Annotated in this window: 47 protein-coding genes and 1 pseudogene (1 of these 48 cut by a window edge); 2 read left to right on the top strand and 46 right to left on the bottom strand. The window is 45.4% G+C overall.

Annotated elements, in window-relative coordinates:
- The 19 genes from KAH19_RS08835 to KAH19_RS08745 all read right to left on the bottom strand — a co-directional run.
- Positions 1-999: the 5' portion of an acyltransferase gene (locus KAH19_RS08835; RefSeq protein ID WP_210684283.1), read on the bottom strand. It extends 96 nt beyond the left edge of the window; only the first 999 of its 1,095 coding nucleotides appear in the window; it begins with the start codon at positions 997-999; its stop codon lies off the left edge, out of view.
- Positions 1,000-1,014: 15 nt separating this feature from the next.
- Positions 1,015-2,460: an oligosaccharide flippase family protein gene (locus KAH19_RS08830; protein WP_210684282.1), complete on the bottom strand. Its 1,446-nt coding sequence runs from the start codon at positions 2,458-2,460 to the stop codon at positions 1,015-1,017.
- A 5-nt stretch (positions 2,461-2,465) separates the two neighbouring features.
- The gene (locus KAH19_RS08825) at positions 2,466-3,611 is read right to left on the bottom strand and encodes a CapA family protein (RefSeq protein ID WP_210684281.1); all 1,146 of its coding nucleotides are present in this window, start codon (positions 3,609-3,611) and stop codon (positions 2,466-2,468) included.
- Positions 3,612-3,643: 32 nt separating this feature from the next.
- Positions 3,644-5,167, bottom strand: a complete 1,524-nt coding sequence (locus KAH19_RS08820) for a lipopolysaccharide biosynthesis protein (protein ID WP_210684280.1) — start codon at positions 5,165-5,167, stop codon at positions 3,644-3,646.
- Between the two features lie 18 nt (positions 5,168-5,185).
- The gene (locus KAH19_RS08815; RefSeq protein ID WP_210684279.1) at positions 5,186-6,106 is read right to left on the bottom strand and encodes an ATP-grasp fold amidoligase family protein; all 921 of its coding nucleotides are present in this window, start codon (positions 6,104-6,106) and stop codon (positions 5,186-5,188) included.
- A 3-nt stretch (positions 6,107-6,109) separates the two neighbouring features.
- Positions 6,110-7,330: an O-antigen ligase gene (locus KAH19_RS08810; protein ID WP_210684278.1), complete on the bottom strand. Its 1,221-nt coding sequence runs from the start codon at positions 7,328-7,330 to the stop codon at positions 6,110-6,112.
- Between the two features lie 15 nt (positions 7,331-7,345).
- Positions 7,346-8,422, bottom strand: a complete 1,077-nt coding sequence (locus KAH19_RS08805; RefSeq protein WP_210684277.1) for a glycosyltransferase family 4 protein — start codon at positions 8,420-8,422, stop codon at positions 7,346-7,348.
- 5 nt (positions 8,423-8,427) lie between these two features.
- Positions 8,428-9,498, bottom strand: coding sequence for a glycosyltransferase family 4 protein (locus KAH19_RS08800; RefSeq protein WP_210684276.1), 1,071 nt, complete (start codon positions 9,496-9,498; stop codon positions 8,428-8,430).
- Between the two features lie 110 nt (positions 9,499-9,608).
- Positions 9,609-10,853 (bottom strand): glycosyltransferase family 4 protein, encoded by a 1,245-nt coding sequence (locus KAH19_RS08795; protein WP_210684275.1) that lies wholly within the window; start codon positions 10,851-10,853, stop codon positions 9,609-9,611.
- Entirely contained in the window at positions 10,850-11,467 is a 618-nt protein-coding gene (locus KAH19_RS08790) for a GNAT family N-acetyltransferase (RefSeq protein ID WP_210684274.1), read from the bottom strand. The genes KAH19_RS08795 and KAH19_RS08790 overlap by 4 nt, the downstream gene beginning before the upstream one ends.
- 23 nt (positions 11,468-11,490) lie before the next feature.
- Positions 11,491-12,174: a sugar transferase gene (locus KAH19_RS08785; protein ID WP_246869347.1), complete on the bottom strand. Its 684-nt coding sequence runs from the start codon at positions 12,172-12,174 to the stop codon at positions 11,491-11,493.
- Complete coding sequence (locus KAH19_RS08780; protein WP_371816703.1) at positions 12,174-13,376, bottom strand: DegT/DnrJ/EryC1/StrS family aminotransferase; 1,203 nt, start codon at positions 13,374-13,376, stop codon at positions 12,174-12,176. The genes KAH19_RS08785 and KAH19_RS08780 overlap by 1 nt, the downstream gene beginning before the upstream one ends.
- Before the next feature lie 44 nt (positions 13,377-13,420).
- On the bottom strand, positions 13,421-15,394 hold the full coding sequence (locus KAH19_RS08775; protein WP_210684271.1) for a nucleoside-diphosphate sugar epimerase/dehydratase: 1,974 nt from the start codon (positions 15,392-15,394) through the stop codon (positions 13,421-13,423).
- Between the two features lie 78 nt (positions 15,395-15,472).
- Positions 15,473-16,177: a CpsD/CapB family tyrosine-protein kinase gene (locus KAH19_RS08770; RefSeq protein WP_210684270.1), complete on the bottom strand. Its 705-nt coding sequence runs from the start codon at positions 16,175-16,177 to the stop codon at positions 15,473-15,475.
- Positions 16,165-17,652 (bottom strand): GumC family protein, encoded by a 1,488-nt coding sequence (locus KAH19_RS08765; protein WP_210684269.1) that lies wholly within the window; start codon positions 17,650-17,652, stop codon positions 16,165-16,167. The genes KAH19_RS08770 and KAH19_RS08765 overlap by 13 nt, the downstream gene beginning before the upstream one ends.
- A gap of 11 nt (positions 17,653-17,663) precedes the next feature.
- Positions 17,664-18,320, bottom strand: a complete 657-nt coding sequence (locus KAH19_RS08760) for a polysaccharide biosynthesis/export family protein (protein ID WP_210684268.1) — start codon at positions 18,318-18,320, stop codon at positions 17,664-17,666.
- A 47-nt stretch (positions 18,321-18,367) separates the two neighbouring features.
- On the bottom strand, positions 18,368-19,174 hold the full coding sequence (locus tag KAH19_RS08755; protein WP_210684267.1) for a tyrosine-protein phosphatase: 807 nt from the start codon (positions 19,172-19,174) through the stop codon (positions 18,368-18,370).
- 848 nt (positions 19,175-20,022) lie between these two features.
- Positions 20,023-21,705 (bottom strand): AAA family ATPase, encoded by a 1,683-nt coding sequence (locus KAH19_RS08750; protein ID WP_246869346.1) that lies wholly within the window; start codon positions 21,703-21,705, stop codon positions 20,023-20,025.
- A gap of 230 nt (positions 21,706-21,935) precedes the next feature.
- Positions 21,936-22,295, bottom strand: a complete 360-nt coding sequence (locus KAH19_RS08745) for a hypothetical protein (protein ID WP_210684265.1) — start codon at positions 22,293-22,295, stop codon at positions 21,936-21,938.
- A 383-nt stretch (positions 22,296-22,678) separates the two neighbouring features.
- Between KAH19_RS08745 and KAH19_RS08740 the strand changes: the two genes are divergently transcribed.
- On the top strand, positions 22,679-25,792 hold the full coding sequence (locus KAH19_RS08740; protein ID WP_210684264.1) for an autotransporter outer membrane beta-barrel domain-containing protein: 3,114 nt from the start codon (positions 22,679-22,681) through the stop codon (positions 25,790-25,792).
- A 219-nt stretch (positions 25,793-26,011) separates the two neighbouring features.
- On the opposite strand, the gene KAH19_RS08735 is transcribed toward KAH19_RS08740, so the two are convergent.
- The gene (locus KAH19_RS08735; protein WP_210684263.1) at positions 26,012-28,144 is read right to left on the bottom strand and encodes an autotransporter outer membrane beta-barrel domain-containing protein; all 2,133 of its coding nucleotides are present in this window, start codon (positions 28,142-28,144) and stop codon (positions 26,012-26,014) included.
- Between the two features lie 582 nt (positions 28,145-28,726).
- Here KAH19_RS08735 and KAH19_RS11110 point away from each other — a divergent pair.
- The gene (locus KAH19_RS11110) at positions 28,727-28,804 is read left to right on the top strand and encodes a putative holin-like toxin (protein ID WP_368495307.1); all 78 of its coding nucleotides are present in this window, start codon (positions 28,727-28,729) and stop codon (positions 28,802-28,804) included.
- 321 nt (positions 28,805-29,125) lie between these two features.
- Here KAH19_RS11110 and alaS read toward each other — a convergent pair whose 3' ends face one another.
- The 26 genes and pseudogenes from alaS to KAH19_RS08600 all read right to left on the bottom strand — a co-directional run bounded on the left by alaS (position 29,126) and on the right by KAH19_RS08600 (position 57,638).
- Entirely contained in the window at positions 29,126-31,747 is a 2,622-nt protein-coding gene (gene alaS / locus KAH19_RS08730; protein ID WP_210684262.1) for an alanine--tRNA ligase, read from the bottom strand.
- A gap of 248 nt (positions 31,748-31,995) precedes the next feature.
- Entirely contained in the window at positions 31,996-33,594 is a 1,599-nt protein-coding gene (locus KAH19_RS08725; protein ID WP_210684261.1) for an AAA family ATPase, read from the bottom strand.
- Positions 33,595-33,712: 118 nt separating this feature from the next.
- On the bottom strand, positions 33,713-35,428 hold the full coding sequence (locus KAH19_RS08720) for an ABC transporter ATP-binding protein (RefSeq protein ID WP_210684260.1): 1,716 nt from the start codon (positions 35,426-35,428) through the stop codon (positions 33,713-33,715).
- On the bottom strand, positions 35,429-36,838 hold the full coding sequence (locus KAH19_RS08715) for a PQQ-binding-like beta-propeller repeat protein (protein ID WP_210684259.1): 1,410 nt from the start codon (positions 36,836-36,838) through the stop codon (positions 35,429-35,431). It lies immediately after the preceding gene.
- Complete coding sequence (locus KAH19_RS08710; protein WP_210684258.1) at positions 36,835-37,710, bottom strand: energy-coupling factor transporter transmembrane protein EcfT; 876 nt, start codon at positions 37,708-37,710, stop codon at positions 36,835-36,837. Before KAH19_RS08710 ends, KAH19_RS08715 begins: the two co-directional genes overlap by 4 nt.
- Complete coding sequence (locus KAH19_RS08705) at positions 37,679-39,328, bottom strand: ABC transporter ATP-binding protein (protein ID WP_210684257.1); 1,650 nt, start codon at positions 39,326-39,328, stop codon at positions 37,679-37,681. The genes KAH19_RS08710 and KAH19_RS08705 overlap by 32 nt, the downstream gene beginning before the upstream one ends.
- Positions 39,329-39,330: 2 nt before the next feature.
- Entirely contained in the window at positions 39,331-40,989 is a 1,659-nt protein-coding gene (locus KAH19_RS08700; RefSeq protein WP_210684256.1) for a hypothetical protein, read from the bottom strand.
- A 7-nt stretch (positions 40,990-40,996) separates the two neighbouring features.
- Positions 40,997-41,830 carry an ABC transporter ATP-binding protein gene (locus KAH19_RS08695; RefSeq protein WP_210684255.1) on the bottom strand — a complete coding sequence of 278 codons (834 nt, stop codon included), beginning with the start codon at positions 41,828-41,830 and terminating at the stop codon, positions 40,997-40,999.
- A gap of 205 nt (positions 41,831-42,035) precedes the next feature.
- Positions 42,036-42,845 (bottom strand): nitroreductase family protein, encoded by an 810-nt coding sequence (locus tag KAH19_RS08690; RefSeq protein WP_246869345.1) that lies wholly within the window; start codon positions 42,843-42,845, stop codon positions 42,036-42,038.
- Between the two features lie 9 nt (positions 42,846-42,854).
- Positions 42,855-43,253, bottom strand: a complete 399-nt coding sequence (locus KAH19_RS08685; RefSeq protein WP_210684254.1) for a hypothetical protein — start codon at positions 43,251-43,253, stop codon at positions 42,855-42,857.
- A 112-nt stretch (positions 43,254-43,365) separates the two neighbouring features.
- A complete protein-coding gene (murB, locus tag KAH19_RS08680) occupies positions 43,366-44,268 on the bottom strand; it encodes a UDP-N-acetylmuramate dehydrogenase (RefSeq protein WP_210684253.1) in 903 nt (300 codons plus the stop codon).
- Positions 44,268-44,609, bottom strand: coding sequence for a YlbF family regulator (locus tag KAH19_RS08675; RefSeq protein ID WP_021719563.1), 342 nt, complete (start codon positions 44,607-44,609; stop codon positions 44,268-44,270). Before KAH19_RS08675 ends, murB begins: the two co-directional genes overlap by 1 nt.
- A gap of 393 nt (positions 44,610-45,002) precedes the next feature.
- Positions 45,003-46,058, bottom strand: coding sequence for a M15 family metallopeptidase (locus KAH19_RS08670; RefSeq protein ID WP_210684252.1), 1,056 nt, complete (start codon positions 46,056-46,058; stop codon positions 45,003-45,005).
- On the bottom strand, positions 46,058-46,837 hold the full coding sequence (locus tag KAH19_RS08665; RefSeq protein ID WP_210684251.1) for a carbon-nitrogen family hydrolase: 780 nt from the start codon (positions 46,835-46,837) through the stop codon (positions 46,058-46,060). The genes KAH19_RS08670 and KAH19_RS08665 overlap by 1 nt, the downstream gene beginning before the upstream one ends.
- The gene (locus KAH19_RS08660) at positions 46,834-47,352 is read right to left on the bottom strand and encodes a YqeG family HAD IIIA-type phosphatase (protein ID WP_210684250.1); all 519 of its coding nucleotides are present in this window, start codon (positions 47,350-47,352) and stop codon (positions 46,834-46,836) included. The genes KAH19_RS08665 and KAH19_RS08660 overlap by 4 nt, the downstream gene beginning before the upstream one ends.
- Positions 47,349-48,896 (bottom strand): HAMP domain-containing sensor histidine kinase, encoded by a 1,548-nt coding sequence (locus KAH19_RS08655; RefSeq protein WP_210684249.1) that lies wholly within the window; start codon positions 48,894-48,896, stop codon positions 47,349-47,351. Before KAH19_RS08655 ends, KAH19_RS08660 begins: the two co-directional genes overlap by 4 nt.
- A 3-nt stretch (positions 48,897-48,899) precedes the next feature.
- Positions 48,900-49,604 carry a response regulator transcription factor gene (locus KAH19_RS08650; RefSeq protein ID WP_371816681.1) on the bottom strand — a complete coding sequence of 235 codons (705 nt, stop codon included), beginning with the start codon at positions 49,602-49,604 and terminating at the stop codon, positions 48,900-48,902.
- Between the two features lie 212 nt (positions 49,605-49,816).
- Positions 49,817-50,557: pseudogene (locus KAH19_RS08645) on the bottom strand (M48 family metallopeptidase).
- Positions 50,554-51,480 carry a 3'-5' exoribonuclease YhaM family protein gene (locus tag KAH19_RS08635; RefSeq protein WP_210684246.1) on the bottom strand — a complete coding sequence of 309 codons (927 nt, stop codon included), beginning with the start codon at positions 51,478-51,480 and terminating at the stop codon, positions 50,554-50,556. Before KAH19_RS08635 ends, KAH19_RS08645 begins: the two are co-directional and overlap by 4 nt.
- Positions 51,481-51,498: 18 nt before the next feature.
- On the bottom strand, positions 51,499-52,287 hold the full coding sequence (locus KAH19_RS08630) for a Nif3-like dinuclear metal center hexameric protein (RefSeq protein WP_210684245.1): 789 nt from the start codon (positions 52,285-52,287) through the stop codon (positions 51,499-51,501).
- Positions 52,262-52,966 carry a class I SAM-dependent methyltransferase gene (locus KAH19_RS08625; RefSeq protein ID WP_210684244.1) on the bottom strand — a complete coding sequence of 235 codons (705 nt, stop codon included), beginning with the start codon at positions 52,964-52,966 and terminating at the stop codon, positions 52,262-52,264. The genes KAH19_RS08630 and KAH19_RS08625 overlap by 26 nt, the downstream gene beginning before the upstream one ends.
- A gap of 235 nt (positions 52,967-53,201) precedes the next feature.
- Positions 53,202-53,849, bottom strand: a complete 648-nt coding sequence (phoU, locus tag KAH19_RS08620) for a phosphate signaling complex protein PhoU (protein ID WP_040564648.1) — start codon at positions 53,847-53,849, stop codon at positions 53,202-53,204.
- Positions 53,850-53,872: 23 nt separating this feature from the next.
- Positions 53,873-54,640 (bottom strand): phosphate ABC transporter ATP-binding protein PstB, encoded by a 768-nt coding sequence (pstB, locus tag KAH19_RS08615; protein WP_210684243.1) that lies wholly within the window; start codon positions 54,638-54,640, stop codon positions 53,873-53,875.
- On the bottom strand, positions 54,637-55,521 hold the full coding sequence (gene pstA / locus KAH19_RS08610; protein WP_210684242.1) for a phosphate ABC transporter permease PstA: 885 nt from the start codon (positions 55,519-55,521) through the stop codon (positions 54,637-54,639). Before pstA ends, pstB begins: the two co-directional genes overlap by 4 nt.
- Positions 55,518-56,423: a phosphate ABC transporter permease subunit PstC gene (pstC, locus tag KAH19_RS08605; RefSeq protein WP_210684241.1), complete on the bottom strand. Its 906-nt coding sequence runs from the start codon at positions 56,421-56,423 to the stop codon at positions 55,518-55,520. The genes pstA and pstC overlap by 4 nt, the downstream gene beginning before the upstream one ends.
- 333 nt (positions 56,424-56,756) lie before the next feature.
- Entirely contained in the window at positions 56,757-57,638 is an 882-nt protein-coding gene (locus KAH19_RS08600; protein WP_210684240.1) for a phosphate ABC transporter substrate-binding protein, read from the bottom strand.
- Between the last annotated feature and the right edge of the window lie 33 nt (positions 57,639-57,671).

The following is a 57,671-nucleotide window of genomic DNA, read 5'->3' as shown; positions in this document are numbered from 1 at the left end:
AATGGCGTTAACATATGGATTAACATGTCCATTAAATATAGAAATTGAAAAATAGATAAGCTGCTGATGCAAAAGGAATACTGGCATTGATATTTGTGAAAAGCCCTTGATGAGCTTATTCTGCTTCCAATCAGTATAACCTGCCAGCTTTTGCAAAACAAGAAATGCCATTACAGCACCGATTACTTGCAAAATAACAGTAAGTCCAAAACTGCTTATCTTGAAGAGCAAGCCATTAAAAGACTTCATATGGGTAACCGCAATATATAATCCAGTGTGAGCTACAAACCAAGTCATAACCCCAAATCTGTTTAATCTATCGCTACCATATTGCCTGATTTTGCATCCCAAAATGAAATATGCTATATAACTACAACCAATCCAGATACAAAACACATTCGGAAATAATTTACCACCTACTGCACCAATACCAATGCCTGCCAATGATACAATGATACTAACTACATTGCTTTTATATATTACATCAGAAAGACAATACACTATAACAAAGACGTCAAACAGCATCCATAAAAACCACAATTGGCTAGGCGCTGTTGCTAAAACGTACTTTTTAAAGATATCGCCTGCGGTGTAATTGAAGAAGAAACATGATACAGGTATTACCCAGCAAATACATACAAAGACATATGGAACGATCAGCCTATTTAATTTATTAATTAGAAATTCCTTAAAATGTTGGTATTTACCACTTTCATATCGCAAGTAAAAATACAAGTATCCTGATACAAGCGTAAAAGCATATATATGAAATTTATTCAACCAACCAGAAAGCCACTTCAATGAATCTACAACGTATAATGGCTTTCCGACAAACCAATCAATTCCACTATAAAATAAAATGCTATGGTAGAATACAACTAAAAACATCAAACAGCATTTTACAAAATAACAATTATCTACCTCTGTCTGTCTGTCTGTCTGTCTGTCTGTCTGTCTGTCTGTCTGTCTGTCAAAAGCATATTTGTCTTCATGTAACATTGTCAATCCCTTTCGTTAATATAAGCTTCTCTTTTTAACAATTTCTCCCAGCATTTTGCGTTCTGACCGAATTAAATACAAACATATAAAATACAACATTACGCATAAGGGGATAGAAATGTAATCATAAAAAACATTGCTAATCATACTCCTGGAATAGTATGCAAAGCACCCCATTATTACGCCAGCACCTATATATGGGACTGTAACCTTAATCATTCTAACAGGGCTAACTTTGAAAAAGATATATACTAACAGCAAATGTACAGCAATAAACTGTAATCTAGCAAAGTTTCGTACATAGACCAATTCATCGAAGCTTTTAGAAAAATAGTACATGACAGGTATCAGAAAAGCCATATGTAATACCTGAGCTAAGAAGGAAACCTTAGGTGCTCCTTTTGCACGATACAATTCACTGCAAAAATGACAATAGATAATTGTCAAGCAGCTAGTTATACTCCACAAACCTATCATTATATCTGCTTCATACCATTTAGCGCCAAACAAAATACTCCTAGCTAAATCTTTGTAGACGTATAAACCAATTCCCAATGGCATTACTAACAATGCTGTCCTTTTCAGGATATAGTAGAACATGCCTACAAATTTTTCATTGTCTGTCTGCAACCTGGAAAGTGCGCTATATAAAACTGGTATAATAGCACCGGAAACAACAGCTAATAACCCATTGACAGCAACCATTGACATTCTGTATAAACCCAAATAATGAGCTGTAAAGAATGAAGACACAATAAAGATATCAACCCAGCTTGTTAGCCAAATAGCGATTGACTCAATCAGTGTCCAAATTGAGAAAGAAAGCATATCTAATAATTGCCTAATACTAAAATATAAACGAAGATGGAACTTTGAATATCTAGTTACGGTAATTGCCAATAAAGCTTGCGCTGCAATATGCCCAATAATTAGTGACCAATAGCCATAACCAAAGTATGCCAAAGGCACAGTAATCAATAATGGGACAATGATTACGCATAGCCTAAAAGCAAAGATTGCTTTAAAATTAAAATCCCTTCTTAATAAAGCAAGCTGCACACTGGAAATACTAGTTAAAGGAATTGCCATAGCAGCTATTGCTAACACATTACCTAACCCTGGATTACCTACTAAGATAGCTAGTTTGTCTTGACCTAGCAGAACACCTATCCATAATGCAAAGCCTAATGCTATATTGCTCCAGATTGCAACTAAAGTACACTGCTCTCTTTCAATATCATCTTTAAACTCTTTTTGAATTATATATTTTTGGAATCCAGCATCAGCCAACATATCAGCAAACGATAGTACCATTAACACAGAGGCTAAGACGCCAAAGGCTTCTGGTGCCAATAATCTGGCTAAAATCATATTGCTGATAGGAGTTACAAGTTTAGCCATCACTTCAGTAATGAAAGTCCATTTAGTTGATGCTGCTATCTTTTCATTAATTGTCGCCACGTAACTTAAAGCCTGCCTTTTCTACTATCCTTTAAGAATTGACTAAACAATTCTCTATGTGCTTCGCATTCTAAACAGTTTTCAATCATTGTTTTTTCCTTTGAACCATAAATCCATTTCAAGAACAGATAATTGCTAAGCTTATTAATAATTCTTATTGGCAAAAAACTTGAAAATTTACCGGAAATTCTATAATAATACCCTACACTCATTGACTCAGCAAATTTTGAATAATTCTCTTGGATAAAACCCCTAGATAAGATTTCTTTTGAACGCTCATGAAAATTTGCCATTATTAAGTTGGCTTCTGTTTCATCAGCTAATCTTACACCATTGTTATTTTTGCATAAAGGAATATAAGAAACCTCTAATTTGTTACCTACATTTAGTTCTATTAACAAGCTAGTATTCCAATATTCATTATCACCATCATCAAACAAAAAGTTACCTTGACCATAAACTATAGTGCCTTCATGCCACTTCTCTTCGCAGCCTATGCAATGGCTGTGCTGACAAACAACAATGTCTGCACCCTTATCCACAATCTTTCTGCAAACCTTTTGTAAATAAGGTGATGGATAACGGTAGTGTTCTTTGCCACCATGATATAAAACTATAACATAATCGCATTGTTTCTTTAATTCCATTACATGATCCAAACTATTCAATGAATCAAAAGGATTGGCTCCAGAAGTAGTCTCTGTAGCAATAGTAAATTCATGCTCTGCACAACAATAGATGCCTATTTTCTTACCATCTTGTTCAAAAATATATGGTTTTGCTGCTTCTTCTAAATCTTTACCTGCACCTGCATAAGCAATGCCATATTTATCCAAAAGGCTCATGGTGGAATTTAAACCTTGTTCCCCCTGGTCTAAAATATGGTTATTAGCAAGCGTAAAAAAATGCGGATTAATTGTTTTTAAACCAGCTATTGTTTTGGTGGGTGCAATAAGATTAGGTCCACATTTTTTAATCGGCGTACTCTTATCAGTCAAAGGAACTTCTAAGTTAAAAATTGTGAAATTAGATATTTCTAGCAACTTTTTTAGATTTTCACCAATTAATGTCTTGACATCAGCTTTAGCAAATAAACCGACATTAGATTTCGTTGGAACAACATCAGCGCCAATTACTATTTTAATAGTCATAAGCGCACCTACAATTCAAGTATGTAGACAAGCTAAGCTCGTTGTCTACCCCCCCCTAGCTTCTTGTACATATTGTATACACATCCTTTCAGCTTAATTATATATTCTCTATATACTAAAGAATTTACAAGAATGATTACACTGACAGCAATAATAGTAGCTTTTATTGATACAATTATCCAATCAAGGTACCCATAACATTGAATTATTATATTGCAACTTACAATATAAATCAGTACCGAAGTTGCGATATCTGTAGCCATCTGCTTGAAAAAATTATGCATTGGCCATTGGATAAAATTCTTTGAGTTATACCAAGCCATCCACACAGTCTGATATACCATTGCTGCCATTGTACCTAAAGTTACGCCAATCAGCCCAAACTGTTTAACACCCATAATAGAAATAACTATATTCATCACAGCTGCAATTATATAATTATGCTGCGTCTGCTTATAATGTCCTGCTGCCAAAATCATGATGTTATATGGTAAACGTAAGCAGTGTCCTGAATTAGCAGCCACTAATAATACACCAAACAACGGCTGTATATAATTAGCATCGCTTACACCATGCGTATAAACCTGTACAAATGGTACTATTAATATCGCTGTTAATGTAAAAATCAACGTTGTCCCGGTATGAATAAGCCATTCTGTCCACGCAAAAACCTTACGAAGCTCCTGTAAATCTTGTTTAGCCCATAAGTTGCCAATTAAAGCCTCTATACCACTTATCATGGACATTATTACCAACTTTGCACCAGACATAGGAAGATAATAAACAGCATAAATAGATACATTAACTAATGTCGAAAACAAGGTTAAAACAACCGTATCTGAACCTGTTAAAATTACAGCTGCTATATGCTGAGCAACACCATTCCACTTTTGTTTTATAGGTTCTACATCATAATGAATCTTTCTATTTAGTGCATAATATTTTTTTATATATAAATGAATAGCTAAAGGTTGCAAAAAGAATATAACAGATGTCATACCATAAACAACCTGCACAGAAAAATCAAAAGCTATTAATATATAGCAAGCCAAAGTATTAGTAATAACAGCCACTGTCTGCGCTATATATTGAATATATGCTTTTTGATCAGCCAATAACAGTAACCTATTCACTATACCAAAAAAATATTGTGAAAAAGACCTAACCGAAATTGCAACAATCAGAGTTACCGTAAACGTAAAGCTAAAATTCTGTCTCACAAGATAAGGATAGTAAAACAGCATTGCAATAACATAAATTGCTAGTATATATCCAAGTCGTCTAAAAAACTTATCTGCAGATGCAATAACCTTACTTACAGCTATATTATCATTATCCGCTAACGGCTTGTACAAAGATGACTGTACTACAGCACCTACACCAAGCTCCAAAAACGCAATTATTCCCAAGAACTGTGTTATAGAATTTACCAAGCCATTAACTTCCGTACCAAAATGACCTAATATTAAGCGCGGTAAAATAAACCCACAAATAATTGTAGTTACTTGATATATTAAAGGCGATATCGAATTATAAAATAAAATAGTATTTTGCATTACATCCTCATACAAGCATTACTTATTAGGCAATTTAATCCAACTGCCTAATAATTCATCAGCATCACCACAAAACAGATTGTAACCAGAGCCATCAAAAAACGTTAACTCGCCAAAATATAACCTGTTATTCGTGAAGTACCAGTCAACTCTAACATGAATTAAATCTTTCGATAATAATCTAGATAAATGCAGCATTTCTTCTAAAAATGCCGGTTTAGGCATTATCTCATCCGTTTTTGGCAAATCATACTGTTCAATATCAGTTTTATTCCAAGATTCATCATAACAATCTTGTGTATGCTGGCCATTAAATCGTCCCCTATGAACCTCAATGATTTTAGGTTCTCCATTAAAGCATAAAACTTTATAGTCGGACAATTCTTCTTTACCTTCATCTGACATATATTTTTCAGCAATAATTCTGCGTTTTACATTTTTATACGGCCATTCGCGCCAAGCAAGATAATAATCTTGCTGCAATCCTTTTCGTAAGTCACCTTTAACCTTTGCTATATCAAGCTTGCTCTTATCCTTGCAAATACACATACCCAAACCAGAATTATGATTACATTTTAAAACAAATTGGTTAGGCAAAGTATCAAAATCAATATCATCCGGATTATCCCAAACACCTAACAAGGGAATAAGGTATTCTTCGCCAATGGTATCAGCAATATGCTTGCGAACTGCATACTTATCAACCATTATAGTGTATTCAGGTTTGCGATCATATAACTTAAGCCATTGTAGCTTTTCGTTAAACGTCTGAGGATTATCAAGATTTAATTTTTTGCCCATATGACATTCAAAAGCTTTTTTTAAAAAAGCCTCATCATTCCAATCATTATATTTACCAAAGCCTGCTAAATAAAGCCATCGAAATCTTGAATCGTACAACAATCTTATTCCATTAGTAAATTTTGAAGAAAAACTCACCTTTTAATTCCTTCCTTTCGCAATAACTAGTATATTATTCCTTGATTCACTTCTAATCATTAAAATATTGTCTACCTCTGCAAGCATAACTCCCATTAATATCCATATATCTTTACTATAAAACTGCACCATACCATAATCAAAAATAAACGAAGAAAGTATAGAAAATGCTAATAAAAAATGTATTGGCTTTAAGTATTTTTTCTTTCGAATTAAAGTAATTGCGCTCTTAATAAATATTAAATAGTAAACAATAAAACCAATAAATCCCAAACTAACCAAGAGCTCAATATAGTTGTTATGAGAATAAACTCCACTCCAATGAAATAAATAATAATTATTTAATCCATATCCTAAAAAGGGATTCTCTACAAATAATTCTAACCCAAATCTAATTAATTCAGCACGTATGTTATCACTTATGTTACCTGTGATAGATAAATATGATTCCAATCGTTCCAAAATCGTGGAAAAAAGAGGTAAATGGATGAGAACCAAGCCAACTAATACTGAAGTAAAAGAATAGACTATCACTTTAAAAAGCTTACGAACACCATATTTTGATAAAATTAAGAAAAACAGACCTAATATAAGTAAAAACACTACCTTTTTAGATCCACTACTAAGACCAAAAAATAGAAATAGTCCAGCAAGCAATATATATCGTTTTTCATTATTGAAAAAAAAGTAGTATAAGGCTACTAATGCAGCATTTGCAAATACCAATCCATATGTATTTTGATTACCTATGAGATCGCCCATTCTGTGACCTGTACTCATTATTGCCAAGAATCCTGATAATCCACCATACACATACAATGAGTAAAAAATTAGTCCAATACCGGATAGATACATAGCATTATAATAATCTTCTAATCGGCCAATTTTTTTGATATACACATATGAGAAAAAAAACAAAACGAATAACTGCAACTGAGTTACTAATTGGCTAATTGCCACCTCTTGATTAAAAGCCCAAGCACATGAAATAATTTCATAAAATACAAAAAAGAATGGTAAGATAACGCTTTTACCAAGTACAATACGAGTGCCACTTGCAAATATCTTAAAGGCTATTCCTAAAAAAAACAATAACATGAAAACCTTAGATATAACAAAAGCTTCCTTGGCTTCACCAAACACCGCATTAGCAATTACGCACAATTGAAATAATATTATATATATTTTATTTTCTAGAAGTGATTTTTTTATATGGATATTCATGACTACGTTTATCTCCTACTTTTCCAGGTAATCCTTCCATTCATTTAAAACCTTATCAAATTTAAAATTCAAAGCACGTAGCTTGGCTGCTTCCCCTAAGCTCTCGCGATAATACTGATTTGTAATTAATACTTCCAACGCTTCTGCCATCTTAGAAACTTCACCAACGGGTACTAAGACTCCAGTTTCTCCATTCTTTATAAGCTCTCTTGGTCCACCACATGGACAATCTGTCGATATGCATGGCACACCAACTGCCATTGCCTCCATCAATGCATTAGGCATGCCTTCATAGTCTGAAGACAAAACATATATACCTGAATTACTTAATTTTTTATTAACATCTGAAATCTGGCCTTCAAAAACAACTTGGCTCAGAATTCCTAATTCTTTGCATCTGTTCTCTAATAAACTTTTTAATTCACCTTCCCCGCAGAAACATAGCTTCCAATCTGGATATTTTTTAGCAATACTACCAAATGCTTCAATAAGCAACATTGGGTTCTTCTGGTTCTGTAATCTACCTATCGATACAATTTCATTTTTAATATTTGTCCTTTGTGTTTTATAAAAAACTTCGTTTACCGGATTGTAAATCACTTTAGAAGATTTCTGTACATCATTAGAAAAATATGAGGCAGCTTCATTAGTCTGAAAAACACATCCATCCGCTAACTTAAATAATTCCCTTACAAAAATTTTTTTTAAACCTTGCCCATATTCTTTGTATGGATCATTACGTACAGATACTATCTTCTTGACATTCAAACCTATAGTCGCTACCAACATTCTTACATTAGTCGGACCTAAAAACGACAAAACAACATCTGGTCTTTCAGCTTGTATAATGCTCCTTAATGTATAAACCCTCTTTACTTGCCTATAAAAAAAGCTTCTTATAGATTCTTCTTCTAAATATATTCTTTTAATTTCCTCATTAATCTTATATGTTTTTTTATTTATATCTGGCTTTAATTCATTGACTAGAACAACATCATAGCCTTCTTTAGCAAAATAATTTGCTAAGTTACTCATCACTCGTTGAGCTCCACCTAAATATAGGCTATCAATATATAAAAGAATCTTTCTCATTAAACTCAATCCTTAATGTTATTTATTATTTTATATAAATTAGTCAATCTTTGCATAACAATATCTATGGTATAATTATTTACCACCTTATTTATGTTCCAAATTGACATTTTTTCACGTAAATCCTTATTTGACATTCTATTTATTGCAGCTTCAATAGCAAGAGAATCATCAAACGGTACAATTACACCACCACGATTCTCTATCATATCCTTATTCGCACCAACATCTGTAGTTATTACTGGCAAACCTCTTGCCATTGCTTCTAATAAAGCTAAAGAAAAACCTTCAGATTTAGTAGGAAACAAAAAAATATCTGCTTTGTCTAGAATTTTTTTAATATACTCCTTCTTTTGTGCTCCATGTAGGACAATGTTTTCAATCCTGCTTAATGCAGCTTCGTCATACTCACTTGTCAATGGGCCAACTAAATCAAAGAATATCTTTTTATTATTTTTAGCAACTTCAATTATGGAATCGACTCCCTTGCTCTTTCTAACCTGTCCAACATAGACTACTCGCTTAATTGAGTTGTTAATTATTTTTCCATTCGAAATGAAGTCAGCACTAATAAAATTAGGCATTATAGCTGTCTCCGTATTAGATAATCCATCTACATATTCCTTGGAGGACTTGTTCAGTACCAGAACATTGCTACATAAATTACATAGCTTCTTAAAACATAAAACAGCATATTTGTCATTTCCCAGTTGATCATTAACATTGCAGTGACAATGCAATACTATTGACTTTCCAAACAATTTTGCAAAAACTGCACATAAGAAATCCCTGTAAATTCCTCTGCGAGAACAGCTGGTATTCAAATGCATAAGCAGCGGCTGTTTCTTAATCAAGCAAAATAATGTATCTTTCCATATTTTACAACATCTTTTAATTTCAATAAAAGCACTTACTTTACTATCATTAGTTTTGCTTCTGTCACCTATTACTGATGTGTCTACCAACGTCACACCCATATCATATTTTTGTAAAGCTTTCATAAATTCACTAGTCCAAGTAGCAATACCGCCAACACTAGTTGGAGCAGGAGAAACTAATAATATCTTTAAAATCATACAGGACAATCACTTTCCTTAATCTTTACATTAAACATCTCTATCTTTTATAAATTTTTATTAAAATGCTATCTAATTAATATGTTTTTCTTTAAAACAAAATTGTTTTTCTATCTACTAACTTTCGATGTTTTTAAAAATTGATCAACGAACATTGATATGCAATGATTTTTAGATACGTTGTTCACAACATATTCTCTAGAGTTGCATTTTACAGTATCCTTATTCAGATATTGTTTTAAAATAGCCTTTGACAGACATTCTGCATTTTCAGGCTCAACACATACACCTGCATCTGTCTCTTCAAGTATTCTGGCTAAATCACTGTCTGTATCAAACGAAGCTATTATCGGCACATTACATGCCATAATACTCCAAGTTTTGCTAGGCATTCCAGCATTACTTGTATTAAGCTTACATGTTATAAGTGCAACATCCCCAAGGCTATATACCTCGGATACTCTATTTTGTGGCATTAATTCATGAATAAACACATTATCCATAGCTTCTGCCTTATTGCAAGCATCTTCAAAATAAGCACCAGCTCCAAAAATAACAAACTTAATATCATTATAATCAGCTAGCAAATTTGCACATTCTAAAACTATATCAGCACCCTGCGCAGCACCAAAATTACCAGCATATACAACTTGAAAATCATTAGCATTTAAATTAAACTCTGTAATCAATTCATTGCTAGTTCTTGGTACTGGTTGAACAGAATCAGTATCTATCCAGTTAGGTATAATCTTGATTTTCTCTTCTGGCACTAATTTATTCAATAAATTTCTTTTAAAACTTTCGCTAATTACTATAATCTTATCTGCATTTCGATAAACAAAATTCTCTATCTTTCTTCCTATCTTCCATAATAAGCTATTGTAAGATGTTAAACCTGTATTTACCAAGGAATCAGGAAAAATATCCTGCAAATTATATACGAAAGGAACACGTTTTCTTCTCTTCTTAGATAAAGATTTTGCCACGATTGCAGCTATAGCTCCCTGTGTTGGCGGAGTGCTATTAGAAAATACTATATCAGTATCTTTTCTTTCTTTTGCAATTTGGTATGTTCTGAAGTTACACCAAAAATACCTAAATGCTCTTAAAATGGGATTTTTATCCTCTTTAGGTGCCCAAAAACGTGTGACTCGAACTTTACCACCGTATTGTAGCTCTTCTTTTCTTCCCTTGTACTCTTCTCTAGTAGCTTCATCAACACCACGAGTTGGTAGCGGACAAATTATATCTATACTATGTCCTGCAACCAACAACCCTTCAATCAAATCCTTTTCTAAGTGCGTGTATGCTATAATTTCAGGATCATAATAAGCATCTAAAAAAAGTATCTTCATTCTTTATCCCCTGCACAATAGCGAAATTCTAACATTTCTCTTCCTTCGCTAGTTTTATACAATCTTTCCTTTACAAAAGCATTCTTTTCATAAAAATGAATTGCAGACTCGTTATTGACAGCATCAGTTTCTAAAGTTATATAAGCAAATTTATTAAAATCTACTCTTTTCTTCAGCTCACTAATCAAACGAGAGCCAACTCCTTTAGATTTATATTTGGGCGAAACACCAATCGATGATAATTCAACATATGCCTCTTCCCGTTTGGCTTCACCTGGTTTTAAGAAGGCACTTATAATATGTAAAAAAGCACTAGGTCTTCTAAAAAAAGCACCTATACTGTACCAAGCAAAATAAGGTAATCTGCTTTTTATCATAAATTTATATAAACCACTAAAATCAGAAGAATATGCAACAAAACCTAAAATTTCTCCATTTTCTTCAGCCATTAAAAGTTTTGATTGCTCATGTTCACAATAAGACCTGTACATTTGCTTCAAGAATCCTCTTCCCATAAATGAAAGAAAAAAACCAGTAAAAGTCTCTAGATGTATGGAAACCACTTCATCAATTATTCTATTATCTTCTGGCTTTACATCTTTAACTAAAATCACAGTCAAAACTCCTTACCCTATAATTAGTGAATTACTGCCCAAACAGTTTTAAACATCGTTTTAATACTATCTATGAAACTAAACTCTTTAATGCTTTGCAGATTCCACTGCATCTTTTGCGGCAACACAACCTCAACATAAGTCTTGTCCGCATTTTGTGCATCTGCCAGCAGCCTTTCCTCATCCTTATACTCAATACTTGCCTCACTGGTAACACCTGCCGGCAACAAAAGTGTTGCCAGCATTTCCGGTGTATACTGTTCGACATATTTCGTAACCTCAGGACGAGTACCAACAAAGCTCATATTACCTTGTAGAATATCAATCAGCTGCGGCAGCTCGTCCAAACGGCAGCCACGTAGCTTTTTGCCAACCTTAGTAACACGCATATCACTTTTAGTTGTCACCTGCGTGCCCAATTCCTCAGCATTTTTCACCATTGTGCGAAACTTATGGATACGGAACTTTTTACCGTATTGCGTAACGCGCTCCTGTCTGAAAAACACTTCGCCCGGACTATCCATTTTAATCATAACAGCCAAAATCAGGAAAATCGGTGACAAGCCAATAAGCATCAGTAAAGACACTACCCTGTCAAAAATTGCCTTCAAAAGCAAGCTGAATTTTTTCTCCTGCAAGCTGTCATAATATGGACGCACAGCGTCATTTTGCATATTCTGTGGTAACTCTTCCCATTTACAGAGCATCAAATATACTCCTTCACAATCTTGCAGTAGTTTTCAATAATATACTCAACCTCTTCATCCGTTAAACAGGTATGCAGCGGCAAAGTAATCTCGTTAACAAAACGCTTGTAAGCATTCGGGTAATCCTTAATATCAAAGCCCAGATTCTTATAAGCAGTCATCATCGGCAGCGGTTTGTAATGCACATTGGTAGCAATGCCTGCTTCCGCCATTTTAACAATAATCTCCTGACGTTCCTCCAAGCCTGCGCCCGGAATACGGGTAATATACAGATGGCCGGAAGATTGATGGTTATCGTTATAATGGTCAAGTACTTCAATACCCAGCGGCTTGAACGCTGCATCATATCTGCTGATAATCTCTTTACGTCTTGCCAGCATACCAGGATAGCGTTTCATCTGTGCCAAACCAATACCTGCCATAATATCAGTCATATTGCATTTAAACCAAGGGCCGACAATATCATACTCCCATGCGCCAAGCTTTGTTTTTGCCAAAGCATCTTTAGATTGGCCATGCAGGGAAAGCAATTGCAGCTTATGGTAAATCTCCTCATCATCAATGCCGGGAATAGATTTCCAGGTCAATGCACCACCCTCAGCAGTAGTAAAGTTCTTTACTGCATGGAAGCTGAAGGAGCTGAAATCGGCAATAGAACCACACATCTTGCCCTGCCAGCTTGCACCAAAGGCATGCGCAGTATCTGCACAAACAGCAACTCTGCCAATAGCCTTTTGAATTTCATTCTTAGGCTGGAACAAAGCCTTTTTCTTTTCTACAATTGCAAAAATCTTATCATAATCGCAGGGAACACCGCCAAGATCTACAGGAATAATAGCCTTAGTCTTTTCCGTAATAGCTGCTTCCATCTTGTCATAATCCATTTGCAGGCAGCCTTCCTGCACATCTACAAACACAATCTTTGCGCCAACATGGTCGACAATAGAAGCAGATGCAGAATAGGTATAAGCAGGAACGATAACCTCATCACCTGCACCGATTCCCAGCACGCGCAGTGCCATTTCACCGCAGGCAGTCTGGCTGTTCAGGCAAACGCAGCGATTAACGCCAACATATTTTGCAATCTGTCTTTCCAGCTCTTTGGTTTTCGGACCGGTAGTAATCCAACCGCTTTTAATAGTATCCGCAACCTCTTGGATTTCCATGTCGCTCATATCAGGGGGAGAAAAAGAAATATTCATAGACTTCATTTTTACATTGCCTTCTTTCAAAATATATCTGAATTTTATTTAACTACAACCTTCGCATTCTGCATCTCTACTGCCTGCGCAGCCTTGCAGTTAACCTCTTCCGGCGTCTTATACGTCGGCACAACCCTGCGCATAGCAGCACGCACCGTCTCATCATCATTAGAACGGATAGCAGCGCGCAAAATATCCAGGCGTTCCTGCAAATCCTCCATGCTGATCGGCTCGTCCTTCTCAATAAAGATCAGGTCATTATCCGTCTTGCGCAGCGTTTCACTCTTCACCAGCAGCTCCTCATAAAGCTTTTCACCGGGGCGCAGGCCTGTCTCGACAATATCAATATCGCGGAAAGGCTCCAGCCCGCTAAGCTTAATCATATTCACCGCCAGGTCATAAATCTTAATCGGCTGGCCCATATCCAGCACAAACAGCTCGCCGTTCTTGGCAATTGCACCACTGTGCAGCACCAGCTGGCTGGCCTCCGGAATCGTCATAAAATAGCGGATAATGCGCTTATCCGTCAGCGTAATCGGTCCGCCATTGGCTATCTGGCGTTTGAACAGCGGGATAACACTGCCTGCGCTGCCCAACACATTACCGAAGCGTGTATCGCTGAAGACAACGCTGCTGCCGCTGGCACTGTGCGCCCTTGCGATAATCTCGCACATACGCTTCGTCGCGCCCATGATATTCGTGGGGTTGACCGCCTTATCTGTGGAAACCATCATAAAGCGCTGCGCACCATATTCCTCGCACAGCTTAATCACATTCAGCGTGCCAAAAACATTGTTTTCCACTGCCTCAATGCAGTTCTTTTCCATCAAAGGCACATGCTTATGCGCAGCAGCATGCACCACAATCTGCGGGTGGTATTCCTCCATAATCCTGCGCATGGAACGCTCGCAGCAGATATTGGCAATTTCTGCCTTGAAATCCAGTTCATCGCCATAACGCAAACGCAGCTCCTGCTGCAGGTCATAAACGCCGTTCTCATAAATATCCAGCGCCACAATCTGCTTAGGCTGCATCTTCGCCAGCTGACGGCACAGCTCGCTGCCGATACTGCCACCGCCGCCGGTAACAAGAATAACCTTGCCCTTATAATAATCAGCAACAAACTCATTGTTTACTACAATAGGCTGGCGGAACAGCAATTCATCAATATCAAACTCACGCAGTACACGCTTGCCGCTCTTGGCAATATCAGCCACGGAAAAGTCATAAACCTTAACCTTGTAGCCTGCCTTACGATAGAAGTTGAACAGCATCTCCTTATTCGTATTCACGATATTGGTAATAGCAAAAACAATCTCCTGCACGCCCATGTCCTTAAGGTCATCCAGGGTATCTTCGCCTTCCGCGTAAATTGGCAGGCCCATAATCTCGCGTCCCACCTTTTCCTCATCCTGGTCGATAAAGCAAACCGGCACATAGGCAGCACTGTCATTGCTCAACAGCTCATCCGCCAACACAGCGCCCAAACGCCCTGCACCCAGCACCGCCACACGGATACGCTTATTTTCATTGCGGCGCTCCTTGATAACCGTTTCACCGGCACACAGCACCAAAAGCCAGCGCAGGAACTCACCCTTCTTACCCTTGCGTACGCCGTAGCGGTAGCAATAGCGGTACATCAGGCGGATGCCCACAGCACACAGCAAGTTCAGCAAAATAACAATCAGCCAGGTTTTGCTTTCAATATTGCGCAGGCCACAAACGTACTTCAACGGGAAGTAAAACAGCAGTGCCGCCAAATCTGTCGCAAAAAGGCGCATATACACGCCCACGCCGCCATAGCGGATTACCATATGGTAAACATTACCCATAACACGGCAAAACAGCAGGCAAAGCAGCGTTGCAAACACCGTCTCCCAAAACTCCACTACATCTTCTGCATGAACACCATAGGCGCTCACCATAAAGGCAACCACGAGTAGGAAAACAGCGATATCGTAAGCCATCAACAGCCATCTAATCTTTAATTTTTTGCCAACTTCACTAACACTCATCATAAGAAACAATCACAAACACTTTCTTTAAAAACCATCAATTAACATAACAACGCAAATCAGTCAGCTCGGTCGTTTAGCTTACTTCCCCTCCCCGTCGGAAGCCTCCTTGCTTCCGTAATAATAGTAATAGCCATAACCATAGCCATGGTGCTCACTGCGCACCTTGTTCAGCACAACGCCCAAAATATTGGCACCGGCATGCTGCAGCTGGTTCTTCACATCGCGCGCCAGGTCAACCTTCACCTCGCCGCTGTCAATAACCAGCACCACGCCATCCACCATAGCGCCCAAAACCAATGCATCCGCAACCGGCAGCACCGGCGGCAGGTCAATCAGCACATAATCATAAATCTCTCTGGCCTCCTGCAGCAGCTCCCGCATACGCTCGCTGCCCAGCAGCTCGCTCGGGTTCGGCGGAATCACGCCGCTTGTCACCGCATACAGGTTGTCCACCTTCGTAGCCTGCGCTGCAGCGCTCAGCGGAGTGCCCATGCTGATGCAGCTGGAAAGGCCCAGCTTATTGGAAAGGCCAAAATTCTTGTGCACAGTCGGGTTACGCATATCGCAATCCAAAAGCAGCACACTCTTGCCTGCCTGCGTCAGCACCACCGCCAGGTTGGCAACAGTCATGCTCTTGCCCTCGTTCGGTGTGCAGCTGGTAAAAGCCAGCGTCTTCAGCTCCTTACCGGCCTGCGCAAACTGGATGCTGGTGCGGATAACACGGTATGCCTCCGTCGCCGGGTTCTTCAAATCATTATGAGCAATCAGGTTTAAGCCTTCCATATTTTCCTCCACATTCTCACAGCCAGGCCAGGTTTTTTATCCTTCTCCTGCATATTCTTCTGCAAATCCTCCAAATCAGGAACACTGCCCAAAAGCGGCAAATCCAGATATTGTGCCACATCATCGGCAGTCTTGATTGTTCTATTGAGCAGCTCACGCACCACTACAAAGCCACTGCTTGCCAAAATGCCCAGCAGTGCTGCCAAAAGCAGTGTCATCGCCTTACGCGGCTTCACAGGGGCTTCCGGCAGCGTGCCGCTGTCCACCACCTGCACCTCGGTAGCAACGCTTGCTTCCGCAACCTTGGCCTCCTCCAGGCGTTTGGCCAGCATAACGTAAATCTCGTTAGCCACCGTCACATCACGCAGCAGGCCGACAAACTGCTGCTCCTTATCGGAAAGCTCCTTTAAGCCGTTCTTGTTTTCACCGTCAATCTGCGCCAGCTTGGCCAGGTTGCTTTGTGCCACGCTCGCCTCAGCCTCGCTGCTGAACTTGCTGGCCAGCAGCTGCTGGTGTACCGGGTTATCACTTGGAGCCTGCAAAGCGGCAACCTTGTTAATCTCGTTCTGGATTTTAGCCTTCAGGCCGGCAATCTCCTGGTTCACCTGCTGCACCTTCGGGTGGTTGGCAGTATATTTATCCATATAGCTGATGCGCTCGCCCTCCAGCTCTGCCAGCTTCGCATTATAGGATTGAATCGTTTTGTTATCCGCAATGGAAACAGCCTCGCCCTGCAGCTGGCCGTTAGCCGCTGCCAGACGCGCATTGGCAGTAGCCAGCGCCACCTTGTTTTCCGCGCTCAGCTTATCCACCATGCTCATCTTCTCGCTCGCTAGCTTCACAGCATCATCAGGAGCAATAATATTATTTTTCTTCTTATAATCCGTCAGCTTATCTTCCGCAGTCTGCAGCTCATTTTTGGCAGCCACAGCACGCTCCTCCAAAAAGCCGCGGGTAGCCTTCTGCTGGTCACGCGAAAGGTCCGTCAAACGCTTCAAAAAGCCGTCCACAATCAGCTTATTAGCCTCCTGGGCCTTTTCCGGCGTATTCGCACGCACCGTCAGCTGCATGATTTCGGTATCCTTAAAAGGCGCGGTAGTAATACGTCCCTTCACATAAGCATCATAAGCAGGATACTTGCCTTCCTTATTAGGCTGCTCCGTCTTTTGGATTACGGGTACCACAACACTGCGGCTCTTCAAAATCTCCGCATAGGTGTTCATCAGCTGGGTGTTGGCCATTGCATTTCCCATCGGCATGGATTCCAAAAGGCTGGTGCCAATGCCCTTAGGCTGCTTAACACGCAGCAAAGCCTGCGATTCGTATACCGGCGTGGCCGTAGCCAGATACACGCCTGCTGCCACCACAAAAATACCGGTAACGCGGGCGATATTGCCTGCATTGCGCTTCAAAATATTGGCTATTTCCAGCAGGTCTATAGTAATCTCTTCGTCATTATGTAAATCCTTACTCACATCTATTCTCCTCAATCATCGTTCTTAATTTCGCTGATATAATATGCACCGGTCAGGAAAGGCATAATATCCTTGCTGAAGATAACCTTATGGTTGCTGGTGAGATACAAGCAATCGCCCTCATGCAGCTCCAGGTTCGCGCTCTGGTCAGCCTTCCTCAGATAATTATTGATGTTCAGCTGCTGCACCTCGGTAGAACCGGCACGCACCAAAAAGACATTCCTCTTGGCAGATTTTTCGGTAAAGCCCTCCGCCTTAGCCAGTGCATCCAGCACGCGGTGGCTCTTTTCCAGCTCAAACAGGCCCGGGCGCTTAACCTCGCCCAGCACATACACACGCGTCGTACCCAGCTTCACCACATTCACACTGATCTGCGGCTTCACCAGATAATAACCGAAGCGGCTCACCAGCTCCTCACGGAACTGCGTCACCGTCTTGCCCGTAACATCCACATCGCCAATCAGCGGGAACGACACCTTGCCGTCCGGGCGTACCACATACGGCGAATTCTGCGTATTACCCGCCAGTGTACTCAAATCCTCATGACCATATACCACAACCTGCAGCACATCGCCCGGGCACATCACATAATCCTGCACCTGCGCCTGTACAGCGCTGCCTGTCCCTAAAGCCAGCGCCAATGCCAATACTACTAATGACTTTTTCATTTCATACTCCTTTATCAATTTTTTAAACAAAAAAAATGGTAGATTTATTATTTGAATAACCTGTTCCACCACTTAGATTTCTTTTCCTTTGCAATGAACTGCTGCGGTGCCTTAACTTTCAAAGGAATGCCATCAATAATCCTCTGCGGATTAATCTGCGTCAGCTGCTGCAGCACAGCCTCACCGGCCAGCTCCCTAATTACAGCAGCACCGGCGCGCATATCCGTATCGCGCCCACTGTCCCTGTGCGCATCACTGCCCACAAAGTCAACCATACCGTTCGCCAAAAGCAGCTTCGCTGCCTGCTCGGCCTGTACGCCAAATCTCCCTGCAAAGCTGCCAATATTGCATTGCAGCAGCAAGCCCTCACGTCGCCAACGCAACAGCAGGTCCGGCTTCGCCATTAACTCAGTATAACGCTCAGGATGTGCTAAAATCGGCACAACCCCCTTCAACCGCAGCTCATACCAAAAGTCATCAGCATAATTCGGTATGAAATACATAGGTAACTCCACCAGGATATAACTGGCCCTCGCTGCATCCCAAGCATCACCGTTCAGGCAAAAGCTGCCATTCTCAGCAATGATGTCCAGCAAATCCCAATCCATAAACACTTCACAGCCGGAATAAATCGCCAGCGATAAATTGTGCTCACTCGCCAGCTGGCGCAGCCTTTCTGCACCAACTAAAAAATCCTGCCATGCAGGATTGTGTGCAACCTGTAGCAAATGCGACGTTGCAAAAATGGAAGTCGTACCGGAAGCCACAGCCTTCTGCAACATTTTCAGGCTCATTGCCTCGTCCTTGCTGCCGTCATCTATTCCGGAAATGATATGAGAGTGAATATCAATCAAGAGAAATCTTACCTTTGTTTATACTAGAGCCTGATTTTATTTTTCGTAATACTAATGTACAAAAATAAGAAGAATCAAACTCAGTTATACTTAGGAATATTGTACTACTTTGAAGATTTATAGTCAATCAGTCAAAATAAGATTTTTTACTGTATACATCACACAACGCACTATTGCGCATTGCATTTCTTAAAGTAAACTTCATATGATATGTTTTCATTTAATGCATTCAGTACCAGCAGTATACATATATAATATACCGGATTAAGTCAAAAATATTCTAAAATACAGGTTAGATTTTTGTAAGATAATGCTGAAATCCATCGTCGGTTCGCTGAAGCGAATGGGATGCCCTCGCTCCTCCCCCTTCCGCCTCACTTCGCTCGGCACCTTCCCCAAGGGGCAGGCAAGAAGGCTAGACGAGCAATTAATATATCGTGTAAGGAATAGCAATTTTAGCAAATGAGTGCTTGGAACCATAGAAGCAAGGGTACGTAACTTTCTCTTACCGTCTGACAAATTTTACCGATGCTTCGTCCTGATTCCGCACGAAATTTGCGTTGTGCCCTACGGCACGGGAAAATTGCTACTGACTGGAGCGATATTTAATTACGACGCCACACGCTTCCCCCTTCCGCCTCACTTCACTCGGCACCTTCCCCAAGGGGCAGGCAAGACTAATAGCTTTTCGATAAACTTCATTAGCACATTCTTGGTTCCCCCTCGGGGGGAATTGTCGCGATAGCGACTAAAGGGGGGTGCATGCATAGCAACTGAGTGCTTGGAACAATTTAGCAAGACTAATACACCAAAAGCCGCCCTTGCAGGCGGCTTTTTTGCTGTAAAATCTAATTCGTCTTCAACTCAACCCTCTTATTAGCAAACGCAATACCGTATTTGTGTATAACACTTACGCCCAATGAACGCAACTCGGTATCATACTTCTTTTCTTCAATCTGGTCGAACGCAACCTGCGCCAGCTTGCTCAAAGCAAAATCATCGTCCTTTGCTTCACCTGCTTTTATTTCAATAATAATCCCTGGCATACCTGCGTTTTTAGGAATAAGCTCGATATCATATCTGCCAGCTCCACTCTCTCGATTCGAACGGATAAAGTGAGTATATTCAAAAATAGTTATAAGTCCCAGCATCAGACCATGATAATAGCTTTCCCTAAGCCCGTCATAATAGCTGATTGTCTGCATCATAAATCTTCCCAACGTTTCTTTAATGACAGCACTATCCTTATTTAATAAAGCGTCTCTTAAATCCGTTACCGTCATATCACCGACTTCCGCTATCAGCAAACTAATAATTTCCTTACGATAGATTGTGCGTATCTCCTTATTAGGAACATTAAGCCGACATAAATGCTCTCCGTCTTCGTTAAGTGTCATATCAGTTGCCTTCAGGTAACCGGTCATCAGAAGAAAACCAAGAATATCTGTCTGAGGCCCCTTAAGCTCAGGATAAATAATATTCGTTTTGATTACAGAGCTTACCTGCCCGTTTTCTTTAAGCAATTCATGAAGATTCCTGTAAGTTGCTTCATTGTACTTCTTCAGTATTTCATGAATAATAGTATTCTCCGAAGTCTGGCTCCAATACGGGATAGCCTTACAGCTGCTTGTTATATAATTAATCACCGACCACGGATTATAGATTTCAGTGCTGCCGAACCTATAGCCATCATACCAGCTTTTGATTTCTGCCAGCTTTTCAGTTACATTATAATACTGCGTTATAAGCTTGACCTCACCCTCAGTGAAGCCAAAATAACCACTAAAAGTATCATCAAGTACAGAATCAACGCGGATATTATTCAACCCGCTGAAGATACTTTCTTTAGCGACACGCAAGATACCCGTCATAATGCTCATAGTTATATAGGGATTATCCTTCAAGGCAGCCGAAAAGAAATTTCTGATAAACTCAATAGCTTCATTATAGTAATTATTGACGAAGCCTTCCTGGATAGGAGTATCGTACTCGTCAATGATTATCACAGGAGCCTTTTTGTAATGCTGATAAAGCATTCTGCTGAGAATCTGCAGGCTGAGCATATAATCTGCTTTATTAGCATTTTTATTGACTATTTTTTCGTAAAAATCCTTGTCTTGTTGAGATATCTCATTACCAGGCTGCAATTCCATGTGTCTTGAATACTCGGAGCTGATAATCATTTTCAACAGTTCATATGCTGTTTCCCAATCCTGCGCCTTTATATCCTTCAGCGACAAAAAGATAACAGGATATTGCCCTTGCTGCTGCGTATAGCTTTCGCCCTGCTGCCAGATTGCTTTATCCTTGAAATAGCTGCTGGTATCTGCGTCTGTTTTCTCAAAGAAAGTACGGAGCATATCCATGTTCAAGGTCTTGCCAAAACGCCTCGGACGCGTAAAAAGAATGTTGCTCACCTTTTCATCAAGCAGGTCCTTTATAAGCAACGTCTTGTCGACATAATAATTTTCCCGGCAGATTCTTTTGAAGTCAGTAGTGCCGACAGGAAGCGGCAGTCTTGTCTGTTGCATGAGAATTCCCCTTTCTTTGCTTCTTCCTATATTATAACATCTTTTAGCGCCTTCGACCATTTCCCCTGTCGATATAATTCTACACGCCAGCTTTTATGTTCATAGCTGTATAACATAAAAACACCCCCATTACCGTGCATCTGGTATCGGGGGCAAAAATCAATCACATAGCCTCACTAAATTCTTTCTTAATTCACACTACAAAGGCATGGGAATCCACCCCAACACCCTCAATAAGCATCCAGTCCGTTACGCGCACCGCCAACAACACGCACACTGCTCACATTAAACGCCGCCTTCAGCACCGGCAAATACTTGCCAATCAGCTCCGTGCGCACGCGCTCATCACCAGCGACAACCAAAAGTGCATCCTCGCCCAGGTTAATATTCAGCAGCGGGCTGATTAAACGCGCAAACGCAGGCGCAGACATCGCCTTCTTCAAAGCTGTCAGCCCCGGCATAACCTGCGGTTTTTCCTTAGCCATGCGCACTTCCAGTGCTTCAAACGGCACCTCAAAGAGCTTATCATTGCTTGCGCCCACAAAGCTTTCATTCAAAGAACCGCTAACACCAACAAAATCTTCTGCCATAATAAAAACCTCCTTTATATATACACACGCGAGGTCAACGCCCCGTTCATAATAAAAACTTCTGCTAATATGAATTTATCACAAAATGGATTCCTTGTCAAAAAACACATAGTAAAAATATTGCTCGCCACCTTCGCTGTACCCGCGATTCCCTTATGTATATAATAAAAACTTTACCTGTTTACTATTAAATATAGCAAATACCATAAAATCATACCACATTCATAGGCTTCGATTCATAAACTGTTCACAAAAAGTTTACTTGCTATTAACAATCAAGCCTTGTATTCTATTAATAAAGCGAATTAAGTAACTAAAGTAAGTGAATTTATTAGGGCAAACTTACCATGACTTTATTAAAATTAGGGAGGAATACAAACAGTATGAAGAATTATTTACAACAACGGAGCAAAAGCCTGCTGGCTTTTGCTGTCGGACTGACCATTTTATCTTCATCCTTAGCAGGAGAAGTGTACGCAGATGAAGGCTACATCGATTGGAATGACCTGGCCAATGATTCCGACACTACCTGGACAAAGACAGACACTTATTATAAAAACGGCGACTTCAAAGTAACCGTAAACAACGTTACTTTAAATGAAAACAAAAATATCAGTTCCAATGGCAGAATATCATTGGAAAGCGATAATACAAATACATATACTGTAGCCGGTGCAACCAAAAACATAGATCTTACATTCAAAGGTGATATTTGGTCCTATCATGACCATGACATGACAGTCAAAAACCTGAACACTTTGCAAATCACCAACGGCGCCTACGGTCTGCTAGCTAACTTCGGCAATAACCGTGGTCCCCACTGGACTAACCCGGATAACAACGGTTGTATTCACATTAGAGATATCACAACCGTTAACATCTCTGGCACCAATAATGCCATCTGTAGCCAAATTCTAGGCAAGATAGACCTTCAAGGCATAGACAATCTTATACTTGCAAGTGGTGGGTACAATACCATCTACTGCGGCTATGGCAGCCTTGTTGATATCAACGCTACAAACACAACAATTACCTCCAATGGGCGCGCCATCCTTGCTTATGCAGGCAATGCAGAAAAAATCTATGGTTGGCATGATGGCTCCTTGGAAACCGATTATCCCCTACCAGTAGCCAACATTAAAAGCGATACTCTCACTATCGCTGCCGCTACCAAGGACCAAACTGGTGCCGCCGTTTACAGCTATGCCGGCTCCACCATCAACCTTGGCAGCGCTGATAAGAAAATCAAGCAGCTCACCTTTGTGAAAGACGCCGGCGCCAACATGAACCTGTACAGTGAATCCCACATCTACGAGGACCAAAGATTTATCGAGTATAGTAATGACAACCGTTTTGACTATTATAGGAGATACAGTGACACCATCCCAGACGACGAAACGGCTAAATACTACAAGCTGTATAAAGCGAAAATCAATGTCTATGCTGAAAATGCCGAATTCAACGCCACCACGAACGCCATCAATGCCTACAACAAAGCATTGATCTACGTAAATGCCGACAACGCCGTCATCAACAGCAATTATGCCACAGTAGCCGCCGGCGCTGGTGCTACCGTAACCATCGAAGGCAAGGACCTGACCATCAACAACACCAACTGCCTCAATAATGCCCAGGCAGTTGAAAATGAGAACGCCAGGGTTGCAATTGGCAGCGGCGGCCTCCTCAACCCATCCGAATATGGTGACACAGAAATCAATGCCGGTGACATTGTCATTAATGCCGCCAACAAGCTTGCCATCAACGGCAACATTGTTATCAAAGCCAATCCGGATGCTGCAGCAGGCAATAGCATCAGCATCAACAAGGGTAACGACACCGCATTGGTCAATATTACCGGTGACATCTACACCGACAAAGGCAACGAAGTGCATCTCACCCTAGGCGATGGCAGCGCTGCAAAGCAGGATAGCAATGCTACCGGCAGACAGGCTGGCCGCTCCACACTGACCGGTGCGATTTTAGACGCTGCCTCCACCGCTGCAGGCTTCAGCTTCAGTGACACCAGCTTTTCAACCAAAGGCACCAACCTCAAGATGAAAGACGCTACCTGGAAGGTCACTGCCGACAGTGAAGTTGCCAATGTAGTAATGAATGGCAGCAGCATCATTGACCTCACGCAGCGCAATGAAGCGACAACTGTAGACATGGCTGGCAGCAGCACGCTTGACCATAACTTCCAAAAGCTCAAAATCAACAATCTTAGCGGCAGCGGCACCATCAGAATGGATTATGACGACAGCAAGACTAGCACCGACGGTTCTACCGCCGACAAGCTGTTCATCAATAACCACAGCGGCACGCATTGCCTGTACCTCAACGAGGTGAACGGCACTGCAACACTGACTGGCAAGGCTGAAGATACCGTACTGGTGAGCGTAGTCAACGAAAGCGGCGACTTCAAGGCTGCCTCCGACGACAACCTCACCTGGAACATCTACGCCTTAAACAGCAAGGATAGTACTACGGAAGGCTATACTACCGACTGGTATCTGACGAAGAACACCAACCCCACTCCTGCTCCCAAAGACCCCACCCGCGACGAGGCTGGCACCATCAAGGCCCACAATATGAACTACTACCTGTGGCGTGACCAAAGCGAGCGTCTCACTAAGCGCCTAGGCATCACCTGCTTTGACGAAGAGCGTGCAGGCGTGTGGACCAAGATGAGCAATTCTTCCATCAGCGGCAGCGGTATTTACGGCAGCGACGCCAAGGTCAAAACCTACACCATCGGCTACGACTTCAAGCATAATTCGGGCGAGCAGCTGACTACGGCAGACGCTAAAAAAACGCGTGACTTCAGCGGCCTCGCCTTCACCTATATCAAAGGCAGCAGCAGCATGAACGGCTATCAGGTCAGTGACGCGCTGCAGGTTGCCGGCGGTCGCAGTGACATCCGCGGCGGCGCACTCACTGCCTACCACACGCACACCTCCAAATCCGGCTCCTACGCTGACTATGTTCTCCACTACAGCTCTTATGACAACGACTTCAAGCTGGACGGCGTCAATGGCAGTGCCAAAAGCCACGGCCTGCAGGCAAGTGCGGAATATGGTCACCGCCTGGAAAATGACCATGGTCTCTTTGTAACACCCAACGCCCAGCTGATGCTGGGACGCTTGTACAATAAAACCTTCACCACCTCCAACGGCGTGCATGTAGCCAATGACCATCTGAACAGCGCCATCCTCAGCATGGGCGTAGACGTTGGCCAAACACTCGGCGACCAAAGCCAGGTTTATGCCAAGGTGCGCTACAACACCGAGCTTGGCGACCGCGTCAGCGCTGCCTTCTACAAGAATGATGCCAGCGCCTTCTGCAACGGCGACAGCAACGGTAGCTGGTGGGAATACGGTCTGGGCTTTGACCTCAAGGCAGGACACGCCAGCCACCTCTTCATGGACGCTGAACGCGCTGGCGGCAGCGGCTTCAGCAAGGACTGGTCCTGGCGCATCGGCGCACGCTTCGACTTCTAAGCGCTAACCTTTTTTAACAGCTTATCCGCTACGCTAAACATAGCTTCTGCTGACAGCTCATCTGTCAGCAAGCTATTAGCGGACAGCATGAAAACATCATAATTACATAAAAACCTAACTGCATAAACACAAAAACGTCGTGAGCACTGCCAAAGTACAGGCTCACGACGTTTTTCACTTTGTTAATTTACACGGGGAAGCTACAGGCGCACTGCCTTATCAGAAGCTCCAGCGAACACCGGCATTCCACTGCCAATCGGTATTAATATCACCGCCGAAGGTTTTTCCCATATCTACATAAAGATGGCTTGCTTTGCTCAAATTAATATTGGCACCAAAGCCAACCTCCCACCAGCCGCCGCCAAGATCCTGCTCAATTCTTCTTTGCTTACCGGCATCGTTGAAGGAAGCTGCTGTTTCACCATCAAAATCATAGAGATAAGAAGCGCGGGCATAAATGTTGCCTTGCTTAATATCTTTACCTAAAGCAAAGCCTAAACGGCCAACCAGGCTGTCAATTTTCTCTTGGGTAACATCAATACCAGCAAGCGTGTAATCAGTGCTTGCTACCTGGCCATAGCTTAATTCAACCTGGGGTTCAATCCATACGCCATTATCCTTGGTAAAGCGTTTGCCAAATTCGGCACTTACGCTATAACCATTTGTAGAGCTGTCGCCAGTGCCCAAGGTTGTTTTGTAATCGTTATCGAGACGTGCATACTTGGCAATCAAATCAATGAAGCTGCCATCATCATTCAGCTTGCTGCCATACACAGCAAAGCCCTTATGTGTATTGTCCACACTGCCTGCACTATAAGCAGTATCGCCATTAGTATAGGTAAAGGCAGCACCGACGGTCCAATGCTTGTCCACGCTCAGTTTTTCATCATAGCCTATTTGATATTGATTATACTGATAATGTACGCTTGCGTAAGAATCCTCACCACGTACCATGCGTACCCAAATACCGTGCTCGCCATTAGAATCACGCAATTCGCCCAAGCGTTTATTCATATCATTCATTTCAGAACGCCAGGAAATCAGGCTCAAAGCATTATTATCGCTAATGCCGTAAGCAAAAGGATTCTTGGTAGTCTTAAGATTGGTTACAGTAGTTGTGCCATCCTCAGCGACCTTAACTACACCACTGGCTGCATCATAAATGCTGCTGGCCTCCTGGTTAACTTTAATGTTTTCTGCTCCCTTAATTGTCGGGCTGGAAGCATGCGGATTATTATTATTGCTATCATCAGCAAAGCTTACAATTTTGCCTGCTGCCCCCAGGTCCTTTTCTGCATTACCGGTATTGTTGGCACTGGCAACATTTACCGTAATTTTATCCGGAGTAATCTCGCTATTACTGGAAATATATACCTTAGCATTACTGCTTGTATCTGCTGCATTAATGGTAATCGAATTAGCAGCGACATTCATTCTTGTGCCGTCCCAATCAGGTTTTCCCTCTTTCATAGCGCCAAAATCAACCAATGCATCCTTCGCCAGATTGATATTGATATCGCCGGTAATCTTGGCCTTCGGGGTATTAGGATCGCCTGTAGCTTTATCATATACAGATAAATACAGCTTAGCATCTTCACCCACAGTAACATTGCTCAAATTAAATTCACCGGTAGTTGTCGTATCACCATTAGTCTGCAAATTCAGCGCACCGGTTTCTACGGTAAGATTGTTGATAATAGCCTTACCTGTTCCATTGGTTTGGATTAACCCTTTATCTGATTTGTTGACAATGCTGTCGAAAGTAACTGTTTTACCACTATTAACCTCTATACGAGCACCTTTCGGCCCCTGTAATTCAATTTTCGAATTAACTGTCATATCGCCATCAAATGTCAATCCGGTTCTTTGTCCGTTTTGTGCTTCGATAATTACCTTATCAACTTTAGCCAGAACCTTCTCATCGGAAATTTTGAAGCCGGTTTGAACAGTCGTTCCAAGAATATGCAGTAACGGAGTATTTACTTGAGCCTCCAACTTTCTTGCTGCCAAATTACCAGCTATACCACGATAGACAAATTTTTCTGTTGCATTTATATTACCGGCAATTGCACTCTGATCCGATGCATGACCTTTAATATCTAAAACCTTTGTGTTGACAGTGCCGGCATTTTGGAAGAAACCGTTATTAACAGTAATGCTTTCGCTGGCGTTCACTGTGCCTTCATTAGCAAACTTTTCGCCACTGCCAATGGAAATAGCAGCCTCATCAGATTTCGTTTCACCTGCTGCAACATTAACACTTGCCGCCAGCGCACTACCACTCACACCAACAACACCTGCCGCCAAAAGACCACACAAAATTTTTCTTGCCAAAGCCTTACTACTCTTCATCGTTAATCCCAACCTTTCACCAAAAATTTTTACACTAACAAATCCAAGTAAGGTTTACAGCTTACGCCGTGAAGCTTCATCTATTACGGCGATTGCCGTAACGAACAAAAACTTTTAAAATATTTGTTCTGAGAGTTTAAAACAAGTTTCAGTAATAATAAACTTACTATTATAAATTACCTATCTTCTTAATAGTAATTATAGCACTATGTCCCCCCCAGTCAAACTCTTATCCAGGAACACGCTACAATCGGTGTAAATTTTTTATTAACTCTTGAATACGTTGCATTTGTTACATGTAATAGAAGAATTTTTAACTGTTAAGGCTGAAATGAGTATAAACAAAAGAATAGCTCTTTGGCAAAAATTGCACAGTCCCCTCCACATCCGCGGAGAACGCTTCGCTTCATAGCAAACGACGTACAACACCTGTATAGAATAATAACTGTGAAAAAGAACAGCAACTCAATAAAAAAATACACCGTTATAGGTGTATTTCCAAAAATTAAATATCATGTTATACTACCAGTTGAGACAACTGGTAGTCGGTTTTCCTACTCCTTAGTGAGTGGGGGTGATGTTATGACTGTTTACGAAGCATTATCTCTGATGATTGCTTTCGCGTCTCTGGTCGTGCTGATCCTTTCGTATCGTAAGTAATTACGGCATGAAAAAAACCGCCTAAGCGGTAAGACGGTTTCTTTCTGACTTAAAATCTTGAGGAGAACCGGCCTTCCACAACCAGTTGTCTCTTTGTGTTTATTATACGTTTTATCTTTCTTTTTGTCAAACCTGAATTAATATCTGCTCCATATATCGATGTTGAGTCAAAAAGATGGTTCTGTAACGTATGCGCTTCCGGGTAATATCAGCCATTTGTCTGTATTAGCTGTTACCGATTTTGATACTTATTACGAAGTAAAAACTGACGAAGCAAAATTGCCTCGTCAGTTTTTTTATACGTAATATTCAGCGCTAAGCTTATTTCACCATAGCAGCAACGATATCAAATGCAGCTGCAAGTGCTTCATCAACCTTAGCCACATCCTTAGCACCGGCCTGTGCCATATCCGGACGACCGCCGCCGCCACCGCCGCACAGCTTAGCAACAGCCTTAACGATGTTGCCCGCATGAACGCCCTTAGCAACAGCATCCTTAGTAGCCATAGTCAGAATGCTTACCTTTTCGCCCATAACAGCAGCCAACACAACAACGCCGCCAACCTTATCGCGCATCTGGTCGCCCAGGTTACGCAGAGCGTCTACGCTGTCAGCATTAACCTTCTGCACCAGAACAGGAACGCCGTTAGCATCCTTAATCTGGTCAGCAACATTGCTTACCTGAGCCTTAGCGATTTCTGCAGCCAGCTCTTCAGCCTTCTTCTGTGCTGCCTTCAGCTCGCATTGCAGAGCCTCCAGACGAGTCGGAACGTCGCAGGAGCGGCATTTCAGCTCAGCAGCCAGACCGTTTACCATTGCCTCGGTAGCATTTACATGAGCCACAGCACCATGACCGGTAACAGCCTCAATACGGCGCACGCCTGCACCGCTGGAGCCTTCGCTCACGATTTTGAACATACCGATTTGTGCGGTATTGCTTACATGGCTGCCGCCGCAGAACTCCATAGAGAAGTCCGGAACGGTAACAACGCGAACAATATTGCCGTATTTTTCGCCGAAGAGAGCAGTAGCACCCTTCTTCTTAGCTTCCTCAATCGGCAGCTCTTCAATATTAACAGCTTTGCCAGCCAGCACCTGCTCGTTGACAATAGCCTCTACTTTCTTCAGCTCCTCAGCAGTAACCTGAGAGAAGTGGGAGAAGTCAAAGCGCAGACGGTCCGGACCAACATAGCTGCCGGCCTGGTTAACATGAGCACCCAGAACCTGCTTCAAAGCAGCATGCAGCAGATGGGTTGCGGTATGGTTACGCGCGATATCCATCTTGCGTGCCTTGTCTACAGCAAAGGTAACAGCGTCGCCTACAGCAACAGTGCCTTCGGTTACGGAACCGATCATAATAACAGCGCCGTCAGGCAGCTTCTTGGTAACATTTACAGCAATAACACCGGTCGGAGCGGTAATAGTACCGATATCGCCCAACTGGCCGCCGCCCTCAGCATGGAAAGCGGTAACGTCGCAGATAACAGCAACATCAGTGCCGTCAGCAGCGTTTTCAATCGGCTGTGCGTCATGCGCAGGATACATCTTCACAATCTTAGCTTCGGTTGCAGCCTCGTCAACCTTCAGCTCAGCAACATTGATGCCGCTGGTGTTATAAACAACCGGACGGCCTTCTTTATCGTTGCGTGCTTCACGCGCCATTTTACGCTGAACCTCCAGCGCAGCGTCGAAGCCTTCTTTATCCATAGTCATGCCTGCTTCTTCCAGGATTTCTTCAGTGAGCTCCCAAGGGAAGCCAAAGGTATCGTTCAGCTTGAAGGCAGTTGCACCGTCGAGCACGTTCTTGTTTGCAGCCTTCAGCTTTTCAATCTCCTCGTTCAGCAGCTCGCAGCCCTGCTTCAGAGTGCGCAGGAAGCTGTTTTCTTCCATTTCCACAACCTTTTTGATGAAGTCAGCCTTCTCTACCAGGTTGGGGTAAGCATGGCCGAACATGCCGATAACAACGTCAACAGCACCGGTCAGGAACATTTCGTTGATGCCCAGCAGACGAGCGTGACGGATAGCACGGCGCAGGATGCGGCGCAGTACATAGCCACGGCCTTCGTTGGACGGCAGAATGCCATCGCCAATCATAAAGGTCATGCTGCGTACATGGTCAGCGATAACCTTCAGGGAAACGTCGGTAGCCTTATCCTTGCCATATTCAACATTAGCAATTTTAGCTGCATATTCAATAATCGGGAAAATCAGGTCAGTTTCAAAGTTGGACGGCTTGCCTTGAACAACACTTGCCAGACGCTCTAAGCCTGCACCGGTGTCAATGTTCTTGTTTTTCAGCGGCGGATAGGTGCCATCCGGCATCTGGTTGAACTGGGTGAATACCAGGTTCCAGATTTCCAGGAAGCGGTCGCAGTCACAGCCGGGGCCGCAGGTCGGTTTGCCGCAGCCGCGTTCAAGGCCGAGGTCGATGTGGATTTCGGAGTCAGGGCCGCACGGACCGCTGCCAATCTCCCACCAGTTATCTGCCAGGCGTACAATGTGGTCTTCAGGAACACCTACAACATTGTGCCAGATATCAAAAGCTTCATCATCCTCAGTGTGGATGGTAATGTACAGCTTATCAGCAGGCAGCCCAAGCTCCTTGGTCAGGAACTCCCAGCTCCAGGGGATAACCTCTTTTTTAAAGTAATCGCCAAAGGAGAAGTTGCCCAGCATTTCAAAATAGGTATGGTGGCGCGCAGTGCGGCCAACATTTTCAATATCACCGGTGCGCACGCATTTTTGGCAGGTGGTGATGCGGGTAGCAGGCGGTTTCATTTTGCCGGTAAAAAACGGCTTAAAGGGTGCCATGCCAGCACCGATAATCAACAGAGTCGGGTCATCCTGAGGAATCAGGGATGCACTCGGAAGCATAAGATGGCCTCTATCTTGGAAAAATTTCAAAAACTTTTCGCGGATTTCGTTACCAGTCATGTATTTCATAGTAGTTCATTCGCTCCTTCGAAAAATAATACTGCATTACTGCGGAAATGCCGCAGCAAACAAAGATTGCATATAAAAAAATTATATAATCTTTGCCTGTGAATGTCAATAAGCGCAAAGCTCCGCAAGTGTATACATAGCATAAAAAAACAGAGCATCAAGCACAATTTATTTTTTTGTTTCAGAAAAGCTAATGCTGCAGCCGCTATCTGCAGCTACAGCATTATACATAAGCTTATTTTGTTATTTTATTGAGTGCTTCCACCAATAAATTTTTCAATACTGCAGGTGTGCTCCTTGGTTTTCTTGTCATAATTGATACCCACCAATAAAATTTCATCAGCAAAATTTTGCAAGCTTACAGGATACTTCTTTTCTTTCATCTGCTTCATAGCAGTATCTGCATTTTTATTCCACTTCAGCTCCACCAGCAAAGCAGGATAGCTATGAGCATAATACTGCTTAGGAATAAACACAAAATCAGCAAAACCGCGACCTAACGGCATTTCACGTACAGGTTTGAAATAATACTGCATAGCGCTCAGATACGCTATGGTTAAAACACTGCTAAGCGAATTTTCATCGTTATACTTAATCGCAGATGTATATTCCATATGCACCTTTTCAATCATAGATGCCACAGCAGCTGCATCCATGTCAAGCGTAGCATTTAACACCTCGAGTGACAGCCTCTGAAAATCAGCAAATTCATCCCAGGCTGTCTCCTCCAAAGCATTAACAAATTCGCTGCGAACCTCTTCATTAGGTATATAAGCCTTGTGCTCCTGCTGCTCATATGCCAGATAGCCCAAATGAATCAGCGACGTCATAACATCATGCTTATTCTTAAAGGTCACCATATCATTTTGATATGAATTAGTGCGCACCAAAACAGCATCACCGGAAAGCATGGTAACAATATCCGTTTTCAGTCCATCAAAATTCATATTAATTAACGGAATGATGGATTCATACGTGCCAGTCTGTGACCAATAGCTCTGAAAGGTTCCCCGCAGCATTACGCCTACCACAGCTCTAGGGTTATACACATGATAGCCGCCAAGCTGATAACCATCATACCAGCGCTTTACCTCCGCAAAATCCTTGTGATATTTTTCACACAAGACGCGCACCTCGCTCTCCGTAAAGCCAATATATGGAGCAAGAACGCCGGAATCAAGCATGGTATATTCATCAAAGTTGTTCAACGCAGACTGCGTTTTGAATTTTTTTATCGGCAGAATGCCTGTCATAAAGGCTAAAGCTATATAGCGTGTCGGCTCAATACCCTTGAACAGACTGCGCAGAAAATCAATATACTCTTCCTGCGCAATTTTATTCGTGCTCTCGTCGCGAATCAGTACATCCCATTCATCAACAATAATTACAAAACGATTACCGGTTGCATCGCTGATATAAGCTAAAGCAGTGGAAACCTTAGTCACCTTTTCCGGTATATATTCACCATAGGCCTCACGCAGCTCCTCCATAAGCACCTGCGAAATAAAGGCAACCGTTTTTTCGGCACTTCCTGCTTCCTTGCAGCACCATTGCACATCAAAATGGATAACATCATATTTATTGAGCTGCTTTTGATACGCAGGACTTTTTTCGATAGCCAGTCCGGCAAAAAGCTCCTGCGACTCACAGCCCTTGCTATAATAGGCAGCCAGCATATTGGCTGTAATTGATTTACCAAAACGGCGTGGGCGACTGTTACAAATAAAAGCCTGCTGCGTCCCCAAAACCTTGTTGGTAAATTCTATGAGCCCGGTTTTATCAACATAAATTTCCGAATCTATCGCCGTTTGAAAGGCTCTGTTATCAGGATTAAGAAATAAGCCCATTTCCATTACCTCCTCCGTTTTGACTAATCCTCTATACAGCATTATAACACAAAGCTATATCATCGTATACTGCAACCAAAAGCATCAAGTTATGTATTTTTTGAAGTGAAAAACACCCTTAATCCTGCTCATCCAGCTCGTACAGGCGCTTATAAATGCCACCAAGAGCCATAAGCTCCTTGTGTGTGCCGATTTCCGCAATTTCACCGTTATGCAGCACCACAATTCTGTCAGCGTTGATAATCGTAGACAGACGATGTGCGATAATCAGCGTCGTGCGGCTTTCAGCCAGCTTGTCCAGGGATTTCTGAATCTGCTTTTCAGTCTTGGTATCCAGCGCACTCGTCGCTTCGTCAAAAACCATCACCGGCGGATTCTTCAGGAAGGCACGGGCAATAGCAATACGCTGCTTCTGTCCACCGCTCAGCTTCACACCACGCTCACCGACCTTAGTTTCGTAGCCTTCCGGCAGCGCGCTGATAAAATCGTCCGCAGCCGCCAGCTTAGCAGCCTGCTCAATCTCCTGCTCGCTCGCCTTAATCTTGCCATACGCAATATTAAAATTAACGGAATCACTGAAAAGAAATACGTCCTGCTGAACCAGACCAACGTGGTTACGCAAATAGCTTTGCTTATATTTTCTGATGTCTACGCCGTCAAGCAGTACTCTGCCCTGCGTAGGCTCGTAAAAGCGCAGCAGCAGGCTTGCCAGCGTTGTCTTGCCTGCACCCGTAGCACCAACAAAGGCCACTTTTTCACCGGGAGCGATATCAAGATCAAAATGCTTCAGCACCGGCTTATCCTGCAGATAGCCAAAGGTTACATTCTCAAAGGTAATGCGGCCCTTAATCTCACCTGTGGCAATCGCATCAGGTGCATCGTCAATCTCCACCTTATGCTGCATCATCTCATTGAAGCGATTGTAACCGGCCATACCGCGCTGATACATTTCCGTAAACATCAGCAGACGGAAAACAGGCTTCATAAAGATATTTACATAAAGGAAGAAGGCAACAAAATCGCTGAGCGCCAGCTGGTTATCGGCAACCATCACACCACCGCAAACCAAAACTACCAGATTGGTTGCGTTGGTAAAAAAGGTTATAGTTCCCGAAAAATATGAAAGTATCGCAAATGATTCGGTACGCACACGCAAAAGCTCATTACTCTTGCGCATAAAGCGCTCCAGCTCCAGCTGTTCATTAGCAAAGGCCTTTACCAGGCGGATACCGCTCAGAGCCTCCTCTGCCTGCGCGGAAACCTCACCGGATTTTTCACGGCTGCGGCGGAAGGCACGCTTCATCTTTCTGTTGACGAAAACAGAATGCACCGCCTTAATAATCAGCATAGCACCAATAATAGAGCCAAGATACGGATTCAGATACAGCATCATGAAAATAGTACCCAGCATACTGATGGTGCAGACAAGAAGGTCATTAGGTCCTTTAAATGTCAGCTCGCTGATTTCCACGATATCGCTTGTAATGCGCGACAGTAGCTGTCCTGTGCGAGCATTATCAAAAAAGCGGAAGGACATTTTTTCCATATGTCCGAACAAATCGCGACGCATATCGTTCTCAATGCCGGAGCTCATCACATGACCATAATAGTTGATAGAAAAAAGCAGACCGAAGTTTACAACATATAAGGCTAAAAGTATCCCAGCCCAGTAAAGCAGCTCGTCAATATTCTTTTGAGGAATCTGAACATTAAGCATCTGCCTTACGATATAAGGGAACAGCAGCTCCATTAAGGCCGAGAAGCATGAGCCCATCAGCACCAGAAGCAAAATCAGCTTATAGGGCTTATAATAATGAATTATTTTTTGCAACATTTACTTTGCTCCTCCTGCGTTATTTTTCCAGATATGTAAACGGTAAGCACCGATAATCTTGCCATCGGGAGTCAGCGCCGGCGCTTCCACGCCTGCCAGCCACTGTCCGTCAGGTGAAATACCAATCGCCTGACAAGGTCCTTCGGTTGGGAAATAGCTGTACTTTTTGCCTGTTTCCAGGTCCAGCACCAGTGCTCCGTGCGCTTTGTAATTGTGCGTGCGCACGTTGCGCCCCACCGCACAGGCCGCCAGCCTGCCGGCAAAGGCTATTTCCTCCATCGTACCGTCTGCCATATACTGATAGCGGAAGGTACCGTCTGTATTGAATACAAAAATACTGTTATTGCTCGGGTGCTCTACCGGCGTTGGCAATTGCCAGTTTTCACGATTAAAGGTATTAATCGTGGTAAACAGCACTCCATAAGGTGTTACAAAGCCGTCACGGCCGCTGGCATTGACATAAGCGCCGTCAACCTGCTGCGGCCTAGAAATGGAGCGCGTCCATAGCGTTCTGCCTGCTTCATCAAACAGCATGCCGCGTCCGTCACTGGCTGCTGCTGCCAGATATTTGCCGTCCGTACTGAAGTTGGGACTGCCGCGCATAACTGTGTTATCAAACGGCGGAATCGGCGGCACATGCGTTGAATTGAGCAGCTCTCCGGTTCTTTTATCGAGGAAATACATCGTATCCTTATACTTCATATCCTCGCGGTAATCGTAAGCAGAAGTAGAAAATACTGCTCTGCCGTTGTTATCGTTGACATCGCACCAGTTTATCCAGCTGTCGATAACCTCATTCTTGGGGAACTGCCACAGCAGCTTGCCCTCCTCGTTCACTGCCAGCATTTTGGCATTGTAGCCTCTGCTGCCGTCCTTGCGCATCAAAAAGCGGTAAGCATTGGCGTAGACGTTGTTTTCCTTGTCGACTGCAATATGCACCACGGAAGGATAGGAGCGCTGCGAAGCATCGGAGCCGACGAAGTCAGCACTTTTATACTGCCAACGGATATCACCCGTATGAACATCAACAGCATACAGCTTACCTTCAGCGCTCTGCTCGCCTACTATCGCAAGCTTGCCGTCAGGCGTCAGGCACAGCGCAATCAGCTTGCCTATACCAAGGGAGCGTTTCCATTTCTGACGTCCCTCGTTGTCGAAGAGGAAGAGCTCGCCGCGCTCCGTACCGACAATCCAGCCTTCTTCGTCGGCAGCATAACGCACTACCGCTCTGGTAAAGCCCATGCGGTCATAATTCTGTGTCGGGATATCACCCAGATAGACGCTCACGCCGGAGCCGTCGTTATTAACATGAAACTGGTTCCATGGCGTTCTGCTGCCGGTAATCCAGTACAGTGCGCACCAGGAAAGCAGCAGCAGCACAAGCGCCAGCCAGCCTTTAAGCTTATTCATAGATACAGCACCGTCCAATCATAGATTTGGCGAAATACGCCAAAGTAGAAGCCCTGCTCCGACAACAGGTAAATAATTTTACTGCTCACAACAACAACTACTACAAAAAACAGCAGCAGGCAGCTTGCCTTTTCGCGTACATCCCACTGTTGGCGTCGCTTTGCGGCACCGCCTGCGAAAAAGCCACGGCTCACAACCGAAAGCGCCAGCGTCTGCGCACGCCTCAGGCAGCGCGCCAACAATGGCTTGGCGATATACGGCAAATGACGCAGCACAGCAGTGCGTCCGCTCTGGCTGTCACTGCGCAGCTGCAGCGCTGTAATAACCTCGCCTGTTTCTGCTGCCAGTACCGGCAAAAAGCGAATTGCCGTCACCAGCATAAACGCCATCTGCGGCGGCAGTCTCCAGGCCAGCAATGCCTGCAGCAGCTGTCGCGGGTCACTTGTCCAGCAAACCAAAAGCCCCAGTGCCAACATGCTGGCGCTGCGCAATCCCTGCACCGCACCGTACAGAATGCCCTCGCGGTAGATGAAAAGTCCGCCCGTCAGCTGGCCGATAAAGCCTGCCTCCGGAGCAATCAGCACCAACAGCGGTGTACGCGGCGTCTGCGCAAAGAACAGCGCCTGGCTGAACATAGAGCCCCACAGGCCCAAAAGCAGCAGAATTGCCATTACCTTCCATTTGTAAATGGAAGTTTTCGCTGCCAGATGCAGCAATAAGGTAAACGTAAATAAAATAAATAGTGTCCGCGGATTATCCACGGTAATCATCAAAATAGCAAATAGGAAGAGGAACAGCAGCTTAGTACGCCCGTTGAGCTTCTGCGCCCATCCTGCTGCATCAGTGCCTTCCCACAGCTGTCTTACGGACATAGCGCTTCACCCCCTCTACCGTGATGCAGGGAGGAAGCCCCGCCTGCTCGCACACCGGCAGCAGCGCTGACGGTGTAAGACCGCCGGCCTCCACCAGCTCCTTATTGCTCAAAACGTCTTCTGTCGTGCCGTCGGCAATTATCTGCCCCGCACACAGCACAATTACGCGGTCGGCAACCTGCGCCGCCAGCTCCATATCATGCGTACAGATGAAGATACTGCCCCCCTGCTCCTTATAAGCCAACAGCAGACGGCGGATTTCCGCCAGACTCTGCTCGTCCTGTCCTGTCGTAGGCTCGTCTAAAAGCAGCAGCGCCGGCTTCTTCGCCAGCATCGCGCCCAAAACGACGCGCAAACGCTGTCCCTTGCTCAGTGCCAACGGAAAATCATCGGCATATTCCGCTAAATTCATATGCTCTAAGAGTTGCTGCAGCTCCTGCTGCGTAATCGTGTGGTTCTTCCAGCACAGCTCCTCGCGTACCGTATCGGCAAGCAGCATCAGGTCAGGCTCCTGCCGCAGATAGCCGATTTTGCCCAGCTGCTTATCTACAGGCTGTCCCTGCAGCAGCATGCTTCCCTGCTGCGTCTGCGTCAGACCGCCCAAAAGGTTCATCAGCGTGCTTTTGCCCGCGCCGTTGAAGCCCATAATCGCCGTAATCTGCCCCTGGTACAGCGTAAACTGCAGGTTCTTCAGCGTCGGCTCCTTGCTGCCGGGATAGGTATAATACAAATCGCGCGCTTCAAGAAGAGGCTGCTGTTGCCCTGCAGGCTTGGCCTGCTCAGCAGTTGCTGCAGGCTCGCATTCGCTGCGCAGCATCTGCACTATTTTTTCTTGGTCTGTCGTCAGCTCCGACAGCTGCAGTGTGCGGCACAGCTTCACAGTCTGCGGTTCACGCAAGCCCAAATCCGTGCGCCCTGTCATCGCCTGCCAGGCATCTTTAACAAGACCGTCATAAACAATACGTCCGTCCTGCATTACTGCCAGACGCGAAAAATATTTGCAAAGCTCGTTTACACGATGCTCAATCATCAAAATAGCAATACCTGCCTCGCGGTTGAGGCGCACCAAAAGCTGCATAAAGCTCTGCACGCCCTGCGGATTCATCTGGCTGACAGGCTCGTCTAAAATCAGCAGTCCCGGCCTTGTAACAAGAATAGAAGCCAGCGCCAAGCGCTGCCTCTGACCGCCGCTCAGCTTGTGGATGCTGTAATCCTCAAAGCCGCCCAAGCCTACCAGCTCCAGCGTTTCGCTCACCTTGCGTGCGATAATCTCCGGCTCCTCGCCCTGGTTCTCCAGCGCAAAGCCAACCTCATCCGCTACCGTCATCGCAAAAAGCTGATCGTCCGGTGACTGATAGACAGTGCCCACCAGCTGGCCTGTTTTTTCCGGCGGCCATTTGCTGATATCCTCGCCCTGCAGGTAAATTGCTCCCTGCAGCTCGCCGCGCTCCTCGCTGCCCAAAAGACCGCTGATAGCCTTAATCAACGTCGACTTGCCACAGCCGCTGCGACCTGCCAAAAGCAGCATTTCACCGTCCGCCAGCGTCAGGTTGATATTTTTTAAAGTAAACTGCTTCCTTGAGGGATAGCGATAAGATAAATTGTCTATTTTCAGCATCTCTATTCCCCCATAACCTGCTGCAGCTTGCTGCCCGTCTTAGCACCCAGCCAGGCGCCGATGCTGCTGTACACAAGGCCGTTGACCAGCATATACAGCGCCAGATACCAGTCTGCATAATACAGACGGTAGAAGAACATCATCTGCTCCATATTGACGAAGGTGACAAGCGCATCGCCCACGCCCATCAGCAGGCAGATGAACAGCATATAGCCCTTGCCCAGCTCCTGCCTGCGGTAGAAGCCGGAAAGATACAGCAGCGTTTCCAAAATCGCTACGTTGACACACATGCTCAAAAGTCCTAACGGCGTAAAATGTCCGAACATCAGACCGGCAAGCATATATTTGACAAAATACATCAGTGTCAGCACGCCCGGCGCACGGAAGAGCACCAGCAGCGCCACCACCAGCAAATACAGCAGCATGCCGCTCAGAATGCCTGTCACCAAGCCGGAGAACGGCCCTAAGAATACATGCAGCAAATCACCGATAAGCGTTGTCGGCAGCGTAATACCGCCAAAGGCCAGCGCCGCAAAGAGTGCCACCGTAATAGCGCCACGCGCACCGATGCGGTAAATGCAGCCCTTCAGCTTGTAGCTAAAGGCCAGCACAGCCAGCAGGCAGATGAAGGAAAAGCCTACTGCCAAAAGGCCCAGATTATGCTTCTTGGCGATTGTCAGCGGTACCTCCTGAACCTTTTCCTGTCCGTTGCCGCTTACGGTTACACGCAGGCTGTAATCGCCCTCCAACACTGTAAAATAATCTACATATAACGGAATAATAAAGGCCTGAGTTTTCTTGCCGTCCAGCGAAATCAACGCCGTAGTTTCGTTGACGCTGCCTGTCTCACCGGCCCACCCATGCTCGGAATCCTCATTGTTTTTGCCTGCGGTACAAAGACCTGGCATAACCTTACCCGTCTTTTTATCAATCAGCTCCGCCTTAAATTTCAGCAGGCGCACATCGCGCTGCGGATTGCGCATATCCAGCACCAGAAAAGTAGCAGGATGGTTAAACACTGCCGACCAGTTCGTCGCACCGTCGCCCGTCATGCGGTTACGGAAGCCCTCGAGCGTAGTATCACGGATAAAAACCACGCCTTCTGCCGCGCGGTCGTCCTTATTACCCAAATTATCTACCGGCAGAGTAACGCTCTGAATATACCAGTTGAATTTACTTCTGTCGATTTTCTTCCCCGGCTGCGACGCACCAGCAACAGCTGCTGCCGCCGGCTCATAACCAAAGCTCAGCTCCTGCTGCTCGTGCCAGCCATCGCCGCTGACCTCCACCAGCAGCTGCTTTTGTCCGCGTGCAAGGTCTGTCTGCGGCTGAATGTACAGCAGATCAAAGCTCTGTCCGAAATCTGCCGGCAGCACCCAATCTGTCTCCGCCGTCTGGCGGCCGTCAGCACTTCCCAGGTGCCATTTGTCATTGGCAAGCGCCTTAAAGCCTTCCGGCAAAATTACGCGCAGATGCGCCGGCTGCTCATGCGGTACATCAAAGCCGGTAATATTGATAAACAAAGGCATTGTGCTGCCGCCATGCACTACATGCGCAGCACTCTTATCCAAATTGTAGGGATACACTGCCTCCAGCTTTACGCCTGCAAAGGCCTGCTGCGCTAGGCACAGCAATGCCAGCAGGATATATAAGATTCTCATACTTCACCTATTCACAGCAAATCTTTTTCAATAATGCTGCTTCCTTCTCTTTGCTTGCCTCATCTACACGAGTGGTAATCTCCAGGTTATTATTCAGCGGATTACGGCTTACGGCAATATCTGCCGCATATGCTCTGCTAAGCAAAGGCTCCGTAAAGACACGCTCCGGCGTATCATCTGCCAGCAGCTTGCCCTCACCTAAAAGCAGAATACGGCTGCAGTATTTGGCTGCCAGATTCAGCTCATGCACAACCATCAGCACAGTCTTGCCCATCAGCGCCAGCTCACGCGCAAAACGGAAAATCTCCTCCTGATAAACCATGTCCAGACCGGTAGTAGGCTCATCGAGAAAGAGTACCGGTGTCTGCTGCGCCAAAACCTTTGCCAACAGGATACGCTGCTTCTGACCGCCGGAAACCTCTGTTACCGGCTTATCTGCCAGCTCCCGCGTACCGGTATATTCCATGCAGTCCAGCGCCAGACGCTTATCGTTCTCACTTTCACGCTCCCACCATTTAAGATAGGGATAGCGGCCCGCCATAACAATATCCTGGCCTGTGTAGCCAAAGCCAACCTCTACCTGCTGCTGCAGATAGGCTACCTCACGCGCCAAATCTCTGTCGGTATATTCCTCCATCGGCTTTCCAAAGAACAAAACCTCACCGCTCTGCTTCGGCAACATGCCGCGGATTGTTTTCAAAAGCGTACTCTTGCCGGCACCGTTGCAGCCGATAATACCTACAAGCTCGCCCTTGCCGATAGTGAAGCTGGCATCACTGATAACACAGCGGCTGCCGTAGCCTATAGATAAATGATTAACACTCAAAACTGCTTCTGACATTATTACACCTCATGCTCATACTTCATCATAAAATTCAAATAAATTTAAGTACCATATACTTTTACTCAATCTTTTATATTATACCACATAGAAGCATCAGCGACAATAAATCACAGTCCGCTCTATGTAATCAAGAATTTCTTATCAGATAAAATCTTAAATAAAAAAGCATGAACCACGGCAACAGTTCATGCTTAAATAAGCCTTAGCGGAAATCAACCTTAAGATGCTGTCTTTCCGGCATCCGCTGATATTTATATTTAGGATAGCCAACCATCAGCGTACCTACAATTTTATGTTTCGGCGGCACGGCAATCAAATCCAGCAGCGGCTGATAGCCTGCAATACCGCAGGATTGGATAAAGCCGGCAATAGTTGTTCCCAAACCGATGGTCGGAGCAAACAGCTCTGCATAGGCCCAGCTCTGCTCTGCATTGCTCACACCGGTAATATTCAGACGGCGTGCCAGCGCAAAAATCAAGCAAGGCGCATTACGGGCGATAATATCCTGTCCACGCTCACGGTAAGCGCGCAGCACCACCTGAAAATAGCGTTTATTTTCGGTGCCTGCAGCAACCTCAGCCTCCATCCATTCGGCAACAGTATCGGCAATTGCACGGATTTGTTCCTTATCGCGTATAACGATATAGTACATGCCCTGTGAATTGCCGGCAGTCGGCGCATAGCGTGCCACATCCAGCATACGGGTAATTTCCTCATCCGTCGGTGCCTGCGGCTTAAAGTTGCGCACACTGCGGCGCATACGCAAAAATTCATAAGCAATCTCAGGTGTCGGCAACGGCATCGTCACCGGACGCTGCTCCGCAAGCGGCGTATATTTATTATCCAAGGCTCCTACGGGACAGATAGCAACGCACTGGCCACAGCTCATGCAGCCACGGTCAAAATTGCATTCCGGTCCGTTTTCACCCATTGAAAGAATGCAGGAAGGACAGCATTCTACGCAAATGCCGCAACGCAGGCATTTATCCTGATTAACTGTTAACAAGTCCATAACGTCACCTCACAGTGCATTATCGGTATAGTGAATGTATTCCAGTCCACTAAAATCTGCCTTATAATGACCATTACGCATAGGCGTACCCATGAGCTTTTTGTCATCAGGCAGACCATCTACATTTACCAGACCGATAGAAGCGGTAGCACAAAGAGCACCAAGCTGTGTTGCTACACGCATAGCATAAGCCTTGTCCGCTTCACCGACAACGCCCTTATGCGGGTACATTGCCGTTGCTGCGATGATAACCGTCAGGATTTTGCCGCTCAGGGCAAAAATATGCGGTACAGTATTCATATCAGTCTGCATATAATCAATTTTAAAATTATGACTGTCCAGCCAGGGAACGAGAGCCTGTAAGCCAAGCTCGTGAATTTCCTGTTCTGTTAAAAGCTGCTGCTCCAAAATTCTCTTCTCCTATAAACTATTAGTGTGCTCAACCCTTCTGCTATTAGACCATTATACTCCTAGGAGCCCTGACGACGTAGATGGCGCCTTATTGGCGCTCTCCCCTAGTTTATTCTTCGCCGAGGACCAACACTTCCGGTTCAAGATGAACTCCATGCGCCGCAAAAACCTTATCCTGCACATCGCAGATAAGCTGCAGCACATCTGCCGCCGTTGCTCCGCCGATGTTCACCACAAAACCGGCGTGCTTTTCGGAAACCTGCGCACCACCGACAGTATAACCCTTAAGACCGGTCTGGTCGATAAGCGTACCGGCAAAATATCCGGGAGGACGCTTGAACATACTGCCTGCGCTCGGCAGCTCCAAAGGCTGCTTAGTGATACGGCGGTTACTGAAATCTGCCATTTTATCGGCAATAGCCTGCTTATCACCTGCCGTCAGACTCACAGTTACCGCAGTAACAATTTTACCGCTGCCCTGCAGCGCTGTATGGCGATAACCGAAATCAAGAGCTGCTGCCGGCAGCTCGCTGATTGTGCCGTCAAGCTCCATTACGCGCACACCGGTAACAACCTTAGCCATTTCACCGTCATAAGCACCGGCATTCATATAAACAGCACCACCGATGCTGCCGGGAATACCTACAGCAAATTCCATGCCGCTTAAACCCAGCTCTGCCGCCTTACGGGAAGCTGCAGCCAGAGAAACACCGCTGCCAAAGGTCAGGGTGCAGCCATCAACAGCAACATCATTCAGCATATTGCCCAGCTTGATAACCAGGCCACGGATACCCTTATCGCGTACCAGCAGATTAGAACCGTTGCCAATCAGCGTAACCGGTACCTTCGCCTCGCCGGCACGCTGCAGCAGCTGCTGCAGCTCCTGCTCGCTCTGCGGCATAGCCATCAGATCGGCAGGACCGCCGATACGGAAGGATGTATGCTTCGCCATCGGCTCCTCTGCCAGCAAAGGCTTGGCAGTACAGCCTGCGAAAATCTCCTGCAACGTCATTATTTCTCTCCCATTGCCTCTTTGACAACGTCCTGAATAGTATTGGTAACGTCCATCAGCATCATCTGGAAACGAATCAGAGCATTCAAATATTGAACTGCATCTGCATTCAGATTCAAAATGCCCTGCAGCTTCTGCATTTTATCAACAGAAGCCTGGTCGGGCGTCTTACCCTGATGCTTAGCAAACTCAACTTCCTGAGCAACCATCAGATACTCGTTAACCATTTTCTTAGCATCCGGATCCTTCTCCAGAACAACAGCTGCTTCCTTCAGTTTTTTGTACTCATGGCTTTCGCGCATAGCCTTAGCCAATTCGTTTGCGTTATCATATACGTTCATAATTAAACACCTCACTAATGATATATTTTTACACTAACGTAAGAAAACCAAATATAGAAAAAAGAACAAAACACATACGCGGGTTATACTGTTAAATCTTGCAGATATCACGCCAACGCAAGCAAGCCGTATGCCGTGCAGCGAATAGCAATTTTAGCAAATGAGTGTCTAGAAGCACAGAAATGCCGCAACTGTTTGAGCGCTACTCTTAACTCATATAGAAGAATCTGTTAGCTTAGCGCGAGTTTTGCGGTATTTCGTCTTGCTTCCACACGAAATTTGCGTCCGTCAACTCGCTTCCGCAAACTACTCAGGAGCAACTTCCCTAGCAAGCGATTGACGGGAAAATTTCTTTGAGCGGAATGGCATATCGCTTGCGACGCTATTACTCACTCACATACTTACATTCAAGTGAGCGAACTTAGAGCAGTCACCAAACTCAAAATGCCACCACTCCATCTCAATCCCCTTGAATCCCTGCAGCTCCATCTCCTCGCGCAACAAACTGCGCAGATAGCGCTCGCGCGACGTACCGCCGGCATAGCTGGCGTACTGGCGCAGCGACGGCTCATCAAAGCCGCAGCCCATATCCAGCTCCTCGCCGCTCTCCAGGCTGTACAGGCCCACATCTACAGCATTACCTGTGTTATGCGTGCTGCCCTTAGTTTCCGGGTCCTCCAGCATTTCCTTCTTATCGTCAGGCAAAGCCAGATTAGCCAGCTTGCTCACCGACCAGGGGCGGTAGGCATCCCAAAGCACCAGGCCGTAGCCGTAAGGTGCCAGACGCTGCTGCACCTTGCCTAAGGCAGCTGCAGCCTCTCTAGAAACAAAGAGCCTAGGCGTAGTATAAAGCGGCGTACCGAAAAGGTTATCACTGCCTGCGTAGACAGAATTAACCTTCACCCCGGCAACAGTTGCAGCATCCACCAGCTGCGCCTGCTCACCTGCTGCCAGAGCAGCAGGAACCGCTGCCTTGGCAGCCTCCGCACGCAACTTGTTCCAATCCTCGGCACTGCGCTCCTCCAGACGGAAGGGCTTTGCCCTTTCGCCCGTAGTCGTACCTAAAAAGTAACGGCTGTAGGTATTACCGCCGACGCGGCAGGAGATACCGTAGCCGTCAGGATCACGCTCAAAGCGGACACCGGCTTCGGTATTGCTCATCGGCCCTGATTCCTGCAAAGTGTAGGAATCAAAATGCACCTTGCTGAGCGGATAAAGATTGGCCGCAGCAAAGGATTTGTCCTCCAATGCAGTGCGGTACAACAGCTCCAGACGGCCTTTATTCTCACGGATAAGAATATTTTCGCCGTTACCATAGTAAAAGCCAAGAATATACTTGATATCCTTCGGCGCATCCTTAGGCACGGCAGCCAGAGCAAGCTCCGCTCCCGTTTGGACATAGAAAAGCAGACCGGCCGCCAGGCCGGCCAGCAAATTTCGGTAATTCACTATTGAATCAGCTCCTTGCGTACATCAGCTAAAGCATTAAGCCTGCTGCGTACTCTCGCAACATCTGCCAAATCGATTTCGCAGGAAACAACCTCCTCCTGCATACCTGCTTCGGCAAGAATCTTGCCGCTGGGCGCAACAACCATCGAATGACCGTAAAACGGCGCACTCTTAAAACTGCCAGCACAATTTACCGCTACCACAAAGGTGTGGTTTTCGGCAGCGCGGGCCTGCACCAGCAAGCGCCAGATATCTCCCCTTGCTTCAGGCCATTCAGCCGGGCAGAAAATGAGCTGTGCTCCTTGCAGAGCCAGATGACGGAAAAGCTCGGGGAAACGCAAATCGTAACAGATAGTCGAGCCGCAGCACAGACCATCTAATGTAAAGGCTTGAAAATTATTGCCGGGAGCAAAGAAATCCTCTTCATGGAAAAGGCCGAAAAGATGCACCTTATCATAAAGATTAACGATTTCACCGTTTTTATTGATAGCCGCAGAGGTATTGTAAATCTTGCCATCGGCATGACGCATAGGTACAGAACCAGCAAGAATAGCGCACTGCTCATTGCGTGCAATCTCGGCAAGCTGCGCCAGTACAGGCGAAGCCGGCGTTTCGGCCTCCTGCTCCAGGTGTCCCAGGCTGTAGCCTGTTGTCCACACCTCGGGCAGCACCAGCAAATCATGCTTTTGGGCAGCCTCCGCTGCCAGCTGCAGGCCATGGGCTACATTAGCCGCTTTATTCTTTTCCAGAACTTCCAGCTGCAGCAAGGCTATTTTCATAATACGCGCTCCTTAGGCATCATATTATTGCTATGCAGGCGACCAAGGAAAAACTTCTCCAGCTTGCGGGTGCAGCGGGTAATGAAATGCTCCTTACCGCCTAAGGACTCAACAAAAACTACAGGATGACCGGCAACCTTTGCGCCTAAAACGTCGGTCAACAGTTGGTCGCCGACAAAAAGAATTTTACCGCCGCCCATAGCTTTAGTAATCTGCTTATATGCCATCGGCAAAGGCTTAGCGGCACGCATAATGGTGCCAAGACCGGTCTGACGGGTGATACCTTTAATGCGGTCACCGCCGTTATTGGAAATCAATGCAACATTGATACCCATCTGATGCAGCTGACGAATCCAGGTCATAGCACGAGGTCCTACCAGGTTCTTGTCGCGCGGCAGCAGCGTATTGTCAATATCAACAACAATTTTGGTGTAGCCATTGCGCTTCAGCCATTTTGCGGAAATGTCAAATAAACTTTTTACTCTGTAATCGGGACAAACATACTTTAAAATCATACTACCTTATCCTTTGGAAATTTTATTTCAAATGTGGTACCAGAACCACATTTGCTGATTACCTCGGCACTGGCGCCGTGGACACGAATAATTTCTTTGGCAATAGCAAGCCCCAGACCGGTTCCCGGAACACTGCGGCAATGCGATTTTTCAACCTTGTAAAAACGCTCCCAGATAAAGGGAATATCCTCTTCGGGAATACCCTTTCCCTGGTCAGAAACCGTTACAAGCACGCTGCCATCATCGAGCTTATTCGCACCTACTGATACAGTACCATTTTCCGGCGAATATTTCAAGGCATTATCGCACAAAATCATAATTAACTGTACCATTTGGTCTCCATCGCCCAAAATTTTGATATTATCGTCGGCATGAACATTGATAGTAACATTATTCTTCACGCAGCGCACCGATAATTTTTCGGCGACATTACGGATGATACCGGCCAGCGGCAGCTCATCCATGTTGCTTACAGTCAGCGGGTCGCTGGACTCCAGTCTGCTGATATCCAGCAGCTCGCGTACCATACGCTCCAGACGGACTGTTTCTTCATTTATCAGGCCACGGTAACGCTGAATCAGATCAGTATCCGTTACCATACCGTCACAGATTGCCTCATTGTAGCCACGGATAATCGTAATCGGCGTACGCAGCTCATGCGATACATTGGCCACAAAATCGCGGCGGATTTTTTCCGTCCGCTCCATCTTAGCAATGTAATCACCCAAATCCTTGCCTAAAGAATTAAGTGCATTTCCCAACTCGGCAATTTCATCATCGCCATGCACCTGCAGCCTGTGGGAATAATCTCCCGCCGCCATCGCCTGCGCATTGTCCTTCATATCCAGCACCGGCCGGATAATCATACCTGACAGACGTTTGACTAAGAACAGACTGAAAATAATGGCAATGATACCTACAATCATAATATAAATATAAACATTTCGCAAGAATTTTTCGAAACCGCTCAAGGGTTCTATCAGCAAAATAGCGCCTGTGTGTCCTTTACCGAAGGTATAAGGAACGCCGACCAGGATTACCTGCTCCTTGTAATACGGATGATAAATCTGCGATTTGAAGGACTTCCCGGCATAAACATCATTCAGTATCACTTTAATGCGATACGATAAATTACTGCTCTTCATATCCTGATCCAGTTTTCTGACGCTTTCCTGCAATACCTGTTGCGAAGGAGCACCATACTTAAGAAAATCCTTCATTGAAGCATTTTCTCCGGTCTCTTGTACATTTTCGTAATTAGAGGCCGCCAAAAGCTCGTAATTATCATCAAACAGCCAGATGCGTGCGCCAACCAGCTTATCTACAGCTAAAATATAACGATAAAGCATATCCCTGTCCTGCAAGCGGATGAAGGCTTCAACAGTTTCCCCCATCTCATTTCCCTTTTCGGCCAGCTCCTGCTCCTTAATCTGGAAAAAGTAGTCGGCAATCAGGTAGGATATGCCTGCTGTAATCCCCACAACGACGATAATTATGATAGTCATAAAACTATACATCAGGCGTGTGCTTAGGGATTTTTTCATAGGTTATTCGTCCTTTAGCTCGAATTTATAGCCTACACCCCAGATAGTTGTAATATCCCATTTGGAATCAGGCGGAATGTTCAATTTCTGTCTGATGCGTTTGATGTGCGTATCAACAGTACGGGTATCACCGTAATAGGAGTAGCCCCAGATGGTTTCCAGCAGCTGGTTGCGGCTGAAGGCCTTGCCCGGATTCGATGCCAGGCACCACAGCAGCTCCATTTCCTTAGTAGTAAAGGTCATTTTGTTGCCGAATGCGGTTACCTGATACTGGTCCATATCAATAATCAGACCGGGATAGGTGATGCGCGAAACCTCACCCTTCTTCTCCTGCGTGCCTACACGGCGCAGCACAGCCTTCACGCGGGCTACTACCTCACGCGAATTGAACGGCTTGGTGATATAGTCATCGGCGCCGATTTCCAGACCGGCAATACGGTCATCATCATCATCCTTGGCCGTAACCATGATAATGGGCAGGTCCGACATTTTACGTACCTGCTTGCAAACCTCAATACCGTCGAGAACTGGCATCATAATATCCAGCAGCAGAATATCCGGTTTTTCGGACTGTACCTTTAAAATTGCGGCAGCACCGTCTTCGGCTTCAATAACCTCAAAGCCTTCCTTCTCAAAATATATGCGCAAGATTTCGCGAATCTGCGCTTCATCATCAGCAATTAATATTTTCTGTTTTGCCATAATCATCACTCCTGCCTTTAAGCTGACTCATACCATTTATTTATCAGAGCAAACGGCAGAGTCCTACAAGATGTTACTATAATTATAGCACAAATACTTGCTTTCTTAGTATGCTTTCACAAAAGATTTACATATATATACTGCTTTTATCATAAACGTAAACGCGAATGCATTATTTGTCACAGAAAATGCTTATAATTTTTGTTTTAAGACAGATATTAAAGTGGCTTAAAGGCTGCCAGCATTTTTTTGCGCTCACGCCACTCTGGCAGATAGCGTTCGACAATCGCATGAAAGCGCGGTGAATGATTGGCCTCGTGCAAATGCGCCAGCTCATGCACCACAATATATTCCAGACACTCCTGCGGCCAGCAGGCCAGCAGCGTATTCAGATTGATGCCGCCTGTGCGAACGTTGCAGGAGCCCCAGCGCGTTTTCATACGATGCACCTTAAGCCCTGTATGACGCACGCCCATTTTCTTTTCCCATGCCTGCAGCAGCTGCTCTCCTCTGCCAGCTAACTCCTGCTTATAGAAGAATTCTACAAAGGCGCATTTAGCTTCATTATTCAGCTCACTGCGGTAATAAAAGTTAACAGCATCAGCCTGCACCTCATAGGTACCATGCTTTTTGCTGCTAAGCAAAAAGTGCGCCGGCAAACGCCTGCCCCACAGCCACACATGCTGCCCGTCAAAGGGAAGCTCGCCCATGCTGTACTTCGGCTCCTGCTTTTGCTGCAACTGTTCCTGCAGCACCAGCTACAGCTTTTGGCGCAGCCATTGCTCCCTGCTCTCTAAGAATCGCTGCACCTCGCTTACGCTCATTCCTATGGGAGCAGTAAGAAAGATGTCGCCAGTTTCTTTTATGCGCAGCGTAATATTTTTGACCAGTTTAAACCGAAGCTTTATCTTCAGACCGTGCAGGCTCAGTACTGTCTCGCGGATTATTCTGCTGTTCACAGCTTGTCTACCAGGATATTGCGTCCCAGCATACGGTTGAATTCCCAAGCACTCTTGCCGTCATGCACGTCAAACTGGTTCATTACGGCGTTGATTTCGTCGGCGTAATGCACAACAAAGGCTTCACGTGTAGAGCAGGCTACAGGGGAACCCTTTTCGTTATCACCGTGGTGCGACAGCAGAATATGCTGCAGCTGCTCCAGACGGGAGGACGGCAAACGCAGCTTGGCCGCTGCCTCCTGCACCATCATGCAGCTCATGGTAATGTGTCCGAGCAAACGTCCCTCACTGGTATAAGGGAAGCCGATTTCCGCAGAAATCTCGCGGATTTTGCCGATGTCGTGCAGCAAAGCGCCGGCAATAACCAAATCCTTGTCCACGCCCTCAATCTGCTCGGCCAAGGCCACTGCCAGACCGGTAACATCCACAGAATGCTGCAGCAGACCGCCCAGATAAGCATGATGCATGCGCATGCCTGCGGGATTAGTCACAAAGCGCTCATAGGTTGCACCGCTGAAAATAGTTTCCAGCAGCATACGCAGTCCGGGAGTGCGCACTGCCTTGATATAATTGGCAAGCTTAGTTTTATAAGCCTCTACATCAAAATCACCATGCGGCAGCAGATTGCTGATATCATCCTGCGGCAGCAGATTTTCCAGACGCTGGATTACAACCTGCAGCGTCATATCATTATTGAATTTGTTGATGTCGACGTTACCGCCCATCATAAAGGCTGTCGGGCCCTCAAGCTCGCGCAGCTTGTCTACAAGCATTGCATCAAAGCAGATAAAAGCAATGCGTCCGCTGTTATCCTCCAGCATACCGCGGGCAAAAACACCGCCGTTAGAGGAATTGCCTACCTTCTGTACCCTTACCAAAACTGCCTGGCACACCTTGATGCCGGCTTTAAAATCTTTAATCATTCTTCTATCACCTGTTTTCTATATATGCTTCAGCAGCAGTGTTTCGCGTGCTACCTGAATTGCCACATCCCAATGCTTTTCCGTAAAGCGCAGCGATAATCTGTCGGCCAGGTCATCAAGCACCGGCAGCTCCGTCGGCTGATGGCCCGCATCAATAATGTTCAGACCGCTGAAAACAGCCTGCTGTGCCTCATGGTACTTCACATCTCCTGTTACCAGCGTATCCGCACCCTGCGCCAAGGCCAGACCGATTAAATCGGCACCTGCACCGCCGCAGACAGCCACACGCCTAACCTTTCGTCCCGCATCGCCTACGGTAAGATAATCAGCCTGCAAAGCCTTCTTGACGAACACTGCAAAATCATGCAGCTTGCTCGGCTGTACCAGCTCACCAATGCGTCCGAGACCGCTTACAGTATCCAGCACATCCGCATCCTGCAGGCGCAGTCTTTTGGCAAGTACGCTGTTGACACCGTTAGCAACGCAGTCAAGATTAGTGTGCGCGCTGTAAACAGCAACACCGTTTTCTGCCAGCTGCAGCAAAAGCTCCTGCTGCCAATCGGCATCAGTCACATTGCCCAGCTTATGAAAAATTGCCGGATGATGCGTAATCAGCATATCAGCCTTTTTCGCTAAGGCCTGCGTCACAGTTTCCTGTGTCATATCCAGCGCCAAAAGCAGCCTGCGTACAGGCTTATTGCGCCTGCCCAGCATCAGACCTACGTTGTCCCAGGAATCTGCCAGCTCCGGCGGTGCCATTTCGTCCAGCAGATTGATGATATTATTTACTGTCACTACGCTTGCCATTTTGCAGCACCTCCAGTTCTGCCTTCAACGCTTCGATTTCCTTATACTTTTCGCTCGCGCGTGCGCGCTCGCTACGTCCCATATTCTCCAACAGCTGTCTGCAGGTAGCAAGCTGGCGTTCCAGCTGCTTACCCAGCAGCGGATGCTTCTGTGCGAGCAGCAGCGGTCCTACAGCGCACTCTGCCACACTGTAGGCAGGCGCAGAGCCACGCTTAGCGGCGATAATCTCGTAAAAATGCGGAGCATCATCCACCAGCTCTTCGGCAGCCAGTTGCCAGCCGTGGCTGCAAAGCCACGCACGCAGAGATGCGGCACCGGCCATCGGCTGGAGCACCAAAAGCTCTGCGCTCTGCGCTACCTCCATATCATCCTCCAAAATACTGATAATGGTAGAAGCACCCATGCCTGCAATAGCAATGCAATCTGCTTCACCCGGAGCCAACACCTTAAGACCGCTGCCCTGACGTACCTCTACATGCTCATGCTGCCTAAACTGTGCCACGGTAGTACGCGCCGCCTGGCAGGGTCCCGCAGCAATATCGCCGGCAATCGCCCGCGCAATTCTTTGCTTTTCCAGCAGCCACACGGGTAAATACGCGTGGTCCGTGCCGATGTCCGCCAGCACGCAGCCCTGCGGCACCAGATTGGCAATAGTTTCTAATCGTTTGTCAATATGCATTGCGTCCCTCCTGAATATGTTCTAAAATCTTATTTTCTGAATCGTAACAGCCACAGCCTGTAATATTTTCCGAAGCTGTCCGGAACGTAAATACTCTAGCACTTTATTATAACACAAATCAACGAATATAGAAAACAAGTCCGCAAAGTGATGGTTGCTGCCAATGCTATGACAACTGCTGAAACAAAGCAAAAACCCCCGCATGGCTGCGGAGGCCGTGATTGACATTCCAAGCTCAGTTTTTCAGTTCGTTCTTTACTACAAACATTACCCATTGGGCGATATTTGTGGAATGGTCGGCAATGCGCTCCACATATTTGGCAATCATCAGATAGTCAACATATTGGGGTACGTATTGCGGCTTTTGCTGCATTACAGTGGTCAGATGCTGACGCATTTCGGCAAAGTAATTGTCTACCTCATCATCGGTAGCAATAACCTTATTGGCCAGCTCCAGATCATTTTCGCTGATGGCGCTGATGCTGTCGTACACCATCTGGCGCATAACCTGCAGCATAGCCATAAAATTATCCGGCAGCGGCACAGGATCCTTTTCAATCAGCTTCAGGGTATATTGGCTGATATCGCTGCAGTGGTCCGCAATACGCTCCATATCGCCCACCAGCTTCAGGCAGCTGGCAATCTCGCGCCAGTCAGTTGCAACAGGAGTTTGTGTCAGTACCAGCTCCAGGCATTGCTTTTCAATATTGACCTCACTGTTGTCAAAATTATCATCATCACTGATAATCTGCTGCGCTAAAGCTGCATCCTTCTGCTCCAGGTTAGCGATAACCTTGTCCAGAGTATCCTCCAGATTTACGCCCATCACGCGCACACTGTTGAGCAGCTGCTTCAGCTCCTCGTTAAATTTGTTACGTGTCATTTTATTGTTCCTTTCTCCTTACATCAGCCGAATCTGCCGGTAATATACTCTTCTGTCTTAGGATTAGACGGATTAGCAAACAGCTGCTTCGTTTCGTTGAACTCAATCAGCTCGCCCAAAAGGAAGAAAGCGGTTTTATCGGAAATACGTGCAGCCTGCTGCATATTATGCGTAACAATAACGATGGTGTAATCCTTCTTCAGCTCCAACGCCAAATCCTCAATCTTCATTGTAGAAATCGGGTCCAGCGCACTGGTAGGCTCGTCCATGAGGATAACCTCCGGCTGCACAGCCAGGGTACGTGCAATGCATAGGCGCTGCTGCTGGCCACCGCTCAGTCCCAGCGCACTCTTATTCAGTCTGTCCTTAAGCTCGTCCCAGATGGCAGCCTGACGCAGACTGCGCTCCACAATCTCGTCCAGTTCGCTCTTTTTCGTCACGCCATGAATACGCGGACCGTAAGCAACGTTATCATAAATGCTTTTCGGGAAGGGGTTAGGCTGTTGGAAGACCATACCAACGCGATGACGCAGACTGATGGGGTCAATCTCCGCAAAAATATCCTTGCCGTCCAGTGCAATGCTGCCTTCAATGCGCACGCCCTCCTCCAGGTCATTCATTCTGTTCAGTGTTTTCAAAAAGGTGGATTTGCCGCAGCCGGAAGGACCGATAAGTGCGGTAATCTCCTTTTCCTTGATATCAAGATTTATTTTTTTCAACGCCTGGAATTTGCCGTAATACAAATCCAGGTCCTGCACTAAAAATTTAGTTGCAGCGTTATCATTTGTCATTTTCTGCTACCTCCGGTTTTTGTATCTAAATAAGTGCTCAGGTAACGTGCGCCCAGGCTAAAGGACAGCACCAGCAGCATTAAGATTGCTGAAGAAAGGTTGGCCATCTGCGCCGCATTCGCTGCCAGCGCCTCTGTACGCGATGCCCAGATATGCAGCGCCAGCGTTTCACCCGGACGGAATGGGTTCAGCGGGCAGGTCGGTGACAGCAGGTTCCAGCTGTTCCAGTTGATATCGGTGCTCATGCCTGCGGTATACAAGAGAGCTGCCGCTTCACCGAAGCCACGGCCTGCAGCCAAAATGACACCTGTCATAATACGCGGCAGGCACGCCGGCAGCAGGACTTTGTAAATTGTCTGCCACAGCGTTGCGCCCATAGCCAGGCTGCCGCGCTTATAGCCCTGCGGCAGCGATTTGAAGGCATCCTCCGTTACCGTCATAATCAGTGGAATGCTGAGGATAGAAACTGCCAGCGCACCGCTGAACAGGTTCCACTGTGAGCCGGTCATTACGATAAATACCAGGTAACCGAACAGACCGACAACAATGGACGGCAGTGAAGACATCGTTTCGATACACATGCGCAGGAACTTGGTGAACGTGCCCTGCTTAGCATATTCCGCCATGTAGATGCCGGCAGCGACTCCCAGAGGTACGCTCACCAGCAGCGACAGGAAAACCAGATAAATAGTGTTGAAAAACAAATTACCGATGCCGCTGCCCTCAAAGGATATCAGGCTCCAGCTGAAATCCTTGAAGCCGTTGATGATAACGTACAGGGCAAAGGCTACGAGCATCAGGATAAAGAAGCCTGCTACGCAATAAAACACAGCTGTCATCAGCTTATCAACAAACTTTGCACGCGCTATGCTGTCGTTCATGCCTGCTTCCCTCCTTTAGCAGTTAAAAAGTGGATGGCAAAGATGCAGGCCAGGGAGATAATGAACAGCAGCAGTGCCATCGTCCACAGGGCGATATTGTATTCGCTGCCCTCCATTGCGCCGCCCATATCCGCCGCAATCGCCGCCGTCAGATTGTTAGTCGGAGAAAGCAACGAAGTCGGAAATGCACGCATCTTGCCGATAACCATTGCTACAGCCAGCGCTTCGCCGAAGGCACGCGCCAGGCCCAGGATAACTGCCGTCATCAGACCGGTGACTGCCGCAGGCACTACTACCTTGGCGATAGTCTGCCAACGCGTTGCGCCCAAACCGTAGGAAGCAGCACGGTAGCTTTTAGGGATGCTGCGCAGTGCATCTGCTGCCAAGCTGGTGATGGTCGGGAAAATCATAACCGCCAGCACAATGCCTGCAGCTAATACGGAAAAGCCGAAGCGCAGGTTGAAAATATTTTTAATCAGCGGTACCAAAATTGTCAGGCCGATCCAGCCATAAACTACGGAAGGAATGCCGACAAAAATTTCCACAGCCGGTTGGACAAAGCGCTTGCCCAGCTCCGGTGAAATTTCTGTCATAAAAATTGCGGTTGCCAAGCTGAACGGTGTAGCAATCGCCAGCGCCAATGCGCAGGTAATAACAGAACCGAAGATGAAAATGGCTGCACCAACCTTGCCACCGCCCTCAGCGCTGTCACTCGGTGCCCAATCGGCCGAAAAAAGAAACTCGCTGATGCTGTGATTATATGTAGTGAATGTGCCCAGGCCCTTGTAGCATAAAAAAGCACCAATAGCTATGGTCAAAACGATAAGCGCCAGACCACAGCCACTGATGATATAACGCCACAAGGTATCTTGCCGATAGGCACTAGTATTTACCTGTTGCATTTAAGATAACTCCTCAAGCTATAAGATTGTTTTTGGATTAGACTTTAAGCGAAGTATAAGGCTCCTATGCTAAGCCCTAACAGTGAGACAGCGTGCGTCTGCTTCAATCATCAAAAGGCTATATATAAGACCTCTATTCTAATACTCTAATACACAAAGGCGAAGCAGAGTGCGTCAGATGCGAAGAGCGGCGACGACGGCGTACACATTCGTACTCCTCACCCTTCGGGTATTAGCACGACCAACATGTTCTCGCTTCGCTGCGCTTGCGACAACATGGGTATTTATGTCAGGAGCCGTCGCGACGCAGATGCGCCTTAGCCGAAGTCCATATTATCTCTTTACTTGCATTTTTGCAGTAACACCATAACCCTGTTTTTCAATTTCCTTACCATAATCAGCAGAGAGGATGAAGTCCAGGAATGCTTTTACAGCGCCGGTAGCTTCGCCTTTAGTATACATGTGCTCATAACCCCATACAGGATATTTGCCGCTGTAGGTATTGTCCAGAGTAGGCTCTACACCGTCGATGGCAACTGTTGCAACGTCCTTGTTATTTGCGAGGTAGGACAGAGCAACATAACCGATAGCGCCTTTGTTATCCTTTACGCTTTGCAGCAGAGTACCGGAGTCATCAGTTTCCAGAGATTTGTTGGTTGCTTCTTTAGCACCGCCCAGAGCGAACTCCTGGAAGAGAGCGCGGGTGCCGCTGGTAGCAGGACGGGTAATCAGAACGATAGGTTCATCAGGACCGCCAACCTGTTTCCAGTTGGTTACCTTTGCGGTGAAGATGTCGGTCAGCTGAGCCTTGGTCAGGCTTTTTACTTTAGCTGCCAGGTCTTTGTTGATAACCGGAGCCATGGTAACTACGCAAACCTTGTGGTCTACAAGTCCTTTAGCAACTTCGGGTTTCAGCTTGCTTTCTGCCGGTACGTCAGAGTTACCGATGTTAACGCTGCCGTCTGCAACCTGCTTAAGACCGGTGCCGCTGCCGCCGCCGTTAAGGGTGATGGAAACATCCGGGTTCAGAGCTTTAAATTTGCTTGCTGCATCCTTTGCCAGCGGCAGAAGTGCGGAAGAACCGCTGCCGGTTACACTGCCAGTAACCTTGCTGCCTGCTTTGTTATCAGCAGCCTTGTTATCACTGCCGCAGCCCAAAGCACCGAGTGCTACCATAGCTGCCAGACCTAAACATGCGACTTTTTTCAATTTCATAATATATTTCCTCCTTCAACCATCGTGAAAAAA

Source organism: Phascolarctobacterium sp. Marseille-Q4147 (assembly GCF_017968825.1).
Classification (GTDB): domain Bacteria; phylum Bacillota; class Negativicutes; order Acidaminococcales; family Acidaminococcaceae; genus Phascolarctobacterium_A.
Note: the sequence above shows the minus strand (reverse complement) of the source record. Positions and strands in the feature narration are given on the sequence as shown.

Coding starts and splice junctions, on each gene's coding strand:
- KAH19_RS08785 (WP_246869347.1), bottom strand. CDS start 12,174: ATGCTCTGTAAATGGGAAGAGTTACCACAGAATATGCAAAATGACGCT.
- KAH19_RS08700 (WP_210684256.1), bottom strand. CDS start 40,989: ATGAGAATCTTATATATCCTGCTGGCATTGCTGTGCCTAGCGCAGCAG.
- KAH19_RS08800 (WP_210684276.1), bottom strand. CDS start 9,498: ATGATTTTAAAGATATTATTAGTTTCTCCTGCTCCAACTAGTGTTGGC.
- KAH19_RS08745 (WP_210684265.1), bottom strand. CDS start 22,295: ATGGCAGAAGATTTTGTTGGTGTTAGCGGTTCTTTGAATGAAAGCTTT.
- KAH19_RS08775 (WP_210684271.1), bottom strand. CDS start 15,394: ATGATGAGTGTTAGTGAAGTTGGCAAAAAATTAAAGATTAGATGGCTG.
- phoU (WP_040564648.1), bottom strand. CDS start 53,849: ATGACACGTAACAAATTTAACGAGGAGCTGAAGCAGCTGCTCAACAGT.
- KAH19_RS08695 (WP_210684255.1), bottom strand. CDS start 41,830: ATGTCAGAAGCAGTTTTGAGTGTTAATCATTTATCTATAGGCTACGGC.
- KAH19_RS08675 (WP_021719563.1), bottom strand. CDS start 44,609: ATGAACGTATATGATAACGCAAACGAATTGGCTAAGGCTATGCGCGAA.
- KAH19_RS08725 (WP_210684261.1), bottom strand. CDS start 33,594: ATGGGCTTATTTCTTAATCCTGATAACAGAGCCTTTCAAACGGCGATA.
- pstC (WP_210684241.1), bottom strand. CDS start 56,423: ATGCAACAGGTAAATACTAGTGCCTATCGGCAAGATACCTTGTGGCGT.
- KAH19_RS08820 (WP_210684280.1), bottom strand. CDS start 5,167: ATGCAAAATACTATTTTATTTTATAATTCGATATCGCCTTTAATATAT.
- KAH19_RS08780 (WP_371816703.1), bottom strand. CDS start 13,376: ATGAATATTTCTTTTTCTCCCCCTGATATGAGCGACATGGAAATCCAA.
- KAH19_RS08760 (WP_210684268.1), bottom strand. CDS start 18,320: ATGAAAAAGTCATTAGTAGTATTGGCATTGGCGCTGGCTTTAGGGACA.
- pstB (WP_210684243.1), bottom strand. CDS start 54,640: ATGACAAATGATAACGCTGCAACTAAATTTTTAGTGCAGGACCTGGAT.
- KAH19_RS08720 (WP_210684260.1), bottom strand. CDS start 35,428: ATGTTGCAAAAAATAATTCATTATTATAAGCCCTATAAGCTGATTTTG.
- KAH19_RS08705 (WP_210684257.1), bottom strand. CDS start 39,328: ATGCTGAAAATAGACAATTTATCTTATCGCTATCCCTCAAGGAAGCAG.
- KAH19_RS08690 (WP_246869345.1), bottom strand. CDS start 42,845: ATGGACTTGTTAACAGTTAATCAGGATAAATGCCTGCGTTGCGGCATT.
- KAH19_RS08825 (WP_210684281.1), bottom strand. CDS start 3,611: ATGACTATTAAAATAGTAATTGGCGCTGATGTTGTTCCAACGAAATCT.
- KAH19_RS08710 (WP_210684258.1), bottom strand. CDS start 37,710: ATGTCCGTAAGACAGCTGTGGGAAGGCACTGATGCAGCAGGATGGGCG.
- KAH19_RS08600 (WP_210684240.1), bottom strand. CDS start 57,638: ATGAAATTGAAAAAAGTCGCATGTTTAGGTCTGGCAGCTATGGTAGCA.
- KAH19_RS08735 (WP_210684263.1), bottom strand. CDS start 28,144: ATGAAGAGTAGTAAGGCTTTGGCAAGAAAAATTTTGTGTGGTCTTTTG.
- KAH19_RS08810 (WP_210684278.1), bottom strand. CDS start 7,330: ATGAATATCCATATAAAAAAATCACTTCTAGAAAATAAAATATATATA.
- KAH19_RS08795 (WP_210684275.1), bottom strand. CDS start 10,853: ATGAAGATACTTTTTTTAGATGCTTATTATGATCCTGAAATTATAGCA.
- pstA (WP_210684242.1), bottom strand. CDS start 55,521: ATGAACGACAGCATAGCGCGTGCAAAGTTTGTTGATAAGCTGATGACA.
- KAH19_RS08665 (WP_210684251.1), bottom strand. CDS start 46,837: ATGAAAATAGCCTTGCTGCAGCTGGAAGTTCTGGAAAAGAATAAAGCG.
- KAH19_RS08635 (WP_210684246.1), bottom strand. CDS start 51,480: ATGATTAAAGATTTTAAAGCCGGCATCAAGGTGTGCCAGGCAGTTTTG.
- KAH19_RS08715 (WP_210684259.1), bottom strand. CDS start 36,838: ATGAATAAGCTTAAAGGCTGGCTGGCGCTTGTGCTGCTGCTGCTTTCC.
- KAH19_RS08630 (WP_210684245.1), bottom strand. CDS start 52,287: ATGGCAAGCGTAGTGACAGTAAATAATATCATCAATCTGCTGGACGAA.
- KAH19_RS08660 (WP_210684250.1), bottom strand. CDS start 47,352: ATGATTTTAAAGTATGTTTGTCCCGATTACAGAGTAAAAAGTTTATTT.
- KAH19_RS08770 (WP_210684270.1), bottom strand. CDS start 16,177: ATGGAAGGCTTAAACCTGATTGCTCATAATGATTTGAAGAACCCGGCG.
- KAH19_RS08805 (WP_210684277.1), bottom strand. CDS start 8,422: ATGAGAAAGATTCTTTTATATATTGATAGCCTATATTTAGGTGGAGCT.
- KAH19_RS11110 (WP_368495307.1), top strand. CDS start 28,727: ATGACTGTTTACGAAGCATTATCTCTGATGATTGCTTTCGCGTCTCTG.
- KAH19_RS08655 (WP_210684249.1), bottom strand. CDS start 48,896: ATGAAAAAATCCCTAAGCACACGCCTGATGTATAGTTTTATGACTATC.
- alaS (WP_210684262.1), bottom strand. CDS start 31,747: ATGAAATACATGACTGGTAACGAAATCCGCGAAAAGTTTTTGAAATTT.
- KAH19_RS08750 (WP_246869346.1), bottom strand. CDS start 21,705: ATGCAACAGACAAGACTGCCGCTTCCTGTCGGCACTACTGACTTCAAA.
- KAH19_RS08740 (WP_210684264.1), top strand. CDS start 22,679: ATGAAGAATTATTTACAACAACGGAGCAAAAGCCTGCTGGCTTTTGCT.
- murB (WP_210684253.1), bottom strand. CDS start 44,268: ATGACGTTGCAGGAGATTTTCGCAGGCTGTACTGCCAAGCCTTTGCTG.
- KAH19_RS08650 (WP_371816681.1), bottom strand. CDS start 49,604: ATGATTATGGCAAAACAGAAAATATTAATTGCTGATGATGAAGCGCAG.
- KAH19_RS08625 (WP_210684244.1), bottom strand. CDS start 52,966: ATGCATATTGACAAACGATTAGAAACTATTGCCAATCTGGTGCCGCAG.